This window comes from Micromonospora arborensis, assembly GCF_003205615.1.
In the GTDB taxonomy this organism is placed as follows: domain Bacteria; phylum Actinomycetota; class Actinomycetes; order Mycobacteriales; family Micromonosporaceae; genus Micromonospora; species Micromonospora arborensis.
In genome coordinates this window covers 1-52473 of record NZ_PYBV01000041.1, presented here as the reverse complement: position 1 = coordinate 52473, position 52473 = coordinate 1, and the positions used below count along the sequence as shown (strand labels likewise).

Here is a 52473-nt window from a genome sequence, read left to right as displayed (position 1 = left end):
ACCGCCGCTTGAAACCGCCGGCGCGGGATACCCCCACATCGGCGACATGGTGTCGATCATGCCGGGGGAGATGACGTGGGGCCCGGCAGTCGACTTGAGGGCCGGCAGTGGTGGGAGGCTCGCGGGTGACGGCGAACGGCCACCCCACCCTGGCACCGGCGGCCCCGCCGACCGCGACACGGCGCGGACGATCGGAGAGGCCCGAGGCGTGGCCCGTCCTGCTTTCGTCGACGAGTGGGCCGGCGATTCGACGACCATCACCGCCGGCATCGCGCCCCACAGACGGGGCAGCTCTACAGGGAGCAGGAGAGACGACGGCTGGCGGAAAGGTGGCGGGCAGAAAGGTGGCGGCCGGCGGGCGGAAAGGTGGCGGCCGGCGGGCGGGAAGGCGGCGGCCGGCGGGCGGGAAAGCCGCGGGCGGGAAGGCGGCAGCCGGGAAGGCGGCGGGCAGGCGGCGGGTGGCCGGCAGATCACAGGTGCGGGACCGCGGCGACTGAGCGGGGCGGGGGCGGGGCTAACGTGAGGGGCGTGGCGCTCTCTCTGGCGATCTCGCCCTGCCCCAACGACACGTTCGTCTTCCACGCCCTGGTGCACGGGCGGGTGCCCGATGCGCCGCCGGTCGAGGTGACGTACGCCGACGTGGACGTCACCAACACGGCCGCCGAGCGGGGCGCGTTCGACCTGGTGAAGGTGAGCTTCGCGGCGTTGCCGTGGCTGCTCGACGACTACCACCTGCTGCCCTGTGGTGGCGCGCTCGGTCGTGGCTGCGGCCCGCTCGTGCTGACCCGGGGCGACCGCGAGGGCGGGCCGGACCGCACCGACCTGACCGGCGCCACGGTGGCGGTGCCGGGCGACCGGACCACCGCGTACCTGCTGTTCCGGCTCTGGTCGGCCGGCCGGCCGCCGGCCCGGATCGAGGTGGTCCCGTTCCACGAGATCATGCCGGGCGTCGCAGCCGGCCGCTACGACGCTGGGCTGGTCATCCACGAGGCCCGGTTCACCTATCACCGGCACGGCCTGAGCGCCCTGGTCGACCTCGGCGAGTGGTGGGAGGCCGACACCGGCCTGCCCATCCCCCTCGGCGCGATCCTGGCCCGACGTGGCGCGGTGGACCCGGAGGCCGCGGCCGGATGGGTCCGCGAGTCGGTCCGGCAGGCCTGGGCGGACCCGGCGGCCAGCCGGGAGTACGTGCTGGCGCACGCCCAGGAGATGGAACTCGACGTGGTGGACCGGCACATCGGCCTCTACGTCAACGAGTTCACCGCGGACCTGGGCGAGGCCGGGTTCGCCGCGGTGACGGCACTGCTGGACCGCGCCGCCACCGCCGGGCTGGTGCCTCAGACCTCCAGCTCGTTCGCAACAGCATGGACCAGCTGAGCGATCTTCTGCGCGGTCTTCTTGTCCGGGTACCGACCTCGGCGCAGGTCCGGCTGGACCTTCGCCTCCAGCACCTTGATCATGTCTTCGACCAGCCCATGTAGCTCCTCGGCCGGCCGACGGCGCAACTCCGCCATCGACGGCGGCGCGTCCAGCAGCTTGACGCCCATGGCCTGCGCGCCCCGGCGGCTGTCCACCACGCTGAAGTCGACCCGCTGGCCACCCTTGAGGTCGGTGACACCCGCCGGCAACGCCGCCTTGGGCAGGAACACGTCGCCGCCCTCGTCACTGGTGACGAAGCCATATCCCTTGGCCGTGTCGTACCACTTCACTCGACCCGTAGGCACCTGAAAACCCCTGCTTCACTTGAGCCGCTACTGCTCCAAGGCTAGCTGGATCATGCCGTCGAGTGCCGCCGGGAATTCGCAGAGATCATCCAGCACCACGTCCGCCCCGGCCGCGCGCAGCTCATCCGGGGAACACGGGCCGGTCGCGACGCCGATGCCGGGCACCCCGGCGGTCGCCGCCGCGACCATGTCGGCCACATGGTCACCGACGTAGTGGGTCGCGTCGTGCTCCCGCAGGGCGGTCGCCTTCTGCTCGGCGAACAGGTCACCGGCCAACTCGTCGACCGCCAGGCCGAGGTGATCCAGGTGCAGTTGGGCCAGCCGGCCGATCTTGGATGTGACGACCAGCACACGACCGCCCCGGGCACGGATCGCGTCGATGGCCTCCCGCGCGCCGGGCAGCGGGACCGTCGGGGTGATCGCGTACGCCGGGTACAGCTCGCGGAACACGCGAACGGCCGACTCGACCTGCTCCGGCGGAAACCAGTGGGCGATCTCGGTACGCAGTGGCGGGCCGAGACGCGACACCGCCAACTCCGCGTCCACCGGCACACCGGTCCTCGCGGTCAGCGCCCGGTAGGTCGCGGCGATGCCGGGGCGGGAGTCAACCAGGGTCATGTCGAGATCAAATCCGACCGTCAGGGCGTACATGCCGAGAAACGTACCCGCCGACTCGCAGCCGGCCGGACGTCCGAGAGGCGCGACAGCCCGGTGCCGGGCTAGCGTGGAAAGACGATGACCACCTCACTCGCCGACCACCTGCGGTCGCTGCCCGACGAGTCGCTGGCCGCGCTGCTCCAGCTGCGGCCCGACCTCGTCGTGCCCGTGCCGGCCGACGTCTCCGCCCTGGCCATCCGGGCCCAGTCCCGGGTCTCGGTGGCCCGCGCGCTGGACGGGCTGGACCAGTTCACCCTCCAGATCCTCGACGCGGCCCGCCTCACCCGAAGCCCGGACGACGGCACCACGGCCACCGACGCCGTACTCGCGATGGCGACCGCCGGGCCGCACCCGCCGGCTCCGACGGCCATCCGAGCCGCCGTGGCTCGGCTGCGCGCGCTCTTCCTGCTGTACGGCCCGGAGCACGCGCTGCAGGTGGTGCCCGCCGTCGACGAAGTCGCCCCGTACCCCGCCGGGCTCGGCCGACCAGCCGCGGAGCTGGACCCGCGCACGGCCGCGCTCTGCGCGGACCCGGCGAAGCTTCGACGGACGCTGCTCGCCGCCCCACCCTCGGCCCGGGCGATCCTGGACCGGTTGGCGGCCGGCCCACCGGTGGGCAGCGTGCCCCCGGGCGCGTTGCAGGCACCGCCGCTCGGTGCGGAGGACCCGGTGCTCTCCGACCCGACCAACGGAGGCGCCCCAACGGGCTCCCCGGTGCGCTGGCTCGTCGACAACCGGCTGCTGGTCCCCGTGACGACCGGGTCGGCGACGACCAGTGGCACGGTGGAGCTGCCCCGCGAGGTCGGCCTGCTGCTGCGCCGCGACAGCGGGCCGCTCGGGCCACTGCGCACCAGCCGGCCACCGGTGGCTGCCGCGCCGCGTGAGCCGAAGGCGGTCGACTCGGCGGGAGCCGGGCAGACGATGGAGGTGGTCCGACACACCGAAGGGCTGCTGGAGCAACTCGCCGACGAGCCCGCGCCGGTGCTGCGCTCGGGCGGCATCGGTGTACGGGACCTGCGTCGGTTGGCACGTACCGCTGGGCTGGACGAGTCGACCGCCGCGCTGCTGCTCGAGGTGGCGTACGCGGCTGGGCTCGCCGGTGAGCTGGAGATGCCCGGCGCGACCACCAGCCGGTACGGGGCGGATCAGCAGGTGCTGCCGACCGGCGGGTACGAGGTGTGGCGGGCCGCCTCGCTGGCCCAGCGTTGGGAGCAGCTCGCCCGAGCGTGGCTGATGATGACCCGACAGGTGGGGCTGGTCGGCCGTCGGGACGACCGGGACCGTCCGATCACCGCGCTCTCCGCCGAGGCCGAGCGGGCCAGCGTGCCGGCCACCCGGCGGGCGGTGCTCAGCGTGCTCGCCGACCTGGAGCCGGCGACCGCGCCCACCCCGGAGGAAGTGCAGGACCTGCTGGACTGGCGGGCACCGCGCCGCAGCCGGGGCCGAGACGCAGCCCACCGGGAGGTGCTGGCGGAGGCCGCGCAGCTCGGCGTCACCGGGCTGGGGGCGCTCACCTCGTACGGTCGGCTGCTGCTGGGTGAGCTGACGTCGACCGACGAGCGGGGCGACGACCCGCTGGGCGTGCACGCCGACGTCGAGAGCGGCGACCCGTCCAGCGCCGCCCGAGCACTGGACGCGCTGCTGCCCGCCCCGGTCGACCACTTCCTGGTGCAGGCCGACCTGACGGTGGTGGTGCCCGGCCCACCCGAGCCGGCGCTCGCCGCCGAGTTGGAGGCGATGACCGAACTCGAGTCGGCCGGTGGCGCCAGCGTGCACCGGGTCACCACGGCAAGCGTGCGGCGAGCCCTGGATTCCGGCTACACGGCCGACGACCTGCACGACGTGTTCCGGCGGCGGTCGCGTACCCCGGTGCCGCAGGGGCTCACCTACCTGGTCGACGACGTGGCCCGTAAACACGGTGGGCTGCGGGTCGGGTTGGCCGGGGCGTACCTGCGCAGCGACGACGAGGCTCTGCTCAGCGAGGTGCTGGCCGACCGCCGCTTGGAGTCGTTGGCACTGCGCCGGCTCGCCCCGACGGTGCTGTGCACGCAGTACCAGGTCGGTCGACTGCTGGGCGCGCTGCGCGACGCCGGGTTCGCCCCGGTGCAGGAGGACGGCACGGGCAGCGCCGTGCTGGCCCGGCCACGGATCCGGCGGGCCCCGGCCCGGGTGTCGGTGACCACTCGGACGCTCGATCCGCTGGCCGCCCCGAAGCTGCCCATGCCCCGGTTGCTCGGTGTGGTGGAGCACATCCGGCGGGGTGACGCGGCGGCACGGGCGGCCCGGCGGGCACCGGCGGTGGTCCGTGGCGGGGCGGCCGGGCTGGGCGGCGGCCCGGTGCCGGCGCACACGCACAGCGAGGCCCTGGCGGTGCTCCAGCAGGCGGTGCGCGACAAGGCGCTGGTCTGGGTCGGTTACGTCGACGCACACGGGGCGACCGCGTCCCGACTGGTCAAGCCGGTCTCCATCGGCGCCGGCTACCTCCGCGCCGAGGACGAGCGGACGGAGATGCTGCACACGTTCGCGCTGCATCGAATCACCGCGGCGGTGCTGGCGGACTGACCGACGTTCGCGGCCCGACGGGCACTGCCTTGCGGGTGCTGTCGGTCAGCGACGGCTGCGGCGTACGGTGCCGACCACCGAGACGACCAGCAACAGCGCGAAGCCGGCGCCGGCGGACTCCCCGACCGAGTCGACGAAGCCCTGCCGGAGCACCAGCCAGCCGAAGAGGAACCACCCGACGAGGAGCGTCGCCGCGACGGCGTAGGCGATCACGGTCGCGCGGGACACCTCGTCGGGTGGTGTTTGCTCATGCTCTGCGATCACGTCACGGTCGACCGTCATGCCCAGCCTCCCCGCCCGGTCCGGCCCTGGACTCCAAGGGTGACACTCGGGAGACCGGTCGGACAGGGGGTTATCCCTGCGATTCGCTCCGTGTCGGTCAGGTGCCGGGGCGACGGCCGATCAGCACCACCCGGGTGCCGACCTTCCCCAGCTCCCACATGCGGACGGCGTCGGCGTGCAGCAGGTTGACGCAGCCGTGCGACCCGATCGACTTGTCGTGCAGGTAGGTGGTGGTCTCGTGGAAGCCCATGCCCTGGGTGAAGTGCTGCCAGTACGGCAGCCACACCTCGTACGGGTCGGACCACTCCTTCGGGTTGCGGAAGTTGACGGTGAACGTGCCGGCCGGGGTGCGGTAGCCGGACATGCCGGTGCGCGTCACCGTCGGAGGCATGATCACCTTGCCGCCGCGGACCGCCCAGACGGTCTGCCGGGTCAGGTCGACGCAGAACGTGGTGCCCGTGCCGGCCTTGCAACGGGCCGGGTCGGTGGTGGCGAGGCGCTGGGCCACGTCGAACGTGGTCGGTCCGGCGCGACCCTCGACGGGGCGAATGCCGTACCTCTTCTGGAACTTCTTGATCGCGGCGCAGTCGGCGGCGGACTGCCGGCCGTCGACGGTCACGGCCCCGAACCCGCCCAACCGGGCCAGGTAGGTCTCCACCGCGCGCTGGTGCTGGCCCTGTGGGCAGCCGGCGACGGTCGACGTACCGGTGCTGGGCGTCGGCTTCGGCGTTGCGCTGCGGGTGGGTTTCGACGTCGGGGTCGGCGTCGGTTTGCTGGCGGTGCTGGTTGGTGCGGCCGGCGTCGACCGGCCGCGCTGGTCCGGGCCGGGCGTGTCGCTCGCCCCCGTTGCCTGTTCCGCTGCACCGGCTGGGGCGGCTCCCCCGCCACCACTCCCGCCGGACTGCGGATCGAACGCGCACGCACCGGCGCCGACCAGCACAACCACCACCAGGGCGACCAGCCGGGAAGTGACCCGAACATGCTTCATGGAGCCTCCCCTGACAATCGTCCCCTTACTAGACGTTCATCAGTGCCGTCACGGTTGCCGCCGGTGAGCATCTTTCTTTGGACATCCCACACCGTGCAACACTGGATGGTCGGCCAGCGGCGGGTATGCGACCCGTCGGAGGCCGTACGGCCAACCGAGGAGAGGACGCTGGCGTGAGCGGTGGACCACTGATCGTGCAGTCGGACAAGACCCTGCTGCTGGAGATCGACCACCCCGACGCGCAGGCCTGCCGGATGGCTATCGCGCCGTTCGCCGAGCTGGAGCGCTCGCCGGAGCATGTGCACACCTATCGGCTGACCCCGCTGGGCCTGTGGAACGCCCGGGCGGCGGGCCACGACGCCGAGGGTGTGGTCGACTCTCTGATCAAGTACTCCCGGTACCCGGTGCCGCACGCGCTGCTGGTGGACGTGGCCGAGACGATGGACCGGTACGGCCGGCTCCAGCTCGCCAACGACCCGGCGTACGGGCTGGTGCTGCGCGCACTGGACCGGCTGGTGCTGATCGAGGTGGCCAAGAGCAAGAAGCTCGCCGGGATGCTCGGCGACAAGATCGACGACGACACCATCCGGGTGCATCCGTCCGAGCGCGGCCGACTCAAGCAGGCGTTGCTCAAGCTGGGCTGGCCCGCGGAGGACCTGGCCGGTTACGTCGACGGTGAGGCGCACCCGATCGAGCTGGCCGAGGCCGGCAAGGACGGGCGCAAGCCGTGGACGCTGCGGTCGTACCAGCGGGAGGCGGTCGAAGCGTTCTGGGCTGGCGGCTCGGGTGTGGTGGTGCTGCCCTGCGGCGCCGGCAAGACCCTGGTCGGCGCGGCGGCGATGGCCGAGGCGAAGGCGACCACCCTGATCCTGGTCACCAACACCGTCGCCGGCCGGCAGTGGAAGCGGGAGCTGATCGCCCGCACGTCGCTGACCGAGGAGGAGATCGGGGAGTACTCCGGGGAGCGCAAGGAGATCCGCCCGGTCACCATCGCGACGTACCAGGTGCTCACCTCACGGCGCGGCGGCGCGTTCACCCACCTGGACCTGTTCGGGGCCCGCGACTGGGGCCTGGTCGTCTACGACGAGGTGCACCTGCTGCCCGCGCCGATCTTCCGGTTCACCGCGGACCTCCAGGCCCGCCGTCGGCTGGGCCTCACGGCGACTCTGGTACGCGAGGACGGCCGCGAGGGCGACGTGTTCAGCCTGATCGGCCCGAAGCGGTACGACGCGCCGTGGAAGGACATCGAGTCGCAGGGCTGGATCGCCCCGGCCGAGTGCACCGAGGTCCGGGTGACGCTCACCGACGCGGAGCGGATGTCGTACGCGACGGCGGAGGCCGAGGAGCGCTACCGGATGGCGGCGACCGCCCGGACGAAGCTGCCGGTGGTGAAGGCGCTCGTCGACCGGCACCCGGACGACCAGGTGCTGGTGATCGGCGCGTACATCGACCAGTTGCACCAGCTCGGCGAATACCTGGACGCGCCGATCATCCAGGGCTCGACCACGAACAAGGAGCGGGAGCGGCTGTTCGACGCGTTCCGCACCGGGGAGATCCGCACCCTGGTGATCTCCAAGGTGGGCAACTTCTCCATCGACCTGCCCGAGGCGGCGGTGGCGATCCAGGTGTCGGGGACGTTCGGGTCGCGGCAGGAGGAGGCGCAGCGGTTGGGTCGGGTGCTCCGGCCGAAGGCGGACGGTCGGCAGGCGCACTTCTACACGGTCGTCTCCCGGGACACGATCGACACGGAGTACGCGGCGCACCGGCAGCGCTTCCTCGCCGAGCAGGGGTACGCGTACACGATCGTCGACGCCGACGACGTCCTCGGCCCGTCCCTGCCGACCTTCGACTGAACGCGGTGGGTCGCCCCCGATGGGGCGACCCACCGCACCGCCGGATCAGGAGAAGTTGACCAGGAAGTAGTAGTTGGTCGGGTCGGACCACACCCCGTCGGCCGTACGCCCGCGCACGCTTATGGTGTGCGAGCTGGCCGAGGTGGGCGTGTAGGTGAGGGTGGCGACCCCGGCGGCGTTCGCCGCCACCGTCGCCGGCTCCCCGTTGTCGACCGTGTACTCAAACTCCACCACCCCGGGGCCGCCCTGGGTGAAGGTGAAGTCGCCCGGCTCGCCGACGCCACCGGCCCACTGGCCCTCCGGATAGGCGGTCGACGACACCCGCGGCGCGGTGCCGACCAGGAACGGGTAGTCCGTCTGCGGCGTGTACTCGCCCGCCTCGGTGCGGCCCCGCACGGAGAACACGTTCGCGCCGTTGCGATCCATGGTCACCGAGATGTCAGTGACCAGCGCGTCGGTCTCCTTCGGCACGCTCTGCCAGGCACCGCCGTTGAGCTGGTACTCGTAGGTCTTCACCTCGCCGATCTCGGTGTCGACACCGAACCTGCCGACCGTGCCGATCCCGCCACGCGGCGTGTACTCGTCGTACACGCTGCTCACGTTCACCCGCGGATCGCGTACCCGGAAGTAGTACCGCCGCTCGGCGCTGGCCGTGCCGTCCGCCGACCGGCTGGTGACCGTCAGCAGGGTGGAGCCGTCATGCGTGGGCGCGATCTCGATGGTCGCCTTGCCGTCCGGTCCGGCGGCGACCACCTGCTCCTCGCCGCTGTACTCCAGCACGTAGCGGTACTCCACCACGTCGGAGCGGCCCGGGTTGAAGGTGAAGCGACCCGGCTGGCCGGGCTGGCCTCCGTCGCCGTTCTCCGGGTATTCGCTGGACGTCACCACCGGGGCATCGCTGACCTCGAACGTGTAGGTCCGCGTCGGCGAGAACGATCCGTCCAGGAAGCGCGTGCGTACCGTCAGCGTGTTGCTGCCGGAATGCTCGGGGGTGATCGTCGCCCGAGCCCAGCTGTACTCCGGGTCGACAGTCTGCTCGGGACCGTCGTCGAGCCGGTAGAGATAGGCGTCCACGTCCGGCATCGCGGTGTCGAAGTTGAACTCGCCGGGGATGCCCACGCCGCCCCACGCGCCGAACTCGTAGTAGTCGCTGGAGGAGACGGTCGGCTTGGTGTCGATGACGTTGAACTGGTACTGCTCGGTCTCCGAGGCGGTGCCGTCGGCGCTGATGCTGCGCACGTTCAGCGTGTACCAGTTCGGCTCCGTAGGCGTCCAGGGCAGCACGGCGGTGCCGTCCGCCGCCGCCTCGACGCGCTGGAACTCGTCGTACTGGAACGCGTACTCGTAGGCCACCACTCCCGTCCGCCCGGGCCGGAAGGTGAAGCTACCGGCACGGTCCACCACGCCGTCGTGGTCCGGGAAGACGAAGTCGGCCGATTCCACGATCGGGGTGTCGCGGACCTGCACGTCCTCGGTGTACGCGCCGACCATCTCGGCGCCGACGTAGCTGCGCACCTGGAGCCGGACGAGACCGCTCTGCGTGAACACCACCGGGACGACAGTGGTCCCGTCGGCGTCTGCCGGCACCCGAGCCTCCGCGCCGTCGCCGATCCGGTAGCCGAACTCGGTGACCCCTTCGACGTTTGTCGAGATCGCCAGCTGGCTCGGCAGGCCGACACCGCCCATGGTCACCCGGACCCCGGGGGCCGTGGACTTGACGAAGAAGTCGTACTCAGCCACCTCGGAGGAGTTCGAGGCGCTGTCCACGCTGCGCACGCTCAGGTACTCGACGAACGAGGTGGGCGTGTATTCGAGGGTGACGTCCGCGCCCGGCTGCGGAGCGGCGATGTAGTTGTACGTCTCGCCAAAGCGGCCCCAGTAGTAGCCGACCACGTCCTTTGATCCGTTCGCCTTGAAGGTGAACGTGCCGGGTACGCCCGAGCCGCCATGGGACTCGCCGTCGTCCGGGTACTTGACCGAACTGATCAGGGGTGTGGCCGGCCGCTCGCCGTCCACCTTCACGAAGCACGGCTTCGCCCAGGAGGAGTAGTCGTGACCGTCGTAGGCGCGAGCGGTCCACGTGACCACGGTGCCGTGCGGGTACTGCCCCATGTCCCAGGTGGCCTTGGAGAGGGCGCCCGAGTAGCTCGATCCGGACAGCTCGGAGCGCTGTTCCTCGTGGCCGACAGGCCAGGCGGCGAACTGTCCCCAGTAGTCGTAGTCGTAGGGGTCCACGTCCGCGCCCCGGACCATGAGGGTGTAGTTGCGTGCCCCCACGGGCTGCGGCTTGTCCCTGGTACCGCAGGACCACGACGGAAACTCGAGCCCGATCTGCGTCACCGTCGGCGTGTGGTTGGCCTCGGTACGGATCGACGGGTACGGGCGGAGCTTACGGCCGTGGGAGAGGTCGCCCTCGTAACCGTGCGGCACCCGGAACTCGACGGTGAGGGTCTTCACGCCCTGCTTCGCCAACTTCTGTAGGGCGGGCATGATGTCCCATGCCAGGTAACCGGGGCAGGTCGCCTCGCCACCGGCCTGCACGGTACCGAGCAGTTCGCGTCGACGCGGCGCCGAATCCCAGCTCGTGGTGGCCTTGATCGCATCGGTGCGCCACAACTCGACCGGCTGCGCCGAGGTGCAGTCGGCAGCCGACCCCTCGGCGATGACCAGATCCGCCTTGTGGATGACGGCGCCGCTGAAGCGCGTGATGTCGAAGCTGAAGTAGGACCGCGACTTGTGCTTCTTTCCGCCCGCGTCGGCCCACGCGCCGATCGGCGCGTCCCCGGAGGGGTTGACGAACGACTTCTTCGGCAGTTGGGAATCCGTGTAGGCCCAACCGGACTTGGTTACGTCCCACTGCTGGTAGGCCTGAGCCGGCGTGGCGGTCACGCTGACCAGACCCGCACCGAGCACTATGCCGAGTGACCCGGCCAGCAATCTTCGTGCGCGCACGACGATGCCCCTCCCCCGTAGACGATGGCGTGCATCGCCATCGAGGGGCCAGAGCATATCGAGGCGTGACCAGGTGTCGGCTAGCCGATTCGGGTGGTCTGTGACCGCCACCCGGACCATGATCACCCTTGCGGCGTAACACGATCCGGCCTTTGCCCGACCCGCGTCAGCGCTTGCCGGGCTCCGCGACGAAGACACCGCGCCCCGGCCGACCGACCAGCACACCCTGCTTACGCAGCGTCGCCACCGCTCGGCTGATCGTGGACTGCGAGACGTCATACTCGTCGGCCAAGACCCGCCCAGACGGAAGCAGCGAACCAGGCGTACCGCAGCTCGGGTACTGGTCCGGCTCAGCGCGCGGGTCGAGCCGGGCGGGGTGACCGTCTCGGCGGAGGACCAGCAGGGCGTACGCCATTGGGTGTCCTGTGACCGGCCACTGCCCGGCGGCGCGCGGTGCGCCCTGCCGGTCGACCACCTCGCGCCGTGCGCGAGGCGCGCACGGCCGTGACGGCGACCCCTCAGCGGGAGAAGCGGTTCACCAGTACCGCGAGCCGCCGGTCGTGGTCGGCGCGGCGGAGCCGGCCGCTGCGCATGAGTGTGACAAGCCCGTGCAGGCCACTCCAGAACGTCTCGGTGACCGCCTCCAGGTCGTCGTCACCGGCCGCCGGGCGCACCGCCTCGGCCAGCTCGGCGAAGCCCCGGGCCAGATCGGTCGGGACGCCCTGGGTGGCGAACGGCAGGTCCACGGCGAGAGTGAACATCGCGTCGTAGAGCGCGGGCCGCTGTTCGGCGAAGGTGGTGTACGCCGCCGCCACGTCGGCGACCGCCTGTCGGGGGTTGGCGGCCGAGGCCCGGGCCGCGACCAGCGCGGTGGCCAGTTCGGCGAAGCCCTCGACGGCGACCGCCGCCATGATGGCGTCCTTGCCCTTGAAGTGGCTGTAGAGGACGGGCTGGCTGTACTCGATCTCGGCGGCGAGCCGGCGGGTGGTCACCGCGTCCCAGCCTTCCGCCAGGGCCAGGTCGCGGGCTGCAGCGATGATCGCCCGTTCCCGTTCCGCCCGCTCGCGCTCCCGGCGCGTCTGAGTCGACATGACCGAAACCCTAGCACCGCTAGCGTTGCTGTCGTTGCTCTGCTAGCGTCGCTCCTACATCTAGCAGCGCTAGCAATTGGAGCGGACCATGCTGTCACCCCTCGCTTACGGGCTCGCCATCGTGCTCAGCCTCTTCGTCGCCTTCATCGGTGCGCGGTTCCTCCTGGTACCGCAGGCTGCGGCCGCCGGGTACGGCGTACCGGCCCGACCGGACGGCGACCCCGCCTACCTGACCGTCAAAGGGCTGAAGGACCTCACCTTCGGGTTGCTCGGCCTCGCCCTGATCGCCTTCACCACGGCCGACTCGGTCGCGTGGTTCATGCTGATCGTCGCGCTCGTCCCGCTGGGCGACACCGTCATCGTGCTGCGCAACGGCGGGACGAGAGCCGTCGCCTTCGGCATCCACTTCGCCACCGCCGTCGTCGTCCTCCTGGACGCCGCCCTGCTGTTCGCCCTGTGACGACCGGAACCGCCCGCCGCGCCTGACCGAGCCCCTTGATCCACTTCACTTCGGGGATGTGGCGGTGTCCGAGGCCTTGGATGCCGCCACCTCGCCGATACGGAGTTGATCAAGGGCGAGGCGCGCGGCGACGTCAGGGCGTGGGGGGTGGGCAGCGGTCGGGGAGGGTCACCTCGCCGGGGCGGTGGTCGAAGGTGTTCAGCGTGAACCACTCGTCCAGCTCCGGGTCGAAGAGGTTCTGCAGGCCGAACTGCAACACCTGCCACCACCGGCTCGGATCCTGCTGGTCGACGTAGATGTCACCGAGCGCGAGCGGAAACCGGAAGAACTCCCCCGGCACGGTGGAACCCCCGACGACCCCGACCCGCCAGTGGTCGACGTGCCGGTCCTTGGCACCCTGCAGGATCTCCGGCCCCACGTAGCGGGCGGTCTTCAGCTTGTCGTTGAAGATCTGCCGGTTGAAGAACCCGGGGACCTTGCTGCACGCGCGCGGCGGGAACAGCGGAATGTTCGGCCACTTGTAGGTGAGCGTGTAGAGCGCGTTCTCGTAGATCAGGTTCGTGAACCAGATCGGGTGGTCCGGGCCGCCGGCGGTCATCTGGCTGTTGCCGTCCCGGCCCTGCCAGCTGAACGGCACGTCGATGCCGAGGTCACGCACGATGTACCGGCCGGTGCCCTGGAAGTCCGCCGGGAGTTGCGGTGGGCGCGGCTCCCTCGGCTCGGGGACCGTGGGGCCGTCGGCCTGGGCCGCGCGGGGCAGCGGCGCCGCCGCCGGACCCGGCGCGACCACACCGAGGGCGAACAGGCCCCCGGCCACCGCCGAAACCACAGTCCGACGTGTACGCCTCGACAACATCTGCCCTCCGCCGGAGTGAAAGTGCCACATGACCTCGGCGAAGCGTAGGAGCAGGCAAAACGTGAGAAGTGGCGGAAGGCGGTGGCTCCACCGGAAGGGTGAGGTGACCTACCGGGGGTAGAGCGCACCGGCCCGGGACCAGAAACGGTCCCGGGCCGGCGTCACGCGAACCTGCTTACTTGATCAGCTTCCAGGGGCCGTTCTTGTCACCCGGCTCCTGGCCACGAGTCCACCACTTCGCCTCGTAGACATGCCCCTTGAAGGACACCCGGTCACCGGCGTTGTACACCTTCGTGAGCGTCCAGGCCGCCGGGCTGTTGTCCGGCGGCGTCGGGGCGATCTCCTCCCAGGAGCCGTTGCGGTCACCCGGCTTCTGGTTGCGGGTGTACCACTGGGCCCGCCACTTCTTGCCGTCGTACACGGCGAAGTCGCCGGCGTTGAAGATCCGCGACGCGGTCCAGATCGAGGTGCCGTCCTCGGTCATGGCGATTTCCTGCCACGCACCGTTCGGGTCGGCGCCCGGCTTCTGGTTCTTCGTGTACCAGGAGGCCCGGAAGACCCTGCCCTGGTAGGTGGCCCGGTCCCCGTCGTTGTAGACCGTCGACGAACTCCACTCCGCCGGCAGGTTCACCGTCAGGGTGGCGGTGGCCTCCACCGGCGCGAGGTGCACACTGCCGGGGTACGACGCGGTCAGCGTGTGCTGGCCGCCCGCGAGGCCCACCGGAAGGGTGAACGTCGCGGTGCCGTTGGTCACCGCCGCCGAGCCGCGGATGGTCGTACCCTCGCGCAACTCGACCGCACCGGTGACCGGCGTGCTGCCGGCCGCGACCCGCACGGTCACCGTCGCCGCGGTGCCCCAGTTGGTCGGGGCGGCGGTGACGGTCATCGTCGGGACCTGCTTGGCGATCGTGAACACGGCCGGCTGGGCCACCGCCTCGCCGCCGTCGGCGCTCTTCGCCGACACGATCCAGCCGTACGAGGTGCCCGGCAGCAGCTTGTCCCAGGTCGCCGTGGCGACGCCGTTCGAGGCCACCTCGTCGGTGCCGACCGTGCCGGACGGCACGTACGCGGCGAGCGAGTCGGTGGTGAACGACGTCTTGCGGGTGGTGAGGTCCACCGGCAGGGTCAGGTTGTCCTCCGAGCCGTTGTACCGCGGCTTGGGCTGGCTGCCGTCCTGGCGGATGTCGTACTCGGTCGCCCCGAAGTTCTTGAGCAGCGGCGAGTACGTGTCGATGTGCATCTCGGCGCGGTCCACGTCGAACTGCAGCAGGCGCAGGAAGCTCGCGCCGAACTGCAACCGGTCGGTGGCCTTGTGGTCCGGGGTGCCGTCACCGTTGACGTCGATGGTGCCGTCGGCGGCCACCTGCTGCGGCCAGAGTTCCCCCGCGGTGACCGTGTAGAACTGGTAGTCCGCCAGCAGTTCGACGACGTCGTGGCTGACGGTGACGCCGATCTTCGACTTCAGGTTGGTGCCGACGCCGTGCTCGTGACCGGCGAGGACCAGGAAGACGTTCGGGTTGGTCTCGACGACCTGCTTGAAGAGCGGCGAGCCGTCCGGCGCGGAGAAGTCCGCCCCGCGACCGTCGGGGTTCGCCGACGGCTTCAGGTAGTCGTGGGAGAGCAGGATCCCGTTGCGGTCCTTGTACCGCTTGAAGATCGAGTCCGCCCACTTGGCCTCGGCGGGTGTCACACCGTACGACAGGCCGACCGCGACGAAGTCCAGACCACCGGCCGAGAAGAGCAGGTAGTTGTTCTGGTTGTCCTTGCCCGGCGTGACGGAACCGTCGGCCTTGGTCACCTCGTCCCACGCGTGGTACTCGGTGCCCTTCGGCCAGGACTTGGCCGTCCCGTAGTAGCGGTCGGCGCTGAAGGTCCGGCTGAACCGGGACGTCGGGCCCGTCTCGGCACCCAACTGGTCGTCGTGGTTACCCGCGATGACCTGGTTGACGACGCCGTGGTCGTCGAGGATCTTCTGGAAACCGGAGGCGGTCGCCAACTCCTTCTCCACCTGCTCGTGCAGACCGGGCCGCTTCAACGAACCGTCCGGGTTGGTGGCCAGCGGGTCGTAGTAGTCGTTCTCGATGACGTCACCGGTGTGCGCGGCGTACGCGATCTTGCGGCTGGCCGAGTTGTCGGCGATCCACTGCATCTGGTCGCGGTACGCGGCCGACCAGATCGCCTGCTCCTCGACCGTCTCGACGTCCGAGGGCTCGGCCTTACCGTCGAAGTCGTCGTAGGTGCCGCCGGCGGCACCCTCGGTGATGTACTGGGTGTCGGTGAAGTGCGCCAGCGAGAAGTCGTACGAGTCGGGGTCCTCGAAGCGATCCTTGTCGTTCTGCGCCGACGCGTCGTGCGGGGACAGGTCGTCGGCGAACGGGTCCTCACCCGTGACCAGCACGTGCACGGTCCCACTGTCGCGGTAGCCGGCGTCGACAGGCGCGGTCAGGACGGTGTCCTGCCCGGCCTGCCCACGCGAACTGGTCAGCACGACCCACTTCTTGGTTGCCGGGTTCCACGCCCGCAGCGCCACGATCCGCGCTGGGTCGATCGTGCCCGACCAGCGCAGCGTCGGCTCCTGCTTGGTCGCCCCCAGCGGCAGGTCGTACCGCTGGAAGACCACCGCGCGGCTGGACGCGGTCTCGATCGTCGCGCCGTCGAGCGGACGCAGCGAGGTGACGTCCACGCTCTTGTCGTGCTGGACGTCCAGCGTGGTCGGCACGTCGGCCGCCGCACCCTGGTAGCCCTCGGTCGGCAGGACCACGTCCGCCTTGGTGAAGGTGGCGGTCAGCCCGACACCCTCGGCACCGGGGATCCGGGCGGAGAGTTCCGCCGAGAGCGGGTCGGTGTCCTTGACTGTCGAGTTGAGCTCGGTCGGGACGTCCGGGATGCTCGCGCTGCTGAAACGCACCTCGCGGGTGGCGGTGTTGCCGAGCGCGTCGGCCGCCGTCAGCGTGATGGTGTGCTCCCCGGCCGGCAGGCCGTGGCCGATCTGGTCACCCTGCTTGACGGCCGCGCCGTCCAGCGTGATCGTCGGCGTACCGGCCACGCCGGTGGCGTCCTTGATCTTGATGTTGAGCGCGACGGTCGAGGTCAGCCGCTGCCCGGCTGCCGGGACACTGCTCTCGATCTCCGGTGCGGTGTTGTCGGTGGTGAAGCGTCGCGTCGAGGTCTTGTCCCCGACGACCGCCTTGATGGTGTGGGCGCCGTCCGCGATCGTGGTCGTGTCGACGTCCGCGCGCTTGCCCAGCGCCGGCAGCGCCGAGCCGTCCTGCCCGGTGACGTCGAACAGGACCATCTTGTTCAGCACCGAGTTGTAGCTGCTGCCACAGGTGCCGTCACCGATGTACGTGGTCACCTGCGATCCGGCCGGGTAGCTCCCCGAGCCGATGGTGACAGTCGTCTGCGCGATCGACCGGGTCAGCTGGGTCGCCTTCGCACCGGTCGGAAGCAGCTGGAAGTCCCGCAGGGTGAAGTCGTCGAAGTTGTCGCAACCACCCGGCTTGGCGCTGCCGTGGTCGTTGCCGGCGACGAACTCGATGGCGTTGACGCCCGGCACCAGCCACTCGTTCGGGAAGGCGAGATCCGCGACCTCCTTCTCCCACATGCCGATTTCCAACGGGATGCCGTTGATCAGCACCTTGTTGTCGTAGCCGTTGTCGCTGCCGTTGCCACCGACGAACACCTTCAGGTGCGCGTCGCCCCCGCTGCCGAGGGTGTCGACCGTACGCGTCGTCGGCGCACCGTTGATGGTGAAGTGGAACTCGGCGTCCTTGTTGGCCGCGCAGGTCCCGTCGCCCAACGCCAGCGAGGCGGCGGTCGTCTCGGCCTTCGTCACGGTCGTGCCGCTGGTGGTGACGAGGTACGTGGTGCCGGCCGTCACCGTGCCCGCGGTGCTCAGCGTGAGGCTCGTCGCCGCCCGGGTGAGCGTGAAGTCGTCGTGGTTGGCGCAGGTCGCGCCGCTCACGGTGCCGTTGTAGTCGCCGGTCCGGACCTCGACGACGTTGTCACCGAGGTGCAGGAAACGGCTCGGGAACGCCAGCTTGGCGTCCTCGGCGCCGGTGGCACCGTAGTCGCCACCGAGGTCGACCCGGTGCCCGTTGACCAGTGCGTAGTTCTGGTAGCGCGCCTCGACCGAGTTGCCGGCCTCGACGGTGAGGCCGAGGGTGGCGGTGCCAGCGGCCAACGTCTCCGCGTTCTCGGCGGGCTTGTCGTCGATGGCGAGCGACTCGACGTGCTCCTTGCCGCTGCTGGGCAGCGCGGCGATCACCGGCCGGGTCCCGCGTACGCGGGCACCGTCTTCGGGGGTCACCGCCGCCGCACCGGCGGGGGCGTTGTTGACGTCGACCGTGACGGACGTCTTCGCGCCCGACTGGGTCGTCGCGCTGACCGTGTGCGTACCGTTGGTGAGCTTGGTGGTGTCGAGGTCGGTACGCAGGCCCGACGTGCTGCCCGGCTCGCCGGAGATGACGAAGGTCAGATCCTGGTTGAGCAGCTTCGCGGAGCTGCCGCAGGTGCCGTCACCGAAGCTGTAGCTGAACAGGTTCTGTTCGCCGTCGGCGACCACGCCCAGCAGGCTGAGGCTGATGCTGCTCAGCGCGTAGTCGTCGTAGTTGGGGCAACGGCCACCCTCACCGTTGGGCAACTCCTCGTAGCCGACGGCGGTCTTCGTGGTCGAGTCGACCCAGTTCGCTCCGGTGTGGACGGTGACGGTGTTCGCCCCCGGCTGCAGCCAGTCACCCGGAAAGTCGAGGGTTCCGACCTGCCCGCCGGGAATGTCCGGAAGGTAGACGCGGTCCGCCTCGGCGGTGTGCGTGTTGACCGTGACGTAGTTGCGGTAGCGGGCCTCGGTGCCGTTGCCACCCATCTCGAAGGCGAAGTGGGCGGTGCCGGCGGTCTTGTCGGCGCCGATCTTGTCGCCGTCGACCGCAAGGGTGGTCACCGAGTCGTTCTCGGTGACCGGCTCGACGACGACGGGGACCGTGCCCTCGATGTTCTGCCCGTCGCTCAGACTGATCAGCGGCGTGTTACCGCCGGTCGGGACCGTCTGCGCTCCTGCCAGCGTCGGGCTCAGGGTCGTCGCCGGTCCGGCGATGAGGATGAGCGCCACCGCGGACAGGAGTCCGCGTGTTCGCTTCCTACGCGCACGTGGTGCGTGCGTCATGGCGAGGTTTCTCCTTTGTTGGGTACGAGCAAACCGCCGACGCCGAGCACTGAGATGCCGACCGCGGCGGGCACGGGGGCCACAGCGGGTGGCCGGTCTCAGGACGGAAGGGCGCGGGCGGCCCGCCGGCGACGTACCTGACGTCGCAGGAGCGAGACGACGGCCGCGACGAGCAGCAGGGGGCCGACGCTCCCGGCGACCTTCCAGGCGGTGGCGCGGTCGTGGTCGGCAACGCTCGCCTCGCTCGGCAGGGGCGCGTCGCCGAACGCCCAGTCGTGGGCGTACCGGCCGGGGCCGTACACCTGGCGCTGGCCCCGCGGGCCGGTCGCCACCGTCTGGTACGCCGGGTCGAGATCGCTCAACATCCTGACCTCGACGCGGGCCGCGCCGACCGGCCCCGCGCAGGTGTAGTCGACGTCCACACCGGAGCCCACGAGGTCGCTCGGCGGGTCGACAGCGCCGGCGCACGCGTGTCCGTCGCTGCTGACGGTCATCTGCTTGAGCAGGTAGTTCGTGAACGGCGTGGACGAGGCGAGGATTGTCGCGTCCGAAGCCTGGAAGGAGATCGCACCGTCGAGCAGGACGCGGTCCTGCGGAAGCAGGCCGAGTTCGACGCCGAGCAGGGTCAGTTCGTCGACGCCGCCCGCCTTCCACCGCAGGTGCACCACCTCGGGGCGGGTCGCGTCCGCCGCGATGGTCACGGTCTGCGGATAGCCGTACGGGTGGGCTTGGGCGGGGACCGCCGTGGCGAGCAGGGTGAGGGTGAACGCCACCGCGATCACGACGCGGCGGGGCCACCGTGCGGTTGAGGGCATGCCAGCGCTCCGGTCTACAGGTGCTGTGGCACGCCGGTGGGCGCGGCCGTCCAGTGACCCTGCCGGCCGTCGGCGAACTCGCCAGGCGAGCTTGATGAGAAACGAGCGCAGCGGGGATGAACAGTTAGTTGATCAACTGCCATGGGCTGCCCGACCGCTCAGGCGGCGCTGAGCTTCCGTAGGACGTACTGGTTGAGGCTCATGCCGTCCTCGGCGGCGTGGATCGCCAGCTCGCGGTGCAGGCTCTCGCCGACGCGGAGGTTGAACTTGCCCGAGTAGCTGCGCTCGGCGAACGGCTGCGGCACCGCCTCGCCCTGCTCCTCCATGTCCGCGATCACTTCACGCAGCAGGTCTTGGAGCCCCTGGAGAGCCTCGATCTGGGAAGGGGCCAGCCAGGAGAGGGATGGGAACTCGGCGCAGGTGGCGACGAACTCGCGGTCCTGGACCGACCACGTAACGCGGTAGGTGTAGTGGGACACGTCAGGGTGGGGATCGGTCTGCATCACATGGCCTCCTTCTTGTCGATCGCCCTGAGCACTTGCCGTACCTGGTACGCCTTGGCCCTGCCCTTGTCGTTCTGGATGTTGACGCGTGGGTCGCCCGCCCAGGGCATCTTGAACACCGCATGGGAGGTGCCGGCCTGCCGCGGCTTCCCGAAATAGTGCTCACACACCCCGTAGAGATCGTTGTACGCGATGTTCTGCGGGCTCTTCCGCATCGCTTCAACGAGCTTGTCTATGGACGGCACAGATACATGGTACTGCGGGCGGTACCGTCGTCACAACGTTTCGCCGGCTGAGCCCGGCCGAGACGCTGGTACGCGAGGGTGACGTGTTCAGCCTGATCGGCCCGAAGCGGTACGACGCGCCGTGGAAGGACATCGAGTCGCAGGGCTGGATCGCCCCGGCCGAGTGCACCGAGGTCCGGGTGACGCTTACCGACGCGGAGCGGATGTCGTACGCGACGGCGGAGGCCGAGGAGCGCTACCGGATGGCGGCGGCCGGTGTGCCCTGCCCGCCGACCGCACCGCGCCCTGCTCGCCCCGGCTGAACCGGCGGTGAGGAGGAACGGGAAGGGGCTGGCCGGGCACAGCCCGCCAGCCCCCGACACGGTTTGCGTCAGCCGGCGCCGCCAGCGCGGAACGCCACCCAGGCGTCGCTCATCCGGTCGGCCTGACCCGGGGTGAACATGTCCATACAGGAGTCCTGCGTGTAGTCCATGAAGTTGTGGATCGGGTCCAGCCCGGGTGCGGTGCAGGTGTCCGCGCCCACCGGGCAGTCGAACTGCGGGGCCGCCTCGCGGGGGGTGTCCGCGACGAAGTCGCCGGACGCGGAGCAGCCGTGCGCGAAGGTGTGCTCCAGCATCAGCCAGTGCCCGACCTCGTGCGTCAGCGTGTCGCCGAGGGCGTACTTGCCGGCCGTGCCGCCCGGCATCGACTCGTCGAGCATCACCACGCCGTCGATGTAGTCACGGCCGTTGTTGTAGCCCTTCGGGAAGTACGCCCAGCCGAGCAGCCCGCCGCCGATGTTGGCGGCGTACACGTTCAGGGTGCGGGAGTTGCCGGTGTACAGCGCCTTCTTCATGTCCCGCTCGTTCTTGCCCGGCTCGACCGTGTACCAGGCGCTGTTCACCGTCCACGTGGTGTCGACGAGCGAGAACCGGAACGGGGTGTTCGAGGCGTTGGCTGCCGTACGGCCCGCGTACGAGTCGTTGAGCACCGCCATCTGCGCCGCGATCAGGGTGTTCCACCTGGTCGTCTCGGCGAGGGTGAGGGGGTGGTCGGAGACCATGTGGAAGACGGTCGGCACGGTGACGCTGCCGTTGGGCAGACGGGGCGCGTCCTTGATCACGCCGTAGGCGTTCGCCTCGTTCTTGGAGTACAGCTCCGGTTCCTGGGCGGTGGCACCCTCGGCGGCCCGGGCGGCGCTGTGCGCCGCGGTACCCGGGTCGCACGCCGCGGCACTCGGGGAGGCGGTCACGGGGGCGGCCGTGGCGAGCGCCCCGGAGGCGCCGCCGGAGGCCAGGAACGTGGCGGCGGTGGCGGTGAGGACCGCCAGTCGGAAGGTCGATCTCCTGTGCATCGGTGCACCTTTCAGTGAGGGAGCGGTGCGCGGTCGATGACGTCGTCGTTCGGGTATGAGAACATGCCGACGGCATCGACAAAAGACCCTCTGAGCAGGGCTGATACCGATGTAACGGAACAGGATGAACCAGCGCTGTTAGGCCGGTCCGGCAGCGGTCAGAGGACCCGGGTCACCCGCTCGGCGGCGACGATCGCGTCCCGTCGCGCCGGGTCGAGGTTGGCGCTGATCACCACTGACGCGCCAGCCGAGAGCGGCGCGAGCAGCCACTTCAACGGCTCCTCGTGCTCGGCGGCGTCGACCAGCAGTCGATCACCGGCGCGCAGGTCGAGCACCTTCGCGTACTCCTGGGCGATCGCGCCCCACTGGCCGTAGGTGGTGCCGTCCGCGGTGGCCGGGTCCGACGGGTGGATGGCGGTGTGATCGGGCGTCGCCTCGCCGTGGCGAAGCACCTCAGCGGACCAGTCCAACCAACCCAGCGGGACGTCGGCCAACTGCCCCGGGCCGGTGCCGACGAGGTAGCGGTGCGTGGCGTCCGGCACGTCCTCCAGCCAGTCGTCCTGCCGCTGTGGGGTCACCAGGACCGCGTCGAACGGCCGGTCGCCGCCCGGTTCCAGCACGGGCAGGCCCGCAGTGGCGCGCGGTCGGAACGAGACCGCCAGGCCCGAGGCCCACGCGCCCAACAACACCGCTGCGGTACGCCAGTGCGGCGGCAGCAGCACCGCTACGCGGCTACCGGGGCCGAGACCGCAGCCGTCGCGCAGCAGGCTCGCACTGCGCGCCGCCCAGGCGCCGACCTGCTGTGCGGTGAGGTCGACGCGCTCGCCGGTCGCCTCGTCGCGGTAACTGAGCAGGGGCTGCTCGGCGTCGGCGGGTTGGGCCACCAGCTCGGCCGTGACGGTTGGCTGCATCTCCACGCTCCCTGAGTGCGACGTCGGCACCACCCTACTCAACGACTTTGGTCGCTCCCCTCGTCGTCCGATGGCCGTAGCGGCTGGCCGGCCGGCGCTTCGCCGAGTGTTCACGTCGGCGCAAGCTGACGCTCCCCCACAGGTGTCAGCCTCCGTGCGGGTACGACCTAACGGAGGAAGTCCTTGTCACTCAGAAGAGCATTCACCGCGCTCACCGCAGCCGGTGTCGCTGCCGCCAGCCTGACCGGGGCCGCCCCCGCGTCGGCCGGCGGGCATCACCACCCAGCCAAGTCACTCGCCTTCGACCGGGTCGCCACGTACCCGGTGTTCCAGAACCGTCCGGCCGGTGCGGACCCGGCGACCCCGACGGTCGCCGAGATCTCGGCGGTCAGCGAGGACGGCCGCACCCTGATCCACACCGACGCGCTGGCCCGGCGCATCGGATTCCTGGACATCTCCCACGCCGATCGGCCGCGCGGCCTCGGCACCCTCTCCCTGGCCCAGCTCGGGAACGCCGAGGACGAGCCCACCTCGGTCGCCGTGGTCGGCAAGTACGTCCTGGTGGTGGTGAACACCAGCGGCAGCTACACCGAGCCGTCCGGTCGACTCGACGTGATCGAGTTGGCCAGCCGCAAGCGGGTGGCCAGCTACGACCTCGGTGGTCAGCCCGACTCGATCGCGATCAGCAAGGACAAGCGGTACGCCGCGATCGCCATCGAGAACGAGCGCGACGAGGAGGCCACCCCGCCCGGCGGCGAAGAGGGCGACCTGCCCCAGGCCCCCGCCGGCTTCGTGCAGATCGTCGACCTGACCGGCAAGTCCCCGGCCGGTTGGCGGTTGCGGCCGGTCGCGCTGACCGGTGCGAACGGGAGCGCGTTGCCCGCCCTGGTCCAGGCCGGTCTCGCCGCGCCGACGGACCCGGAGCCGGAGTACGTCTCGATCAACAGCCGCAACCAGCTGGCCGTGACCCTGCAGGAGAACAACGGCGTCGCCCTGATCGACCTGCCCACCGGCCGGATCACCAAGGTGTTCAGCGCCGGCACCGCCACGATCAGCGGGATCGACACCGTGCAGGACGGTGTCATCGACCTGACCGGCAGCATCACCGACGTACCGCGTGAGCCGGACGCGGTGGCCTGGGTCGACGACCGCTACCTGACCACGGCCAACGAGGGCGACTGGCACGGCGGCACCCGCGGCTGGTCGGTCTTCGACAGCCGCACCGGGCGCGTCGCCTGGGACGCCGGTAACAGCTTCGAGCGGCTCGCCGTCACGTACGGCCTCCACAACGAGGACCGGGCCGGCAAGAAGGGCACCGAGCCGGAGGGTGTGGCCGTCGCCGAGTACGACGGCGTCCGGTACGCGTTCGTCGGCTCGGAGCGCAGCAACTTCGTCGCCGTCTACGACCTCAGCCGCCCGACGGCGCCGGTGTTCACGCAGATCCTGCCGACCACGAACGGGCCGGAAGGGCTGCTGCCCATCCCGTCCCGTGGGCTGCTCGCGGTCTCCAGCGAGGAGGACGACGCCTCGGTGAACGTCCGGGCCTCGGTGTCGCTGTTCCAACTCGGCAAGGGCACGCCCGCGTTCCCGAGCATCGTCTCCGGCACCGACCGGGCCGATACGCCGATCGGTTGGGGTGCCCTCGGCGCGCTGAGCGCGGCACCGGGCAAGCGGGACCAGCTCTACAGCGTCACCGACGCGGCGTACAGCCAGACCCGCATCCTGACCATCGACGCGAAGCGGACCCCCGCCGTGATCACCGGCGCGCTGCCGGTGAAGGACGCGACCGGCGTGCCGGTCGGGTACGACGCGGAGGGCATCTTCGCCCGCCCGCAGGGCGGCTTCTGGCTGGCGGTCGAGGGTGCCAAGGGTGCCGATAACAAGCTGGTCCGGCTCGACTCCGCCGGGGTGACCCGGCAGACCGTCGCGCTGCCCGCCGAGGTCGCCGCCGGCCTGGGCAAGCAGGGCCTGGAGGGGGTCACCGCGACCACCGACCGGCAGGGTCGGGAGATCGTCTGGGTGGCTGTGCAGCGGGAGCTGAGCACCGACCCGGCCGGAATCGTCCGGCTCGGCCGGTACGACGTCACGGCAGGCACCTGGAGCTGGTTCGGTTACCAGTTGGGCGCCACCACCGTGCCCGGTGACTGGATGGGCCTCTCCGAGATCACCGTGGTCGGCGACCGGCTCGCGGTCATCGAGCGGGACAAGCTGAACGGTCCGGCCGCCACGGTCAAGCGGATCTACACGGTGCCGCTGCCGGGTGCCGCGGCGACCGGCCCGCTGACGGTGCTGCCGAAGACCCTCGCGGTCGACGTGCTGCCCGCGCTGCGCAACACGAACGGCTGGACGCAGGAGAAGTTGGAGGGTCTGACCGTGGCCGGCAACGGCGAGGTGTACGCGGTCACCGACAACGACGCGGTCCAGGACGCGACCGGTGAGACGGTCCTCCTGCGCCTCGGCGCCAGCCGTAAGGTCTTCGGCCGCAACTGACCCGATAACCGTCGAATGCCCGGCGCCCGCCATCCGCAGGCGGGCGCCGGACCGGTCACGCATGGTGACCAGGCGCCAGGAGGCACCCCACTCTCACACTCCCTTTGCTCTGCTTCAACAGAGGAAACACGCACGCTCCGTGAGCGCCTCTGGCCGCCGAGCCTCGAACAATTCGCAAAAACAGCTGGTGAACCTGGTGTTTCCTCCGTTGAAGCAGAGCAAAGGGGTCGAGCAGTCCCGCGAGGTCGCCGAGGACAATCACGTTCCGCGGCATACGTCGACGAACCGTCCAGACACCACCCGTAACCACGATTACGTAGATGCCGGGACGGGCCGAGGCCCGGCGTCCACCAGTGTGGACGCCGGGCCTCGCGGGTCTACTCCTTGACCATCACCACGTCGGTCGGGGGCTTGACCGTCACGTCGACGCCGTAGTCGAACAGTTCGAGAGTCGAGCCGCCCGTCCCGGTGTCGAGATGGCCCTTCACCGTCGACTGCCAGGTGAACGTGAGCGCCACCTTCGCGATCCGGCCGTCGCCGTCCAGCGTGACGTCGCCGGCCGTGCTGCTCGACCCGTCCTTGCCGGTCGTGCTGTACGTGAAGTGCAGCGTGCCGTCCGGGGTCTCGGTGACGCTCGCGTTCTCCCGCTTCAGCGCTGCGAACAGGGCAGCCGGGTCGGGCTCGGCGGCACCCAGCACGTCATTCCCGTCGCCGTAGAGGGAGAGCCGGTCGTACTTCCCCGGGTACTGCCCGTAGCGGCCGTACGTCTCGCCCGGGCCCTTGTCCGCCGGCAGCTTGCCCTGGGGTCGTTCCCCACCCTCGTAGCGGGTGCCGTTGATCAGCAGCTCGGTCATCACCGAGTCGTCCTGCGGCGCGCGGACGTAGCCGGTCGCGGTCCTCGGGTCGAACGCGCCCTCGTAGGTCAGCCCGCCCGGGCCGGAGTTGGTGAGCCGCATCCGGTAACTGATGTTCTCGCTGGCGGTGGCGGCCGAGACCAGCCGCATCGCCGGCGGGATCGACGCCGGCCGCGCGGCCTCGGTGCTGACGCCGGGACGGCTCGACGGGGAGTTCGTCGGCAGGGCCAGGGCGGTGCCGACGCCCAGCGCCAGCAGGGCGCACGTCGTACCGACCAGAGCGGTGCTCCGACGTCGGCGGCCCCGTCGGCCGCGCTCGATCAGCGCGCCCACCGGCGGCGCGGAGTCCGTTTCGCCGTCGACGATGTCGTGCAGCCCCTGGGCGAGACGGTCATCGATGTTGTTCATGACTATCACCTGCTTACCGAGTCGAAGGATTCCTCAAGGAGGTGTCGAAGCGTGCCCAGCGCGCGGGCGTTCTGGCTCTTGACGGTGCCGAGCGAGCAGCCGAGCACCTGGGCGACCTCGCGCTCGCTCAGGTCCTCGTAGTGGCGGAGCACCACCACCGCTCGCTGCCTCGCCGGCAGCGACATCAGCGCCCGGCGCAGGACGACGGCGTCCGGGCCAACCCCGTCAGCCGGGGTGGCCCGGTCGGGCACGTCCGCGAAGAGACTTTCGCGACGCCGCCGCCGCCAACTGGACGTGTGGTTGTTGACCAGGGCCCGGCGCAGGTAGGCGTGCGGGTCGCCGAGCCGGGACAGCCGGCGCCACCGCTCGTAGACCTTGACCAGGCTGTCCTGGAGTAGTTCCTCGGCCCGCCACCGGTCGCCGCTGAGCAGCATGGCCAGCCGAATATGTCGCTGCCACGCCACCTCGACGAACGCGACGTAGGACCGGTCCGCCGCGGACAGTGGTTTCTCTTGGTCGGTCACGCGCCTTACACGCGGCGGGATCACCAAAGGTTGTCAGGCCGACGGCAGTTCCGGGCCGCCGTCGAGCAGAGGGGCGAAGAGGTCGTCGTACTCGTCGACCCGGGCCAGGACCTCGGCGGCGGTGAACTGGCGGACGGCCGGCTTCCGGCCGCGGGCGCCGGCCTCGACCTCGTCCCAGGTCAGCGGCGTCGACACTGACGGCACCGACTGGGCCCGCAGCGAGTACGGCGCCACGGTGGTCTTCGCCGCGTTGTTCTGACTCCAGTCGATGAAGACCTTGCCCGGGCGGAGGTTCTTCGCCATCTTCGACACGATCAGCTTCGGGTGGGCCTGCTCCAACTCCTGCGCGATCCGCCGGGCGTATGCGGAGACGTCATCGGACGACTGGGTGCCGGCGATCGGGCAGCAGAGCTGCATGCCCTTCTTGCCCGACGTCTTCGGGTACGACTCGATCCCGTCGAGCGCGAGGCGGTCGCGCATCAACACCGCCACCGGGCAACACTCGGCGAGCCCGGCCGGCGGCCCCGGGTCCAGGTCGACCACCAGCATGTCCGGGTGCTCGCCGACCTTCCACTGCGGCGTGTGCAGCTCCAGCGCGGCCAGGTTGGCCAACCACACCAGGGTGGGGAGGTCGTCGGCGACCACGTAGTCGATGGTCTCCCGGCCCTTGGTCGACCCGGGGGCGGGCAGATTCTCCACGCGTACCCAGTCCGGGGTCGCCGCCGGCTTGTTCTTCTCGAAGAACGACTTGTCGTCCACCCCGTTGGGGAAGCGGATCCGGGTGACCGGTCGGTCCCGCAGGTGCGGCAGCAGCACCGGGGAAATCCGGGTGTAGTAGTCGATCACCTCGCCCTTGGTGAAGCCGGCCGTCGGATAGAGCACCTTGTCCAGGTTGGACAGGTCCAGCGCGCGGCCCTCGACGTCCACCCGTAGCCGCTCAGCCGGCATCGTCGACCTCCTCCGGAGGCTTGTCCGGGCGCAACCGCAGCACCCGGGGGAAGCGCAGCCGGCCGTCGGGGGTGCGTTGGCCGTACTTCACCTCCACCACCACCCTGGGGCTTACCCAGATGGCGCTCCGGGCATCCTCGCGCGGCACACCCGGCGCGAACGGTGACACGCCGGAGCGCAGCGGCTCCAGCTCGGTGAGGAGTTGCCGTTCGATGGCGGCGCCGATCCCGCCGCCCACCCGCCCCCGGTAGATCAGTCGGCCGTCCGGGCCGGGCACCCCGACCAGCAGCCCGCCGATCCGGCGCGCGCCCGGTCGCCAGCCGCCGATGACGAAGTCGCCGGTCACCTCCAGCTTGACCTTCACCCAGTCCGGAGAGCGCACCCCCGGGCGGTAGACGGCGGCCACCCGCTTGGCCATCACACCTTCCAGACCGTGCTCGCCGGCCGCCTCGTAGGTGGCCGGGCCGTCGGCGAACATCGGCGGCACCGCCCATCGGGCGCCGCCGAGCGCGAGCCCCTCCAGGGCCTCGCGGCGGCGCTCGTACGACCAACCGGTCAGGTCGTCGCCGTTCAACCTCAGCAAGTCGAAGATCATGTACGTGACCGGCATGACCGCCGCCAACCGGGCCGCCTTGTTCCGGTCCCGCACGTGCATCCGCTCGGCCAACGCGGTGAACGACGGCTGGCCGCCCTCCCCCAGCAGCACCACCTCGCCGTCGAGCAGCGCGTCGTCGACCTGCTCGGGCAGAGTGGCCAACTCCGGGTACGCGGCGGTGATCTCCACGCCGGAGCGGGCGTACAGGTGTTGACCGCCGCCGGAGATGTCGGCGAGCGCCCGGACCCCGTCCCACTTGAACTCGTACGCCCAGCCGTCACCCGCCGGGAGCGGCCCGGTCATCGCGAGCATCGGCTTGAGCGGCGCGCCGGGCACGACCCGACTGTAGTAGCAGGCCGAACACCTCGCGTCAGGTTCTTCGGGATGCGAGCATGGTCGATACCGGCGAAGGGAGCGCAGGATGCGTGCCATCTGGAAGGGAGCCGTGTCGTTCGGGCTCGTCTCGATCGGGGTGAAGCTCTACTCCGCGACCGAGGAGAAGGACATTCGGTTCCACCAGGTGCACCGTGAGGACGGCGGTCGCATCCGGTACAAGCGCACCTGCTCGGTCTGCGGCGAGGAGGTCACCTACGACGACATCGCCAAGGGCTACGACATCGGTGGCGGCGAGATGGTGATCCTCACCGACGAGGATTTCGCCGACCTGCCGTTGACCAGCTCACGCGCGATCGACGTGCTGGAGTTCGTCCCGGCCGAGCAGGTCGACCCGATCCTCTACAACAAGGCGTACTTTCTCGAGCCGGAGGGCACGGCGACCAAACCGTACGTGTTGCTGCGCGACGCGCTGATCGACTCGGAGCGGGTGGCGATCGTCAAGGTGGCGCTGCGCCAGCGGGAGCAGCTCGCCACGCTCCGGGTCCGCGAGGGCGTGCTGCTGCTCAACACCATGCTCTGGCCGGACGAGATCCGTACCCCGGGTTTTGGTTTCCTCGACGAGGACCTGAAGGTGCGCCCGCCGGAGCTGGCGATGGCCAGCTCCCTGATCGACTCGATGACCGGCGAGTTCGAGCCGGACGTCTTCACCGACGACTACCGGGCGGCGCTGCAGGAGGTCATCGACGCCAAGGTGGAGGGTCGGGAGGTCGTCCAGCCGGAGGAGGCCGAGGAGGCGCCGGCCGCCGCGGTGGACCTGATGGCCGCGTTGAAGGCCTCGGTGGAGCGCGCCAAGGCTGCCCGCGGCGAGCAGCCCGCGCGCGGAGGTGGCGGTGGCGGCGAGCCGACACCCATCTCGTCGGCCCGGTCGGCGCAGAAGGCGGCCGAGAAGAAGGCCGCCAAGGCGCCGGCGAAGAAGACCGCCGCGAAGAAGACGGCGGAGAAGAAGTCGGCCGAGCCGGCGAAGAAGACGGCCGCCAAGAAGACCCCGGCGAAGAAGGCGGAGCCGGCGAAGAAGACGGCCGCGCGCAAGACCGCACCCCGCAAGAGCGCCTGACCGTACGGCAGCGAGGACGGTGTCCGCCGGGCCGGGTACGCTCCGCCGGCCGCTGGTCACCGGAGGAGCCCTCATGCCGTACACCCCTGATCTGGACCGGTTGCTGACGCCCGGTGCCCGTTTCACCGACGAGCACGGCGCGTACCTGATCGAGGCCCACCCGGTGGGCGACATCGTGCTGCCGACCGGCCGGGTGGTCGGGTGTGACCCGCTGGTCTGCCCGGAGGCCGAGCCGTTCACGGTGACCGTGCCGCCGGGGCGGCATCCCGCACGCGCCTGGGTGGCCGTGGTGCTCCGCGAGGACGCCGAGGTGGACCGGCGGGTGGCCGCACTGGAGCTGGTGGCCTCCGACGAGCCGACCACCCGCTGGGAGCTGGCCGTCGCCGGCGACCAGGACGTCGCCACGCTCGGTGCGGACGACTACTTCGGCTACGGGGTGGACGCCGGCGCCGGCACCCTCGCCGACCCGACGGCGCTCGCCGTCCTGGAGGGCTGGGACGAAGATCGGGTCGAGGAGGTCTTCATCCCGGCCGAGTTGCCCTCGTCGCCGGTCCCGGGGTTGATCACCGCTGTTCTGGACGAGGCCAGTGGTGCCAACGTGGTCACCGTGGCCACCGGCTGGGGCGACGGCTGCTACGGCACCTGGATCGGGCGGGCCGCCGACGGTCGCGTGACCTCGTTCGTGACCGACTTCATGGTGGTCCCGGAATAACCGCCCGGGAACGCCCCGCAAATGCCTCGCTGGGCGATCCGAGGTGTCCGCGGCGGGCACAGCGGGCCGTGGTGCGGGTACCGTGTGCGTCGGCTTTCCCCCCGGCACCGGTTGCCGGCCACACCTTCGCAGCAGGGAGTCGACGACGTGAGCGAGCGGACGCAGCAGAACCGGTCGGCAGGCCAGGACCAGAGCCCGGCGACCAAGTCGGGCCGCCGGCTGGCGGCCCAACTGGCGGCGAAGAAGGCGGCCGACCGGAAGCGGAAGCGCAACGCGGTGATCAGCAGCCTCGCCGCCGTCGCCGTGGCCGCGGTGCTGATCGGCGTCTTCGTGGCGATCGGTGGGGGCGACGACAAGCCCAAGCCCCAGGCCGACGCGACCCCGTCCGCCTCGGCCCCGGCCCCCGACGCGGCCGGCGCGCCGCCCGCCCCGCAGTTGCCGGCAGGCGCCGACCCGGCGCTCGGCAGCAAGCCGACGGTGGAGGCGGGCAAGGGTGAGCTCAAGAAGCTCACGGTCACTCCGCTGATCAAGGGGACGGGCCCGGCGGTGCAGAAGGGTCAGACCATCACCACCAACTACCTGGGCGTGTTCTACAAGGACGGCAAGGAGTTCGACTCCTCCTGGAGCTCCGGCCAGCCGGCCTCCTTCCCGATCGGCGTGGGCCAGGTCATCCCCGGCTGGGACCAGGGCCTGGTCGGCGTGACCGTGGGCAGCCGGGTGCAGCTCGACATCCCGGGCGAGCTGGCGTACGGCAACGACGAAGCCGCCGCCGGTGGGCGCCCGACCGGCCCGCTGCGCTTCGTGGTGGACGTTCTCGCCGCCCAGTGACCTGCCCGGATCGCCCCGGTTGTCGCCAGGGCGCGATGGAGTTGTTCACATGGGGCTTTCGGCCCGTCACCCAGCGGCAGTAGGTTCGGCGTCACCCCGGGCGGTTCGCCGCCCGGGGTGAGCATCCGGGACCGCGACGCGGAGGTGCATGTGACGGCGCTGGACGAGCCTGGGCGGACCGCCCGGTTGATGTGGGCGCATTTCGAGCCGGTGCACGCGGTCACCTACCTGCACCCCCGGGCCCGCGCCGCGTACGAGGCGGTCGGGTTGCGCGGCTACTGGCGGGGTTACTTCGCCGGTCGGGCCGCGCCGTTGGGTGCCGTTGAGGCCGCCCCGGTGATCGCCGTCTTCTTCAACTTCGCGCCGCCGATGGTGGCCCGCGCGCTGCCGGCGGTGTGGCGCCTGGCCAGCCCACCGGAGGCGTTGCGCGCCCGCCTGACCGGCGCCGTGCAGGCGCTCGCCGAGTTGACCTACGAGCTGCCGGAGACGCACCTGGCGGAGGCCGCCGACCTGTTGGTGCGGGCCGCCTCGGCGGTGCAGGCGGCCGGCCGGGTGCTCGGCGCGGTCAACGCCGCGCTTCCGGTCGGCGAATATCCCCTCGCCCAGCTCTGGCAGGCTGCCACCACCCTGCGTGAGCACCGGGGCGACGGGCACGTGGCGGCGCTGGTGGCCGCCGGGCTGGACCCGGTGGAGACGCTGGCCTGGCGGGTGGCGTCGGACGGCACGTCACCGCAGTACCTGCTGGGTCGGGGCTGGTCCGAGGAGCAGTGGCACGCCGCCCACGAGCGGCTGGTGCGGCGGGGCTGGTTGACCGGGGACGGCACGGCCACCGAGCAGGGCCGGGCCGAGTTCCAGGCCGTCGAGGACGCCACCGACCGGGCTGCCGCGCATCCGTGGCAGGCACTCGGGCAGAAAGACTCCGACCGGCTACGCGAGCTGCTGGAGCCGATTGCCCGGTCCTGTCATGCGGCACTCCCGCCGGAGAGCCCGATCGGGCTGCCCGCGCTGCCCGGGTGACCGGGCACCCACCGGTCGGGCAGGATGGGCCCGTGGCAGATGCGGTGGTCTTCGACCTGGACGGCGTGATCGTGGATTCCGAGCCGGTGTGGGAGGAGGTCCGCCGGGCGTACGTGGCGGCGCACGGCGGGACGTGGCAGCCGGACACCCAACGCCGCCTGATGGGGATGAGCACCGGTGAGTGGGCCCACTACCTCAGCGGCGAGCTGGGCGTCGACCGCACCGCGGCGCAGGTCGCCGACGAGGTGGTCGAGGAGATGACCCGACGGTACCGGGACCACGTACCGCTGATCGCCGGCGCCGACGAGGTCGTGCGCCGGCTGGCCGCGCGGTGGCCGCTGGGGTTGGCCAGTTCGTCGCCGACCCGGCTGATCGGGGCGGCGCTGGCCGCCACCGGCCTGACCGACGCGTTCGATGCGACCCTCTCCACCGAGCAGACCGAGCGGGGCAAGCCCGCGCCGGACGTGTATCTGAACGTCGCGCAGCGCCTCGGCGTCGAGCCGGCCCGCTGCGTGGCCGTGGAGGACTCCTCCAACGGGGTGCGCTCGGCCGCGGCGGCGGGAATGCGGGTGGTGGCGGTGCCGCACGGTTCGTATCCTCTCGACCCGGATGCCGCACGGTTGGCCGTGGTGACGCTGGGCGCGATCGGTGAGCTGACCCCCGAGCTGGTGGACGAGCTGGGTTGACGCGGGCCGAGCCGGGTAGAGACCACGGATGAAGGCCATCGTGTACGAGCGCAACGGCGACCCTTCGGTGCTGGATCTGGTCGACCGGCCGGTGCCGGAGCCGGGTGCCGGCGAGGTGCTGGTGCGGATGGCGGTCTCCGGGGTGAACCCGACCGACTGGAAGTCCCGCCGCAACTCCCCTCCGAAGGGCTGGCAGATTCCCGGGCAGGACGGCGCGGGGGTGGTCGAGGCGGTCGGCGATGGTGTCGACCCGGACCTGATCGGCGAGCGCGTCTGGATCTGGGAGGCGGCCTGGCAGCGGCCGTGGGGCACCAGTGCGGAATACACGCTGGTGCCGGTCCGGCAGGCGGTACGCCTCGGTGGCGCGTCGTTCGAGGTGGGGGCCGCCCTGGGCATCCCGTTCCTCACCGCGCACCGCTGTCTGACCGCCGGCGAGTTCATGCCGGACACGCTGCGGGCCGGCGCGCTGGCCGATCACACCGTGCTGGTGCAGGGCGGTGCGGGTGCGGTCGGCAACGCCGCGATCCAGCTCGCCCGTTGGGCTGACGCGACGGTGATCGCCACGGTGAGCAGCGCGGAGAAGGCGCAGCTCGCGGCGTCGGCGGGCGCTTCCTACGTCGTCAACTACCGGGACCAGGACGTGGTCGAGGAGGTCCGCAAGATCGCCCCTGACGGGGTCCACACGATCGTCGAGGTCTCCCCCGCCCGCAACGCCTCGATCGACGTGCAGGTGCTGCGGCACGGCGGCGCGGTCTGCATGTACGCCGACGACGGCGGGGGCGAGGTGAGCATCCCGATCCGGGCGATGATGGCGCCGAACGCCCGGTGGCAGTTCGTGCTGGTCTACACGCAGCCGAAGGCGGCGAAGGCGCAGGGAGTGAAGGACGTGGCGGCGGCGGCGAACCAGGGCGCCATCCGCGTCGGCGCGGACGCCGGCCTGCCGTTGCACCACTACCCGCTGGCCGAGACGGCCGCCGCGCACCAGGCGGTGGAGGACTCGACGGTGGGCAAGGTGCTCATCACCACCAGCGACGCCTGATCGGGTCGCTGACCGCCCGATTTCCCCGTCAGCAGGACAGAGGCGAATAACTTTCGCAACAATGACGGGGCGGGGTAAACCCGTGTGGAGCGGGCGGCCCCGGCGCGGTGCGAACGCCGGGGCCGCCCCTGGGGAGGGTTTGGGATTACTCCCACCCCAACAGGCGACAACGCCGGGGAAAACGTTACGGGGCGGTCAGCTCCTGGACGGTCAGGTCGCCCTCGGCGTACCGCGAACGGACGACCTTCTTGTCGAACTTGCCCACGCTGGTCTTCGGCACCGTGTCGATGAACGCCCACCGCTCGGGCAACTGCCAGCGAGCCACCGAGCCGGCCAGGAAGTCCCGCAGCTCCTCCGCGGTCACCGAGGCGCCCTCCCGTACGACCACGGTGGCCAGCGGCCGCTCGTCCCACCGCTCGTCCGGCACACCCACCACGCACGCCTCCAACACCGCCGGGTGGGCCATCAGCGCGTTCTCCAACTCGACCGACGAAATCCACTCACCCCCGGACTTGATCACGTCCTTGGCGCGGTCGGTCAGCGTGATGTAGCCATCCGGCGAGAGGGTGCCCACGTCGCCGGTACGCAGCCAGCCGTCGCGGAACTTCTCCTCGTCCGGGGCGTCGTCACCGACGTACCGGGCGGTCACCCACGGCCCACGGACCTCCAGCTCGCCCACGGACCTGCCGTCGTCAGGCAACGGCTCCCCCGACGGGCCGACGATCCGCGCCTGCACACCCGCCGGCACCCGGCCCTGCGTGTAGCGGTACCGCCACGCCTGCTCGCCGGTCGCCCCGGCGGGCGGACGCGAGACCGACCCGAGCGGGGACATCTCGGTCATCCCCCAGGCGTGGATGACGTCGATGCCGTGCCGCTCGTCGAACGCGTGCATCAGCGCTGGCGGGCAGGCCGACCCGCCCACGATCACCTCGGTGAGCGAGGAGGTGTCCACCTCGTGAGTGTCCAGGTAGGCCAACAGATCCGTCCAGATGGTCGGCACCGCCCCGGCCAGCGTGGGCCGCTCGGCGGCGATCATCTCGGCGATCGGCGCGGCCTGGAGGAACCGATCCGGCATGATCAGCGACGCGCCGGAGAGGAAGGCCGCGTACGGCAGACCCCACGACATGGCGTGGAACATCGGCACGATGGCCAGCTCCCGGTCGGTCGGCGCGAGACCGAACCCCTCCGGCATGCAGACCTGCATCGAGTGCAGGTAGATGGACCGGTGCGAGTAGGCCACACCCTTCGGGTTGCCGGTGGTGCCGGAGGTGTAGCAGAGCGCCGCGGCGTCGTGCTCGTCCACCTCGGGCCAGTCGTACACCTCGGGCCGGTCGGCGAGCAGCGCGTCCCAGTGGTGCACGGTGATCCGGTCACCGGCCGCCGCCACCAGCGGGGCCGGGTCGCCGCCACCGACCACCACCACGTGCCGCACCGTGGTCAGGTCGCCGATCACCCGGGCCAGCAGCGGGATGAGCGTGCTGTCGACAAGCACCACCCGGTCCTCGGCGTGGTTGGCGATGTAGACGACCTGGTCGGGAAAGAGGCGGATGTTGAGCGTGTGCAGCACCGCACCCATGCTCGGCACCGCGAAGTAGGCCACCAGGTGCTCGTTGTTGTTCCACATGAAGGTGGCGACCCGCTCGTCGCCGGTCACCCCACACTCGTCGCGCAGCCCGTGCGCCAGCCGGGCGGCGGCGCGGCCCACCTCGGCGTACGTCATCCGGCGAGGCTCGGCGCCGGTCCAGGTGACCACCTCGGCCGTGCCGTGCACTCCCGCGCCGTGCTCGAGGATCCGGGAGACCTGCAGAGGGGCGTCCATCATCGTGCTACGCATGGGTAACAAGCTAGTGTCGGCGGTCACGCGTTGGGAACCCCCGTAAATTGTCGCAGGTGAGCATCTCCTGGGCCGACTCGTACGTGGGGCAGTTGCGCGCGCTCGCCGGGGACCGGACGCTGATGTTCGTCGGCGCCCGTGCCGTGGTCAGCGACAACGCGGGACGCATCCTGCTGATCCAACGCTCCGACAACGGCCAGTGGGCCATGCCGGCCGGGGCGATGGAGTTGGGCGAGTCGATCGCCGACTGCGCGGTACGCGAGGTCCGCGAGGAGACCGGGCTGCGCGCGCTGCGGGTCTGCGCGTTCGCCCTCTACACCGGCCCGGACCGGACCAGCACCAACATGTACGGGCACACGTACCAGGTCTTCACGACGGCGTTCAAGGTCGAGGAGTGGGACGGGCAGCTCGCCCGGGTCACCGACGAGACCACCGACGCCGGCTTCTTCCCCCGCGACCGGTTCCCCGCCCCACTCTCCGCCTCGGTCGCCGAGACGCTTGCCGACCTGGACGTCTTCGAGCAGACCAACCGGCTGATCCTCAAGTAGGTAGGGCCTCGGGGTCACCGACGTGCTCGGATACGGCGACGTCGGGGTGTCCCCGACACTCGGACACCCCGACATCGCCGTCCTCGACGCGGTCAGATCATCGTCTGGGACTGGGCCTCCATCTCGGCGGCGGCCTCCTCCTTGGATTCACGCGACAGCGGCTTGCCGCCCGCGGCCGGGGCCTTACCGCCCAGCGGGTCGGCGCCGCCGGTGGCACCCTGCGGGCCCGCACCCCGCAGGGTGTTGTTGGGCAGCGCCAGGGTGACGAGCACCGCGACGATGGCGACCAGGCCGGCGGTCAGGAAGACCAGGTGCAGTGACTCGACGAACGATTCCTGGATGGCGGCCCGGACCACACCGGGCAGCGCCATGATCGTCGCCGGGTCGTTGATCGAGATGTTCGTGCCGCCGCTGGCCGCGACAGCGGCCTGCTGCTCCGGCGGAAGCTGGGCGATCGCGCCGGGCAGCCGATCGGCAAGCTGCGAGTTGAGCCGGGTGGAGAGCAGGGTGCCGAGGATCGCCACCCCGAACGAACCACCCAGCGACCGGAAGAAGGTCGCCGAGGAGGTGCCGGCACCCAGGTCCCGGACGGAGACCGCGTTCTGCACGGCGAGGACCAGCGACTGCATGCACAGGCCCAGGCCGATGCCGATGATCGCCATGAAGCCGAACGCCACCCAGAGCGAGGTGCCCACGTGCAGCCGGGTGAAGAGCAGCATGCCCACCACCAGGGTCACCGCCCCGGCCACCGGGAACCACTTGTAGCGGCCGATCCGGCTCATCGCCCGACCGGTGAGGATCGAGGTGATGATGATGCCGGCCATCATCGGCAGCATCAGCAGACCGCTTCGGGTCGGCGAGGCGCCCTTGACGATCTGCAGGTACAGCGGGATGAAGATGATCGACCCGAACATGACCAGACCGAGCACGAAGCCGGCCGAGTTGGCGAGCGCGAACGTGGCGCTGCGGAACAGCCGCAACGGCAGGATGGGCTCGGCGACCCGGGCCTCCTGCAGCACGAACAGCACGGCGAGCACCGCACCCACGACGATGAGACCGATGATCACCCCGGAGCCCCAGGGGTACTCGTTGCCGCCCCAGCTCAGCGCGAGCAGCAGGCAACTCACCCCGGCGACCAGCAGACCGGCACCGAGCCAGTCGATCGCGTGGTCCCGGCGTTCGAACGGGATCAGCCGCATCACGTGGTAGCAGACCACGATGGCCAGGATCGCCAGCGGCACGTTGATGTAGAAGATCCACCGCCAGTCGGTCTCCGCGAAGTAACCACCGACCAGCGGCCCGGCCACCGACGAGATCCCGAAGACGGCGCCGAACAGACCCTGGTAGCGACCACGCTCCCGGGGTGACACCACGTCCGAGATGATGGTGAACGCGAGCGTCAGCAGACCACCGGCACCGAGGCCCTGAATGCCCCGGGTGATGATCAGCTGGGTCATGTTCTGCGACAGCCCGGCCAGTAACGACCCGACCAGGAACGTGCCGATCGAGAAGAGGAAGACCGGTCGACGCCCGTACAGGTCGGCCATCTTGCCGTACAGCGGCGTCGACGCGGTCGAGGCGAGCAGGTACGCGGTGACCACCCACGAGTAGTGGTTGATCCCGCCCAGCTCACCAACGATGGTCGGCAGGGCCGTGCCGACGATGGTCTGGTCGAGTGCGGCCAACAGCATGCCGGTCATCAGACCGAGCATGAGCAGCCGGATCTGCTGACGATTCAGCACCGGCGCGGTGGAGGCTTCGGTGGTCATGTGCCCTTCTATCCCGCGAGCCGCAGAACATGCGCCGGACCGAACAAAATCATCCTGTTGATCATGAGGTCAGCGGCAGGTCGTGCCACCAACCTCATGATCAAGCGGGGTACGGCAGGTCAGACCTTGAAGGTTTCGGTGATTCTCTGGCAGAACGCGGGGAGGTCGCCGGGGTTGCGGCTGCTGGTCAGATTTCCGTCGGTGACGCACTCCTCGTCGACCCAGGTCGCGCCGGCGTTGGTCAGGTCGGTCCGCAGGCTGGGCCAGGACGCGATCCGACGACCGCGCACCACGTCCGCCTCGATCAGCGTCCACGGGCCGTGACAGATCACCCCGACGGGCTTCCCGGCGTCGAAGAACGCCCGCACGAACCGGACCGCGTCCGGGTCACTGCGCAGGAAGTCCGGGTTCGCCACGCCGCCGGGCAGCACCAACGCGTCGTAACCGCTCGCGTCCGCCTTCTCGACGGTCACCTCCACGTCGTACGTCTTCGACTGGTCGAGGTGGTTGAAGGACTGGATGGAACCAGGCTTCAGCGACACCAGCTCGGCCGTCGCGCCGGCGTTCTCGACCGCCTCGCGCGGCTGGACGTACTCGACCTCCTCGACGCCGTCGGCGGCCAGGAAGGCGATCCGCTTGCCCTGCAATGTCGTTGCCATGTCGGTACATCTCCTCTCCGGGGGTACCTCATTTCCCTTCCCGACCCCGAACGCCCGAAACAAACCGACCGGGTAAGGAAGCCCACCTTGTCGACAACGCCCAGGTCAGACCACGCGCAGCGGTGGCCGCGCAGGTTTGGCCCGCAGGGCGCTGGGGACCCGAGGAGGCATGGCAGGAGCAGCAGCGGAACAGCGCCGGCTCGCCACCGTCGTGGAGAGCTGGCTCGGACGCCCAGTCCTGATCGTCGGTGACGCCATGCTGGACGAGTGGCGGTTCGCCGACTCGGACCGGCTCTGCCGGGAGGCGCCCGCCCCGGTCCTCACCCTCCGCCGACGGATCTCCGCCGCCGGTGGGGCCGCGAACACCGCGGTCAACGTCGCGACCCTCGGCGGCCGGGCGGTGCTGGTCGCACCCGTCGGCGCCGACGTGGCCGGCGACGAACTGCACGACTGTCTGGACCGCGCCGGCGTCTGGGACCGCACGGTCAACCAGCCCGGACGGCCCACCCCGGTGAAGCGGCGGATGCTGGCCGGCAACCAGATCCTGCTGCGCGAGGACTCCGGCGACCCGGACGACGCACTCGACCCGGAGGGCGTGACCCGGCTGCTCACCGCCCTGAACTGCGCCACCGAGGAGCTGCGCGCCGCCGCCGGCGGGGAAGCGCCGACCCTGGTGGTCTGCGACTACGGGCTGGGCGCGCTGCCCGCGCCGGTCCGCGCGTGGCTGGTCGAGCACCGCGAGCGGTACGCCACCGTCGCGCTGGACGCCCACGACCTGGCCGACTGGCGGGGCCTCGCGCCGACCGTGGTCACCCCCAGCTTCGCCGAGGCGACCCGGCTGCTGGCCCGGGCCGGCGGCGCGACCCGACCTACTGCCGGGACCGAACTGCACCTGGAACACCCGCACGGCGACCCGGCCGACGGCCCGTCCGAACTGACCGTGGGCGCGGCCCCGGGCGGCGTACGCGCCGACGACGTCACCGACCAGCCGGCCCTGGAGCCGTCGCCAGCCGGTCGGCCCGGTCCGGTCGGCGAACCCACCCCGAGCGAGGGCCGGGTGGCCCTCACCGGCGACGGACTCAGCGTCACCGGCACCGGCGTCACCGTGAACACCCAGGCTGGGGAGGGTGTCGACCGGGCCGTCCTGGCCGAGTCGCGCCTCGCCGAGCTGCGCGCGCACACGGGCGCCGACGTGGTCGCGGTGACCCTGGACACCGAGGGCGCGGTGGTCGGTGGCGCCGACGGGGAGCCGCGACGCAGCCACAGCACCCCGGTCCCGGCGAGCCACGCCGTGGGCGCGGGCGACGCGTACCTGGCGGCGATGACGTTGGCCCTGGCCGCCGACGCGCCGTTGCCCACCGCCGCCCAACTCGCCCAGCTGGCGGCCACCATCACCGTCTCCGACACCGGCACCTGCGTGTGCCGGCGAGAGGACCTGCTCACCGCGCTCAACCAGCCGACCGAGACCATGAGCCACCCCGCCCTGGTGGGCAGCGACGAGTTGGACGCGATCGTCGCCGAATACCGCGAGGCGGGACGGTCGGTGGTGTTCACCAACGGCTGCTTCGACGTGCTGCACCGGGGGCACGTGCGGTACCTGGAGCAGGCCCGCGCGCTGGGCGACCTGCTCATCGTGGCGGTCAACTCGGACGACAGCGTACGTCGGCTGAAGGGCCCGGACCGGCCGGTCAACCCGGTCGAGGACCGAGCTGCCCTGCTCGCCGCGCTCGCCTGCGTGGATCACGTGGTGGTCTTCGAGGAGGACTCACCCGCCGCGCTGATCGAGGCGGTCCGGCCGGACATCTACGTCAAGGGCGGGGACTACCCGCCGGAGCTGGTGCCGGAGGCGCCGCTGGTGCGCCGGTTGGGCGGCCAGGTGCACACCCTGGGGTACGTGCCGGACCGGTCCACCTCGGCGATCATCGAGCGGATCCGGTCGCACAGCCAGGACCCGTCGCCGGCCACCAGCGAGCGAGAACCCGACCCGTCGCTCAGCTCCCGCACCCAGGCGTCGTGAACCGCCCCCTCGACCCCGGCGCCCCGGCGGAGTTCCGCACCGACCGGCTGGTCGACGTGCTGGTTCCGACCCGGAACCGGCCCGCCGAACTGGCGGTCACCCTGAGCGGCCTCGCCGCCCAGGACGGGGTGCCCGGCTTCGGGGTGGTCGTCAGCGACCAGTCCGACGGCGAGCCCGCGTACGCGCATCCCGCCGCGGCCACCATGGTCCGGGCGCTGCGCCACCGGGGTCACCCGGTGCTGCTGACCCGCCGGCTGCCCCGACGAGGGTTGGCCGAGCACCGGGCGTACCTGCTCGCCGCCTCGACCGCCCGGTACGTCCTCAGCCTCGACGACGATGTCTGGTTGGAACCGGGGACGCTGCACCGGCTGGTCACGGCGCTCGGTGAGCTGGGCTGCGGCTTCGTCGGCAACGGCGTACACGGGCTCTCCTACGCCGACGACGTGCGGCCGGAATCGCATGGGCACTACGAGGAGTGGACCGGCCCGCCCACACCGGAGCGGATCCGACCCGGCACCCCGGAGTGGAACCGTGCCCGGATCCACTCGGCGGCCAACCTGCTGCACATCACCGAGCAGTTGGCGCTGCCGCCGGGCACGTGGCGGGCGTACAAGGTCTCCTGGATCGGTGGGTGCGTGCTCTACGACCGGGCCAAGCTCGTCGACGCGGGCGGGTTCGACTTCTGGCGTCGGGTGCAGGAGAAGCACCAGGGCGAGGACGTGGCCGCGCAGCTCGCGGTGCTGGCCCGCGATGGTGGGGCAGGCATCCTGCCCAGCGGCGCGTACCACCTGGAGTCCCCCACGACGGTCACCGATCGGGACGTGGAGGCGTGGGAGGTCGTCCTCGCCGAGGAGGACACGCCCCAGCCGGCCTGAACTAAGGGGTGAGCAGCTCGCGGGCGGCTTCCAGCACCTCGACCGCCGGTACGTCGGTGACGAACGAATCCCGGTGCGGGCACTCGCCGTCGCCGGGCCGGTGCGGGTAGATGCCCGGCGTGCAGTCCACCCCACACACCGGGCAGTGCACGGTCCAGGAGCAGATCGGTCGGTGCCGGTTGCGCAACGGGTTGGCCGTGTTGATCAGGTTGCCGACCCAGAAGATCCCCACGGTCGAGGCGCCGACCGCGGCGGCCAGATGCAGCGGGCCGGTGTCATTGGAGACGACCAACGCGCAGTCGGCGTAGCACCCCACCAGCCCGCCGAGGCTGAGCGTGCCCACCTGCGGTCGGACCGGCACCCCGGCCGCGGCGACCACCCGGTCCACCACCTCCTGCTCGGAGGGCGTGCCGGTGACCAGCACCTCGTAGCCGTCACCATGCAGCTCACGGGCCACCTCGGCGAAGCGCTCGGCGGGCCAGCGGCGGCGGGTGTCGGAGGCACCGGGATGTAGCGCCACCCGGGGACGAACCGCGGGGCCGAGCACGTCGGCCGCCTCGGCCCGGTCGGCGTCGGTCACCGCCAGCGTCGGCACGATGGTGGTCGCCGGCGCACCCACCAGGGCCATCACCTCCAGGTAGCGGATCACCTCGTGCTGGTAGTAGACGTAGCGGACCCAGCGGTCCAACGGCGGCGCGTCTTCGGCGCGCAGGCCGACGGTCACCCGGGCGCCGAGGCTGCTGATCAGCGGGTTGGAGTTGGCGCCGCCGCCGTGGATCTGCACCGCCAGGTCGAAACCCTCACCGACGGCGGCGGCCAGGAAGTCGTCCATCGACGACTCCAACTCGCCGGCCTCCGGCGTTCGAATGCCGGGCGCCGGGGGTACCACCAGCACCCGGTCCACCGGGCCGGGCCGATCGCGCCAGAGCTGCGCGTGCCACGGCGCTCCGAGCAGCACGATCTCCGCCGAGGGGTACGCGGCCCGCAACGCGTCCAGCGCTGGCAGGACGAACAGGAAGTCGCCGAGCGCGTTGGCGCGCAGCACCGCGATCCGCTGCACGTCGGGAAGGCGCTCGGCGGTCGGGCCGAGCACGGACGGAGTGACCACGCCGCCCGCTACTGTCGGTCGACCTCGCCGACGGTGTCCGGGCGGTGCAACTCCCGGTCCGCGGCGGGATCGGCCGGCATCGTCGTACCAGTGGAGAGGTCGCCGGAGCGCGGCCCGGTGCGGCCCACGGTGATGGTGCGCGGCGCGGGCCGGGTCGCCCGCGGCAACCGGACCCGGAGCAGGCCGTGGTCCATGACCGCGTCGATGGCCTCCGGGTCGACCCGCGACGGCAGGTTGATCCGGTACTCGAAGCCGCGCGTCTCGAACCCGCCGGGGATGCCCTGGTCGGCGTTGACTTCCGCCTCGGAGCGGGCCCGCACGCACAATTCGCGATCGTCCAGCTCGACCGCCACCTCCTCCGGCGCCACCCCGGGCAGTCGGACGACGACCTCCCAGCCGTCCCCGGTCTCGGTCAGCTCGACGTCGGACGCCCCGGCCCGGCCACCGACCAGCCGGCTCAGCTCGGCGCGCAGCGACTGCAACTCCCCCATCGGGTCCCAGCCCTGCTGCCGGCCTCCGCGCCAACCCCGACCGAAGCCGCCGGACTGCTGCTCGCTCATCACACCTCTCCGATCCGCTGAGCGGACGAGGGTGGCCGTAGCGAGCTGGGCGCGTCCAGGCCGGCGTCGCGGTCGACGCCCACACCGAGCCGGTCGACCAACTCCCCGCCGAGCCACGCGCTGATACCCAGGATCGCCACCGCGACCACCTCGATGGCGAGAAGGGCACCGCCTGCGGCCCGGGAATCCGCGTTGAGCCGGACGGCCCACACGGCGGCGAAGAGCAGGATCACCGCGACGTTGGCGCCCGCGTGCAGCAGACCCACCCGCTTCGCGCGGGTGCCGGTCGGAATGGCCAGCAGATCGAACGAGCCGGCCGCCGCCGCGAGAAGGCCGCCGATCAGGCCGACCGTGATGTTCCAGTACGCGACCTCGCCGAGGAAGTCGGGACCACCGACGGTGTCGACCACGTCGAACAGCACCGCCGTCGCGAACAACGCCACCGGGAACATGACCAGCATCGGATGGACTGGATGACCCAGCACCTTGAGTCGGCTTTCCATGTCCCGGCCTCCACTGGTCGGCGTCCTACGGAATGGTGACGTCTCGGCGGGCGCGTCGAGTGGGCCGTACCCCGGACGAACCAGGCACAAACCTCGCGCTGGTCACCGCGGATTAGGCTCACGAGTGGTGGTGCCCGCCACCGGCTCAACGGTTGAGGGAGGGTCAACGTGACGGTGGAGATCACCTCGCACGAGGAGCTGCGCGATCTGCTCGGGTCGCCGACCGCACGGGCCGCCAACAAGGACCGCCCCCGCCTGCACGAACGGGACCGGGACTGGCTTGCCGCCTCGCCGTTCTGCCTGCTGGCCACGGCCGGCGCGGACGGTAGCTGCGACGTCTCCCCCAAGGGCGACCCGGCCGGCTTCGCCCTGGTGCTGGACGACACGACCATCGCCTTGCCGGAGCGGCCGGGCAACAAGCGGGCCGACGGCTACCGCAACATCCTCGACAACCCGCACGTCGGGTTGCTCTTCATGGTCCCCGGGAGGACCGACACGCTGCGCATCAACGGGCGTGCCCGCCTGGTGAGCGACGCTCCCTGGTTCGACGAGATGGTGGTCAAGGGGCACCGGCCGGTGCTCGCCGTGGTGGTGGAGATCGAGCAGATCTTCTACCACTGTGCGAAGGCGTTCCTACGGTCCGCGCTGTGGCAGCCGGAGACCTGGCAGCCCGACGTGCTGCCGTCCCGAGCACGCCTGATCAAGGAAGTCGAGGCGCCGGTGGAGAGCCTGGCAGACCTGGAACGGCACTACGGCCCGGAGTACGTCAAGAGCATCTACGCCTGATCGCCCCGCCACGGTCCGCCCAGCCGGCAGAAGGATGCTCACGCTGACAGCATCAGGTCGGGGGTGTCGTCGTCGCCACCCGGCCGGCTGTCGATGCCGCGGTCCTGATAGCCACGCCAGTACGCCTGCTGCGGCGCCCGGGCCACCGAAACGACAACGACCTTGATGCCGCCGGCCAACTGACGGCTGTTGACGATCAGAGCGGCGACCGAGACGGCGGCCGCGACTGCGCCGACGGCGAAGGCACGGCCGGACACCGCACCGTCCCAGTCGATCGTCGCGACCAGCACGGTGGCCAGCCAACATAATCCGGCGACGGCGATGATGACATTCGCGGCCTTTGACTGAGTCCGAGTATCCACGATGGCTCCGATCTGCGCTGGGGCGGCGGTACGAGGAGATCTGAGGTCGGGTCACCTCCAGCCAAGCGCCCGCCGGGCGGCTGGCATCGGTCACGCCACCCGTCGGGTGGCGGGTGAGCCAGCTCAGGCCGGGCATGGTGGCGTCCGGGCGTGATCCACTCGGCATCGCCGATATCGCGGTATCCGTGAGGCGGGATACCGCCACATCGGCGACATGGAGTCGATCATGTCCGACGCCATCGGGTGCAACACCCGGGATGGGGTCACCGCGGGCGCACCAGGCCGCTGCGGCGGCGCCACACGTGCGAGGGCGGTACGGGCGATGCCCTGCTCGCGCCACACGCAGCCTCCCCCCGGTAGGCGTCGTCCCGATCCGCAAGCGGTTTCGGGCTGCCGCACTGACCTGCCGGGGTTGAGCCGGCAGGAAGATCGGCAGATGAACATGATCTCGCACCCATCGATCTGAAGCGAGCCCGTTGTACGGACACACGCCTTCCTTCGAGGGCTGGTTGCACTGGCCCGCGAGGGCTGATCGCACTGATCCGCCGACGACTGACCTGCCGACGACGAAGCCGGCCCCACCCAGGATGGGCAGAGCCGGCAGGAGAGGGTCGCTGCCCCAGTGGCGCGCGTCGGATCACCGCAGTGAGCGGACGGTCCTCACGGGTTGAGGTTCATCGTTGCGCAGGGCACCCACTGACCGACCGAGAAGCCCGGCCGACGGCCCACCAACCCGCACGGCAGCGGCGCCGGCCCGACGCCCAGCCGAGGAGCGATGGTGTTGAAGGCCAGCCGACCCATCACGTCGTAACCGCCCGGCGTGGGATGCACGCCGCACTGGTCCAGATACCCCTCGGGGATGGACTGGTAGTCGATCCAGGTTGGTACGCGGTCGCCGTACTCGTCGATGACCAACATGCTGCGATAGATCGCGTCATTGACCTTGGCTTCACTCGCCGGGAGCCAGGCGGGACTCGGGCCCGGTGGGGTCGTACAGCCGGTGGTGCCATGCCCGGAGCTGTACTGCACCCAAGACGGGTACATGATGACGTCCGGGTCCAGATCCAGCGCAGTGTCGAAGAGCGCCCGGTAGGTGCCCTCGAAGGCGGCCATCTGGGCCGCGGTGGCGTTCGACAGGTTGTTGTTGGTCCCGCAGTTCAGCAGGATGAGGTCAGGTCGATGCGTGGTGACCAGGCTCGCCATCTGCGACGACCAGTAGTTGCAGGTCACGCCGCCGACGGCCGCGACGACGAACTGATGGGGTACGCAGCTCTGGTCGAGCAGGCGCCCCAGCTCAGCGCGGTAGCCGGCGCTGGACGATCCGGCCATCGTCGCGCCAGCGGTGATCGAATCGCCCACGGTCAGAATCTTCAGCGTGGGACGGCCCGGCACGGGACAGGCGGCGGCCGCGGCCTGGGCAGCGGCCTGGGCGGCGACGGGTGCGCCCGTGGGGACAGACTGACCGACCGCCACGAGAGCGACGGCGAGGGCACCCAACAGCATGGGGCGGAGTTTCATCGAGCCTCCTCTGCCACCGAGCCGGCGGCTTGCTCGTCGTTGGTCGCGGTGATGCTGGGCACTCCCGCTGGGGATGGGTGGATGGGCAGCCCGAGGCGGCCGTGTGGAGCGGGGCCGCCCTCGGCCGGTAGGCGGGCGAGCCGATCGAAGAGCGGACGAGGACCATATCTGGCACTGTCGTTGCCATTCATGGCACTGACGGTATCGCGTCAACCACTCAGTGCCAAGTGTGGCAACGAGCGTACTTTTGGCTCGTGGGCGCTGAGCCCGCCAGACCGCGCGTAGTCCGCGTACAAGCTTGCAGGGATGGCTTCGCGCTGCCATGGCGCGGCTAGAGTCGGATGCCAGATCTGGCACTAGATGCGGGTCCGGCAACGGAGTCCCATAGATGGCACTTACGATCAGCCAGTGCCCGCAAGTGCCAGCCAGGACCCTCGCGTCATCGCGTTCGCGCGGTTCATCAAACGCGCCCTCGACGAGGCCGTACGGGAACGCGCCATGTCCATTGAGGATGTCGAACAGCGCACCGGCATTGGTCGTTCGACGATCTACCGTTGGCGACGTGCCGAGATAGCCAACCCGCAGCGCACCCAGGTCCAGCAGTTCTGCGACGGTCTTGGCATCCCACGAGCGGTGGCCTCGCAGATTCTGGGCTGGGACGGAGCGCCGCCCTCACCCGCACCTGACCCGAGCACCGACCCGGACCTGCGGGCAGTCGCGCGCATCCTGATGGACCCCAGCGTCTCCGCGGAGGAGAAGACAGTCATCCGGGCGACGCTGCAACACCTGGCGCGTCGGAGGTAGCCACGGTCCGGCGACGGTGCCGCCCTACGCTCGACCGGCGAACGACACAGTCGTACTGCACACGGTCGCGACGCCGACCACCCCCGCTCTCGTGCTTCGCCCCTGGCACATGGACGACGTTCCCGCACCGAGCCGCCTGACGGAATCGAACCGTCGACCTACGCATTACGAGTCGGCCGCCAGTTGCTGCTCCAACCATTGGCCTTGGTGTTGGTCATGCGGTCCGAGTCCGCGAGCGTCCGCTGCTGCTCGCCGGTTTGGCTGCTCGGCAGAGTACTGACGTCTCGCACAGACGCTCCGCCTAACCCATCCGGCGTTTCTTCAGTTCAACTCGCCAGTTCATCGGTTCATCGGTTCACCAACCGAAGGTAAGCCGGACGTGTAACGGATCAGCTGAACTCAGTTCGTACCGCATCAAGGGGAGCCCGACAGGCCGGCAGCTGGCGCTGTCCGTCATGCACATGCTGACACTCGCGTCAGACGGTCGTTTCCCGACACTGCCGACCTGGATTCACGTGCACCTGATGGAGAATCAGGGGTGATCGAGTCCGACGATACGAGCCAGCGCGCGTAGACCAGCAACGATGTCGGCGCTGGTGGGGGCTTGATCGGGGTCGGTGAGCCACTGCGTCATCAGGCCGGTGAGCAGAGCCATCTGCACGGCGCCCAGCGTGCGCGCCGCCTTGTCGTCGACTGTGTCCTCCTCGACGCCGCCGAGGATGGCCGCCAGGCCCCGCCGTCCTTGCGCCTGGCCCCCGGCAAGGTAGCGGCGCAGGTCCTCGGAGTGCTCGGCTTGGGCGAGTGCCTCGATGGAGGCGAGCCATAGAGTGCGGTGCGCGGCAAAGGACTCGATGATCCCGTTCCACATCGCCTCGTACCGCTCGGCGGACTTGGCCCCCTCCGTGCCGAAGGCGGCCAGGGTGCGGCCAGTGTGGGTACCCCATTCGTCGATGGCGTCGATGAGCGCGGCGTTGAGCAGCGCCTCGCGGGAGCCGAAGTGGTAGCCGATGGCGGCCATGCTGACCCCGCCGGACGCGGCCGCGATGTCGCGGACGGTAGTGCGCGCCCACCCCTTCTCCTCCAGGCAGCGGCGGGCCCCGGCCAGCAGGTCTTCGCGATTTCCCATGGCCGGAGGTTACCGATGGTGATGCGTACGTGCAAGACAAGCGCCTCATGCGAACGTCTGAGGCGGACGCCTTGCGCATACGCCCAAATTTCCACTACGGTCCCTTCCATCGCAACCGAGACGAGATGAGGGACCTGCCATGACTGACGACTCCGCGAACGCCACCGCCACCCGCGCCGAACTCGTCATCGACGGCCGCCGGCTGTCGTACCTCGACTTCGGCGGAGCCGGGAGCCCACTGGTCGCGCTGCACGGCCACCTGTCCGAGGGCGCCACGTTCGCCCACCTCGCCCGGGCCCTCGGCCCTGATTGGCGGCTGATCGCCCCCGACCAGCGCGGCCAGGGCGAGTCCGACCGGGCCGCCGACTACTCGCGCAAGGGATACCTCGCCGACCTGCAGGCCCTTCTGGACCACCTGGGGTTGGACCGCGTCGTGCTGCTCGGCCACTCCCTCGGCGCCATCAACGCCTACCAGTTCGCCGCCCGCCACCCCGAACGCGTCACCGCTCTCGTCAACGCCGAGGGTCCCGCCGCCCTCGGTCTGGACGGGGCGAACCCCTTCGGGTTCCTGCTCAACCTGCCCTACCAGGCACCCACCCGCGACGCGCTTGTCGCGGGCCTGGGCCCGGCCGCGCCGTACTTCTCCGACCGGCTGCGGAAGAACGCGGACGGCTCCTGGCGGCTGCCCTTCCACCCACAGGAGATGTACCAGTCCGAGGAGCAGGTCCACGGCGACCACTTCGACGACTGGACGGCCACAACCTGCCCGGCCCTGCTGGTCCACGCCACCAAGGGCGTCATCCCGCCCGAGCAGGTCCGCGCCATGGTCGAGCGACGCGCCAACACCGTGTCGGCCGAGCTGGACGCCGACCACCTCATCTACACCACCGCCCCCGACGCGTTCGCCGCCGCAGTCCGGGCGTTCCTCGCCACGATTTAGGCAAACCGACCCCGCTCACGTCATCGCCGCTGTCAACGTCGCCCGCCCTGATCTTGCGGACAGCGTTGAAGAGGTGGTCAAGGCACTCACGGAAATGACCGTTCTCGCCGAGACTGGTCGACTCTCCACGCAACGGGTGCCCACCTTGGCGCAGTGGATGGAGACCTACCTGTCAGAGGTCGCCTCGGCCAAAGTCCGGCCATCGACCTTGCACCGATACCGTGAAGAGGTCGAGCACCACATCGGGCCGATGCTGGGCCGGCATCGACTCGACAAGCTGACCCCGGCACACCTGACCTCCTTCTACCGGGATCGGGTGACGGTTCTGTCGATCGGCAGTGTCCGACGCATGCACGCCAATCTCCGTCGATCGCTCAACGTGGCGGTGCGATGGCAGCTGATCCACAACAACCCGGCTGCTCCCGTGGAGCCGCCCTCACTGCCCCACGTTGAGGCGCGGCCCTACTCGCTCGCCGAAGCACGACGCTTCCTCAAGGCTGTGGAAGGCCTCCGGCTAGAAGCTCGATGGCTCATCGGGATCGCACTCGGGCTCCGCCAAGGCGAGGTCTTGGGACTACGGTGGGATGACATCGACCTCACCGGGCTGGTCTTTGCCACCGCCGTCGGCACGCCCCTCCACCCGCGTAACGACTACCGGTCGTTCCGGGAAATCATCCGGCGGGCCGGCCTACGGCAGGTTCGTCTTCACGACCTGCGGCACACGGCAGCCAGTGTCCTTCTCGCCTAGGGCGTGCCCGCCCGCGTGGTCATGGAGATCCTCGACCACTCGCAGATCAGCGTCACGCTCAACATCTACGCACACGTGGCCCCCGAGGTCGCGCGGGAAGCTGCGGCACGACTGGAGGGGGTCGCTGTGGTCCGGTGAGTAGGTTGGCTGCTCACTTGGCTGCTCGGCCTAACGACGGCAAGCAAAAGGCCCAGGTCATGATCGGCGATCAAGCCGGTGACCTGGGCCTTTCTATGGAGCCGCCTGACGGAATCGAACCGTCGACCTACGCATTACGAGTGCGTCGCTCTAGCCGACTGAGCTAAGGCGGCAACGATCAGCAAGTGTACGGCACCCCACGGCCCCCGACCGAACGGGATACCCCCCACCCGCCCGCCCTCACCAAACGGACATCTGGCTGTTTGCCGGACAGCGGACGATCCGAGGCGGTACTACGCTGCGGCGGGTGAGCGACGAACGCGACGACCCCCACCGCCAGGACGCGCCGAACGAGCGTCCTGACCGTGCTCCGGCCAGCGAGCGCGCCGCCCATCGGCCACGCAGCACCGATCCGTTGGAGCTGGGCTTCACGCCGCGCAAGCCGGTGCCGTGGCTGGCACCGTTCCTGCTGATCAGCACCGGCATCCGGACGCTGCTGGCGATGCTCTTCGGGGCGTACCTGGACAAGCGTGAGTTGCAGAACGCGTTCGGCGACGACATCTTCCGCCAGGTCGGGCCGGACGGCGGGCTGTGGCTCGACTACGTGGCCGACCTGGGTGACGGCTTCAACGCCACGTACTCGGTGGCGTACCTGCTGGCGCAACCAGAGCTGACGGTGGACGGGCACCGGCTGCCTCGCGCGCAGACCCTGGTGATGGGCGGCGACCAGGTGTACCCGTCGGCGGCCTACGAGGAGTACGAGAACCGGTGCAAGGGCCCCTACCAGGCCGCGTTGCCGACCGCGCCGCCGGAGAAGCCCACGCTCTTCGCGGTGCCGGGCAACCACGACTGGTACGACGGCCTGACGGCGTTCCTTCGGTTGTTCGTCCGTTCCCGGGACCGCAACTTCGCCGGCTGGGAAACCGGGCAGTCGCGGTCGTACTTCGCCGTGGAGTTGCCGGCCGGCTGGTGGCTGCTCGGCGTGGACGACCAGTCCGGCTCGTACCTGGACGACCCGCAGCTGACCTACTTCGACAAGGTGGCCCGGCGGCTCGGCCCAGAGGCGAAGGTGATCATCGCGGCGCCGGCGCCGACGTGGGTCAAGGCTGCCGACAACCCCGCGGCGTACGACTCGATCGACTACTTCATCCGGACGATCATCGACCCGACCGGGGCGCAGGTGCGGTTGTTGCTCTCCGGCGACCTGCACCACTACGCCCGCTACGACGGGGCCGACCGGCAGCTCATCACGTGCGGCGGCGGCGGGGCCTACCTCTACCCCACCCACAAGCTGCCGGAACGCATCGAGGTGCCGCCGCGGGACACGCTGACTCGGCGGGCCAGCCGCACCCAGCCGTACGACCTGGTGGCCCGCTATCCCGATGCGGCCTCCTCCCGGCGCTACGGGTGGGGCATCTTCCCCCGGCTGCCGATGCGCAACCCCGGCTTCACCACGCTGCTCGGCACCCTGCACACCCTGCTGATGCTGGCGATGGCGGGTGCGACGGCGAACTGGGCCGACAGTACCGACCAGCGGCTGTTCACCGTTCCGCTGGTACTGATGGTGCTCGTGACCGTGCTGGCAGCGGCCCTGTTCGCCAAGCCGCCCAGCGCGAGCGGCAAGCGGCACGCACGACACTGGATTCTCGGCGTCAGCCACGGCGTCGCACATGTGGCCCTGGGGGCGGCAGGCACCTGGGTGTGGTTGGCGTTGCCGTTCTACGACTGGCCGTGGCCGCTGCCGGCGGTCGCCGCCGCGGTGCTCTACGGCCCGGTGATCGGCCTGGTCGCGAGTCAGTTGGTGGCGGCGTACCTGCTGGTGGCGGGCTCGTTCGGGGTGAACGTCAACGAACTGTTCGCCGGGCAGGGGATCGAGGACTCCAAGTCGTTCCTCCGGATGCGCATCGACCCGGACGGAACGCTGACCATCTACCCGATCGCGGTGGACCGGGTGTCCCGCGACTGGCAGCTCAACCCCGACCAGTCCCCCACCGCAAGCTGGCTAGCCCCCAAAACCACCCCAACCCCCCACCCACCCCCACCCCCCACACCCCCCCTCCCCCCCCCCCCCCCCCCCCCCCCCCCCCCCCCCCCCCCCCCCCCCCCCCCCACTCCCGCCCCACCCCCCCCCCTCCCCCCCCCAACTCTACACCGCTCACTCACACGCATGTCCGCCTATCACGCGTTGAATGTCCGCTCATGATTAGTGTTGTGTGTGTCTTCGGGCATAATGT

General features: G+C 70.6%; 46 protein-coding genes, 1 tRNA gene and 3 pseudogenes. 22 read left to right on the top strand and 28 right to left on the bottom strand.

Annotated features, from left to right (window positions below):
• The first annotated feature begins 528 nt into the window (after window positions 1-528).
• On the top strand, window positions 529-1377 hold the full coding sequence (locus tag C7C45_RS27520; RefSeq protein ID WP_110566823.1) for a 1,4-dihydroxy-6-naphtoate synthase: 849 nt from the start codon (window positions 529-531) through the stop codon (window positions 1375-1377).
• Here the strand turns inward: C7C45_RS27520 and C7C45_RS27515 are convergent.
• Together C7C45_RS27515 and C7C45_RS27510 are read right to left on the bottom strand one after the other, a co-directional pair.
• Window positions 1338-1724 (bottom strand): cold-shock protein, encoded by a 387-nt coding sequence (locus C7C45_RS27515; RefSeq protein WP_110566821.1) that lies wholly within the window; start codon window positions 1722-1724, stop codon window positions 1338-1340. The genes C7C45_RS27520 and C7C45_RS27515 overlap by 40 nt on opposite strands.
• A 27-nt stretch (window positions 1725-1751) precedes the next feature.
• On the bottom strand, window positions 1752-2375 hold the full coding sequence (locus C7C45_RS27510; RefSeq protein ID WP_110566819.1) for an HAD family hydrolase: 624 nt from the start codon (window positions 2373-2375) through the stop codon (window positions 1752-1754).
• 84 nt (window positions 2376-2459) lie between these two features.
• Between C7C45_RS27510 and C7C45_RS27505 the strand changes: the two genes are divergently transcribed.
• The gene (locus tag C7C45_RS27505) at window positions 2460-4943 is read left to right on the top strand and encodes a helicase-associated domain-containing protein (protein ID WP_110566817.1); all 2484 of its coding nucleotides are present in this window, start codon (window positions 2460-2462) and stop codon (window positions 4941-4943) included.
• A 45-nt stretch (window positions 4944-4988) separates the two neighbouring features.
• On the opposite strand, the gene C7C45_RS27500 is transcribed toward C7C45_RS27505, so the two are convergent.
• On the bottom strand, window positions 4989-5225 hold the full coding sequence (locus tag C7C45_RS27500; RefSeq protein ID WP_110566815.1) for a hypothetical protein: 237 nt from the start codon (window positions 5223-5225) through the stop codon (window positions 4989-4991).
• A 97-nt stretch (window positions 5226-5322) separates the two neighbouring features.
• Window positions 5323-6213 carry a L,D-transpeptidase family protein gene (locus tag C7C45_RS27495; protein ID WP_110566813.1) on the bottom strand — a complete coding sequence of 297 codons (891 nt, stop codon included), beginning with the start codon at window positions 6211-6213 and terminating at the stop codon, window positions 5323-5325.
• A 173-nt stretch (window positions 6214-6386) separates the two neighbouring features.
• Between C7C45_RS27495 and C7C45_RS27490 the strand changes: the two genes are divergently transcribed.
• Window positions 6387-8066: a DNA repair helicase XPB gene (locus tag C7C45_RS27490; protein ID WP_110566811.1), complete on the top strand. Its 1680-nt coding sequence runs from the start codon at window positions 6387-6389 to the stop codon at window positions 8064-8066.
• Between the two features lie 45 nt (window positions 8067-8111).
• On the opposite strand, the gene C7C45_RS27485 is transcribed toward C7C45_RS27490, so the two are convergent.
• Both C7C45_RS27485 and C7C45_RS35225 read right to left on the bottom strand, forming a co-directional pair.
• Window positions 8112-11018 (bottom strand): hypothetical protein, encoded by a 2907-nt coding sequence (locus C7C45_RS27485; protein WP_110566809.1) that lies wholly within the window; start codon window positions 11016-11018, stop codon window positions 8112-8114.
• Window positions 11019-11184: 166 nt separating this feature from the next.
• Window positions 11185-11340, bottom strand: a pseudogene (locus C7C45_RS35225) (GntR family transcriptional regulator); the annotation flags it as partial.
• Here C7C45_RS35225 and C7C45_RS35220 point away from each other — a divergent pair.
• Complete coding sequence (locus C7C45_RS35220; protein ID WP_244200601.1) at window positions 11284-11526, top strand: hypothetical protein; 243 nt, start codon at window positions 11284-11286, stop codon at window positions 11524-11526. The pseudogene C7C45_RS35225 and the gene C7C45_RS35220 overlap by 57 nt on opposite strands.
• A 10-nt stretch (window positions 11527-11536) precedes the next feature.
• Here the strand turns inward: C7C45_RS35220 and C7C45_RS27475 are convergent, their stop codons facing one another.
• Entirely contained in the window at window positions 11537-12109 is a 573-nt protein-coding gene (locus tag C7C45_RS27475) for a TetR/AcrR family transcriptional regulator (RefSeq protein ID WP_110566805.1), read from the bottom strand.
• A gap of 88 nt (window positions 12110-12197) precedes the next feature.
• On the opposite strand from C7C45_RS27475, the gene C7C45_RS27470 reads away from it, so the two are divergent.
• Window positions 12198-12569, top strand: coding sequence for a DUF4267 domain-containing protein (locus tag C7C45_RS27470; RefSeq protein WP_110566803.1), 372 nt, complete (start codon window positions 12198-12200; stop codon window positions 12567-12569).
• Between the two features lie 133 nt (window positions 12570-12702).
• Here the strand turns inward: C7C45_RS27470 and C7C45_RS27465 are convergent, their stop codons facing one another.
• The 5 genes from C7C45_RS27465 to C7C45_RS27445 form a co-directional block, all read right to left on the bottom strand.
• Window positions 12703-13386 carry a hypothetical protein gene (locus tag C7C45_RS27465; RefSeq protein ID WP_110566801.1) on the bottom strand — a complete coding sequence of 228 codons (684 nt, stop codon included), beginning with the start codon at window positions 13384-13386 and terminating at the stop codon, window positions 12703-12705.
• 214 nt (window positions 13387-13600) lie between these two features.
• Window positions 13601-18532: a carbohydrate-binding protein gene (locus C7C45_RS35580; RefSeq protein WP_110566799.1), complete on the bottom strand. Its 4932-nt coding sequence runs from the start codon at window positions 18530-18532 to the stop codon at window positions 13601-13603.
• Window positions 18533-18684: 152 nt separating this feature from the next.
• On the bottom strand, window positions 18685-19401 hold the full coding sequence (locus C7C45_RS27455; RefSeq protein ID WP_146247418.1) for a hypothetical protein: 717 nt from the start codon (window positions 19399-19401) through the stop codon (window positions 18685-18687).
• Between the two features lie 158 nt (window positions 19402-19559).
• A complete protein-coding gene (locus C7C45_RS27450) occupies window positions 19560-19904 on the bottom strand; it encodes a type II toxin-antitoxin system HicB family antitoxin (RefSeq protein WP_110566835.1) in 345 nt (114 codons plus the stop codon).
• Window positions 19904-20149 (bottom strand): toxin HicA, encoded by a 246-nt coding sequence (locus tag C7C45_RS27445; RefSeq protein WP_244200600.1) that lies wholly within the window; start codon window positions 20147-20149, stop codon window positions 19904-19906. The genes C7C45_RS27450 and C7C45_RS27445 overlap by 1 nt, the downstream gene beginning before the upstream one ends.
• A gap of 41 nt (window positions 20150-20190) precedes the next feature.
• Between C7C45_RS27445 and C7C45_RS27440 the strand changes: the two are divergent.
• A pseudogene (locus C7C45_RS27440) lies at window positions 20191-20400 on the top strand (DNA repair helicase XPB); the annotation flags it as partial.
• Window positions 20401-20519: 119 nt separating this feature from the next.
• Here the strand turns inward: C7C45_RS27440 and C7C45_RS27435 are convergent.
• Together C7C45_RS27435 and C7C45_RS27430 are read right to left on the bottom strand one after the other, a co-directional pair.
• A complete protein-coding gene (locus C7C45_RS27435; RefSeq protein ID WP_110566793.1) occupies window positions 20520-21482 on the bottom strand; it encodes a zinc metalloprotease in 963 nt (320 codons plus the stop codon).
• A 158-nt stretch (window positions 21483-21640) separates the two neighbouring features.
• Window positions 21641-22393, bottom strand: coding sequence for a TIGR03089 family protein (locus tag C7C45_RS27430; RefSeq protein ID WP_110566833.1), 753 nt, complete (start codon window positions 22391-22393; stop codon window positions 21641-21643).
• Window positions 22394-22576: 183 nt separating this feature from the next.
• Here C7C45_RS27430 and C7C45_RS27425 point away from each other — a divergent pair, with 183 nt between their 5' ends.
• Entirely contained in the window at window positions 22577-24883 is a 2307-nt protein-coding gene (locus C7C45_RS27425) for an esterase-like activity of phytase family protein (protein WP_110566791.1), read from the top strand.
• A gap of 377 nt (window positions 24884-25260) precedes the next feature.
• On the opposite strand, the gene C7C45_RS27420 is transcribed toward C7C45_RS27425, so the two are convergent.
• From C7C45_RS27420 to ligD (C7C45_RS27405), 4 genes are read right to left on the bottom strand one after another with little or no spacing between them, the layout of a single operon-like run.
• Window positions 25261-26145, bottom strand: coding sequence for a hypothetical protein (locus C7C45_RS27420; protein ID WP_110566789.1), 885 nt, complete (start codon window positions 26143-26145; stop codon window positions 25261-25263).
• Window positions 26146-26150: 5 nt separating this feature from the next.
• Window positions 26151-26669 (bottom strand): SigE family RNA polymerase sigma factor, encoded by a 519-nt coding sequence (locus tag C7C45_RS27415; protein WP_244200599.1) that lies wholly within the window; start codon window positions 26667-26669, stop codon window positions 26151-26153.
• A 33-nt stretch (window positions 26670-26702) separates the two neighbouring features.
• Entirely contained in the window at window positions 26703-27617 is a 915-nt protein-coding gene (gene ligD / locus C7C45_RS27410; RefSeq protein ID WP_110566787.1) for a non-homologous end-joining DNA ligase, read from the bottom strand.
• Entirely contained in the window at window positions 27607-28548 is a 942-nt protein-coding gene (ligD, locus tag C7C45_RS27405; protein ID WP_110566786.1) for a non-homologous end-joining DNA ligase, read from the bottom strand. Before ligD (C7C45_RS27405) ends, ligD (C7C45_RS27410) begins: the two co-directional genes overlap by 11 nt.
• A gap of 85 nt (window positions 28549-28633) precedes the next feature.
• On the opposite strand from ligD (C7C45_RS27405), the gene ku reads away from it, so the two are divergent.
• From ku to C7C45_RS27375, 6 genes are all read left to right on the top strand, one after another.
• On the top strand, window positions 28634-29662 hold the full coding sequence (ku, locus tag C7C45_RS27400; RefSeq protein ID WP_110566784.1) for a non-homologous end joining protein Ku: 1029 nt from the start codon (window positions 28634-28636) through the stop codon (window positions 29660-29662).
• A gap of 73 nt (window positions 29663-29735) precedes the next feature.
• Entirely contained in the window at window positions 29736-30374 is a 639-nt protein-coding gene (locus C7C45_RS27395) for a DUF4241 domain-containing protein (protein ID WP_110566829.1), read from the top strand.
• 111 nt (window positions 30375-30485) lie between these two features.
• Complete coding sequence (locus C7C45_RS27390; protein WP_110566782.1) at window positions 30486-31202, top strand: FKBP-type peptidyl-prolyl cis-trans isomerase; 717 nt, start codon at window positions 30486-30488, stop codon at window positions 31200-31202.
• A 189-nt stretch (window positions 31203-31391) separates the two neighbouring features.
• Window positions 31392-32219, top strand: a complete 828-nt coding sequence (locus C7C45_RS27385; protein ID WP_110566827.1) for an SCO6745 family protein — start codon at window positions 31392-31394, stop codon at window positions 32217-32219.
• A 32-nt stretch (window positions 32220-32251) separates the two neighbouring features.
• A complete protein-coding gene (locus C7C45_RS27380) occupies window positions 32252-32905 on the top strand; it encodes an HAD family hydrolase (RefSeq protein WP_110566825.1) in 654 nt (217 codons plus the stop codon).
• Window positions 32906-32933: 28 nt separating this feature from the next.
• The gene (locus tag C7C45_RS27375) at window positions 32934-33944 is read left to right on the top strand and encodes an NADPH:quinone reductase (RefSeq protein ID WP_110566780.1); all 1011 of its coding nucleotides are present in this window, start codon (window positions 32934-32936) and stop codon (window positions 33942-33944) included.
• Between the two features lie 184 nt (window positions 33945-34128).
• Here the strand turns inward: C7C45_RS27375 and C7C45_RS27370 are convergent, their stop codons facing one another.
• Window positions 34129-35763, bottom strand: coding sequence for a fatty acid--CoA ligase (locus C7C45_RS27370; RefSeq protein WP_208641371.1), 1635 nt, complete (start codon window positions 35761-35763; stop codon window positions 34129-34131).
• A 71-nt stretch (window positions 35764-35834) separates the two neighbouring features.
• Between C7C45_RS27370 and C7C45_RS27365 the strand changes: the two genes are divergently transcribed.
• Window positions 35835-36326 (top strand): NUDIX domain-containing protein, encoded by a 492-nt coding sequence (locus C7C45_RS27365; RefSeq protein WP_110566777.1) that lies wholly within the window; start codon window positions 35835-35837, stop codon window positions 36324-36326.
• Window positions 36327-36418: 92 nt separating this feature from the next.
• Here C7C45_RS27365 and C7C45_RS27360 read toward each other — a convergent pair whose 3' ends face one another.
• Together C7C45_RS27360 and C7C45_RS27355 are read right to left on the bottom strand one after the other, a co-directional pair.
• The gene (locus C7C45_RS27360) at window positions 36419-38095 is read right to left on the bottom strand and encodes an MDR family MFS transporter (protein WP_110566775.1); all 1677 of its coding nucleotides are present in this window, start codon (window positions 38093-38095) and stop codon (window positions 36419-36421) included.
• A gap of 119 nt (window positions 38096-38214) precedes the next feature.
• Window positions 38215-38754, bottom strand: coding sequence for a type 1 glutamine amidotransferase domain-containing protein (locus C7C45_RS27355; protein ID WP_110566774.1), 540 nt, complete (start codon window positions 38752-38754; stop codon window positions 38215-38217).
• Window positions 38755-38923: 169 nt separating this feature from the next.
• Here C7C45_RS27355 and rfaE2 point away from each other — a divergent pair, with 169 nt between their 5' ends.
• Together rfaE2 and C7C45_RS27345 are read left to right on the top strand one after the other, a co-directional pair.
• On the top strand, window positions 38924-40771 hold the full coding sequence (rfaE2, locus tag C7C45_RS27350; RefSeq protein ID WP_110566773.1) for a D-glycero-beta-D-manno-heptose 1-phosphate adenylyltransferase: 1848 nt from the start codon (window positions 38924-38926) through the stop codon (window positions 40769-40771).
• Entirely contained in the window at window positions 40768-41646 is an 879-nt protein-coding gene (locus tag C7C45_RS27345; RefSeq protein ID WP_110566772.1) for a glycosyltransferase family 2 protein, read from the top strand. The genes rfaE2 and C7C45_RS27345 overlap by 4 nt, the downstream gene beginning before the upstream one ends.
• A gap of 1 nt (window position 41647) precedes the next feature.
• On the opposite strand, the gene C7C45_RS27340 is transcribed toward C7C45_RS27345, so the two are convergent.
• The 3 genes from C7C45_RS27340 to C7C45_RS27330 are packed head-to-tail and all read right to left on the bottom strand — an operon-like array spanning window position 41648 to window position 43817.
• On the bottom strand, window positions 41648-42754 hold the full coding sequence (locus C7C45_RS27340) for a glycosyltransferase family 9 protein (RefSeq protein ID WP_110566771.1): 1107 nt from the start codon (window positions 42752-42754) through the stop codon (window positions 41648-41650).
• An 8-nt stretch (window positions 42755-42762) separates the two neighbouring features.
• Window positions 42763-43314, bottom strand: coding sequence for an Hsp20/alpha crystallin family protein (locus tag C7C45_RS27335; protein ID WP_110566770.1), 552 nt, complete (start codon window positions 43312-43314; stop codon window positions 42763-42765).
• On the bottom strand, window positions 43314-43817 hold the full coding sequence (locus tag C7C45_RS27330; protein WP_110566768.1) for a DUF2231 domain-containing protein: 504 nt from the start codon (window positions 43815-43817) through the stop codon (window positions 43314-43316). Before C7C45_RS27330 ends, C7C45_RS27335 begins: the two co-directional genes overlap by 1 nt.
• Window positions 43818-43985: 168 nt before the next feature.
• Between C7C45_RS27330 and C7C45_RS27325 the strand changes: the two genes are divergently transcribed.
• A complete protein-coding gene (locus C7C45_RS27325) occupies window positions 43986-44603 on the top strand; it encodes a pyridoxamine 5'-phosphate oxidase family protein (protein WP_110566766.1) in 618 nt (205 codons plus the stop codon).
• A gap of 38 nt (window positions 44604-44641) precedes the next feature.
• Here C7C45_RS27325 and C7C45_RS27320 read toward each other — a convergent pair whose 3' ends face one another.
• Both C7C45_RS27320 and C7C45_RS27315 read right to left on the bottom strand, forming a co-directional pair.
• Window positions 44642-44965, bottom strand: coding sequence for a hypothetical protein (locus tag C7C45_RS27320; protein ID WP_146247417.1), 324 nt, complete (start codon window positions 44963-44965; stop codon window positions 44642-44644).
• A 660-nt stretch (window positions 44966-45625) separates the two neighbouring features.
• Window positions 45626-46483, bottom strand: a complete 858-nt coding sequence (locus tag C7C45_RS27315) for an SGNH/GDSL hydrolase family protein (protein ID WP_167454844.1) — start codon at window positions 46481-46483, stop codon at window positions 45626-45628.
• 408 nt (window positions 46484-46891) lie between these two features.
• Between C7C45_RS27315 and C7C45_RS27310 the strand changes: the two genes are divergently transcribed.
• Window positions 46892-47287, top strand: coding sequence for a helix-turn-helix domain-containing protein (locus tag C7C45_RS27310; protein WP_167454843.1), 396 nt, complete (start codon window positions 46892-46894; stop codon window positions 47285-47287).
• Window positions 47288-47819: 532 nt separating this feature from the next.
• Here C7C45_RS27310 and C7C45_RS27305 read toward each other — a convergent pair.
• On the bottom strand, window positions 47820-48413 hold the full coding sequence (locus C7C45_RS27305; protein ID WP_110566759.1) for a TetR/AcrR family transcriptional regulator: 594 nt from the start codon (window positions 48411-48413) through the stop codon (window positions 47820-47822).
• 139 nt (window positions 48414-48552) lie between these two features.
• Between C7C45_RS27305 and C7C45_RS27300 the strand changes: the two genes are divergently transcribed.
• The 3 genes from C7C45_RS27300 to C7C45_RS35575 all read left to right on the top strand — a co-directional run bounded on the left by C7C45_RS27300 (window position 48553) and on the right by C7C45_RS35575 (window position 50239).
• On the top strand, window positions 48553-49353 hold the full coding sequence (locus C7C45_RS27300) for an alpha/beta fold hydrolase (RefSeq protein ID WP_110566757.1): 801 nt from the start codon (window positions 48553-48555) through the stop codon (window positions 49351-49353).
• A 73-nt stretch (window positions 49354-49426) separates the two neighbouring features.
• Window positions 49427-50101 (top strand): tyrosine-type recombinase/integrase, encoded by a 675-nt coding sequence (locus tag C7C45_RS27295; protein ID WP_110566755.1) that lies wholly within the window; start codon window positions 49427-49429, stop codon window positions 50099-50101.
• A 3-nt stretch (window positions 50102-50104) separates the two neighbouring features.
• A complete protein-coding gene (locus tag C7C45_RS35575) occupies window positions 50105-50239 on the top strand; it encodes a hypothetical protein (RefSeq protein WP_280101400.1) in 135 nt (44 codons plus the stop codon).
• 96 nt (window positions 50240-50335) lie between these two features.
• Here C7C45_RS35575 and C7C45_RS27285 read toward each other — a convergent pair.
• Window positions 50336-50412: transfer RNA gene (locus tag C7C45_RS27285), tRNA-Thr, on the bottom strand.
• A gap of 134 nt (window positions 50413-50546) precedes the next feature.
• Between C7C45_RS27285 and C7C45_RS27280 the strand changes: the two are divergent.
• A pseudogene (locus C7C45_RS27280) lies at window positions 50547-52286 on the top strand (metallophosphoesterase family protein); the annotation flags it as partial.
• Between the last annotated feature and the right edge of the window lie 187 nt (window positions 52287-52473).

What these genes read in the sequence shown, in the direction of transcription:
- C7C45_RS27455 (WP_146247418.1), bottom strand. Translation starts at nt 19,401, where the DNA reads ATGCCCTCAACCGCACGGTGGCCCCGCCGCGTCGTGATCGCGGTGGCG.
- C7C45_RS27475 (WP_110566805.1), bottom strand. Translation starts at nt 12,109, where the DNA reads ATGTCGACTCAGACGCGCCGGGAGCGCGAGCGGGCGGAACGGGAACGG.
- C7C45_RS27430 (WP_110566833.1), bottom strand. Translation starts at nt 22,393, where the DNA reads ATGCAGCCAACCGTCACGGCCGAGCTGGTGGCCCAACCCGCCGACGCC.
- C7C45_RS27435 (WP_110566793.1), bottom strand. Translation starts at nt 21,482, where the DNA reads ATGCACAGGAGATCGACCTTCCGACTGGCGGTCCTCACCGCCACCGCC.
- ku (WP_110566784.1), top strand. Translation starts at nt 28,634, where the DNA reads ATGCGTGCCATCTGGAAGGGAGCCGTGTCGTTCGGGCTCGTCTCGATC.
- C7C45_RS27360 (WP_110566775.1), bottom strand. Translation starts at nt 38,095, where the DNA reads ATGACCACCGAAGCCTCCACCGCGCCGGTGCTGAATCGTCAGCAGATC.
- C7C45_RS27330 (WP_110566768.1), bottom strand. Translation starts at nt 43,817, where the DNA reads ATGGAAAGCCGACTCAAGGTGCTGGGTCATCCAGTCCATCCGATGCTG.
- rfaE2 (WP_110566773.1), top strand. Translation starts at nt 38,924, where the DNA reads ATGGCAGGAGCAGCAGCGGAACAGCGCCGGCTCGCCACCGTCGTGGAG.
- C7C45_RS27450 (WP_110566835.1), bottom strand. Translation starts at nt 19,904, where the DNA reads ATGCAGACCGATCCCCACCCTGACGTGTCCCACTACACCTACCGCGTT.
- C7C45_RS27305 (WP_110566759.1), bottom strand. Translation starts at nt 48,413, where the DNA reads ATGGGAAATCGCGAAGACCTGCTGGCCGGGGCCCGCCGCTGCCTGGAG.
- C7C45_RS27505 (WP_110566817.1), top strand. Translation starts at nt 2,460, where the DNA reads ATGACCACCTCACTCGCCGACCACCTGCGGTCGCTGCCCGACGAGTCG.
- C7C45_RS27315 (WP_167454844.1), bottom strand. Translation starts at nt 46,483, where the DNA reads ATGAAACTCCGCCCCATGCTGTTGGGTGCCCTCGCCGTCGCTCTCGTG.
- C7C45_RS27395 (WP_110566829.1), top strand. Translation starts at nt 29,736, where the DNA reads ATGCCGTACACCCCTGATCTGGACCGGTTGCTGACGCCCGGTGCCCGT.
- C7C45_RS27335 (WP_110566770.1), bottom strand. Translation starts at nt 43,314, where the DNA reads ATGAGCGAGCAGCAGTCCGGCGGCTTCGGTCGGGGTTGGCGCGGAGGC.
- ligD (WP_110566787.1), bottom strand. Translation starts at nt 27,617, where the DNA reads ATGCCGGCTGAGCGGCTACGGGTGGACGTCGAGGGCCGCGCGCTGGAC.
- C7C45_RS27510 (WP_110566819.1), bottom strand. Translation starts at nt 2,375, where the DNA reads ATGTACGCCCTGACGGTCGGATTTGATCTCGACATGACCCTGGTTGAC.
- C7C45_RS27370 (WP_208641371.1), bottom strand. Translation starts at nt 35,763, where the DNA reads ATGGACGCCCCTCTGCAGGTCTCCCGGATCCTCGAGCACGGCGCGGGA.
- C7C45_RS27500 (WP_110566815.1), bottom strand. Translation starts at nt 5,225, where the DNA reads ATGACGGTCGACCGTGACGTGATCGCAGAGCATGAGCAAACACCACCC.
- C7C45_RS27355 (WP_110566774.1), bottom strand. Translation starts at nt 38,754, where the DNA reads ATGGCAACGACATTGCAGGGCAAGCGGATCGCCTTCCTGGCCGCCGAC.
- C7C45_RS27495 (WP_110566813.1), bottom strand. Translation starts at nt 6,213, where the DNA reads ATGAAGCATGTTCGGGTCACTTCCCGGCTGGTCGCCCTGGTGGTGGTT.
- C7C45_RS27420 (WP_110566789.1), bottom strand. Translation starts at nt 26,145, where the DNA reads ATGAACAACATCGATGACCGTCTCGCCCAGGGGCTGCACGACATCGTC.
- C7C45_RS27470 (WP_110566803.1), top strand. Translation starts at nt 12,198, where the DNA reads ATGCTGTCACCCCTCGCTTACGGGCTCGCCATCGTGCTCAGCCTCTTC.
- C7C45_RS27300 (WP_110566757.1), top strand. Translation starts at nt 48,553, where the DNA reads ATGACTGACGACTCCGCGAACGCCACCGCCACCCGCGCCGAACTCGTC.
- C7C45_RS27375 (WP_110566780.1), top strand. Translation starts at nt 32,934, where the DNA reads ATGAAGGCCATCGTGTACGAGCGCAACGGCGACCCTTCGGTGCTGGAT.
- C7C45_RS27385 (WP_110566827.1), top strand. Translation starts at nt 31,392, where the DNA reads ATGTGGGCGCATTTCGAGCCGGTGCACGCGGTCACCTACCTGCACCCC.